Here is a 57,671-nt window from a genome sequence, read left to right as displayed (position 1 = left end):
GTTCTTCCCGGCCGTGCCCCTCGAGGTTGATCAGCAGCGGCCCGGCGGTGCCGCGGCGGTGGACGAGCGCCGCCGCGAATCCGCTGAGGAGGACGTCGTTGACCGTGGCGTGGAACGCGGCGGGAACCGCCCCCAGCAGGGGCCGGGTGTGCTCGGGGTCGAGGGCGGTCACCAGGTTGCCGCGTCGGGCCGGGCGTCGACCTGGGTGGGGGGCGGTGCCGCCGAGGGTGGTGTCCAGTTCGGCGGTGGTGTTCTCCCAGTGTTCGAGTTCGGCTTCCCTGGCAGGGGTGGTGGCGTCGTCGGCGAGCAGGTGTGCCCACCGGCGGAAGGAGGTCCCCACCGGGTCGAGCGTCGGGGTCGTGCCGGCCGCCAGGGCCTCGTAGGCGGCGCGGAGGTCGGGGAGCAGGATGCGCCAGGACACGCCGTCGACGACGAGGTGGTGCAGGGTGAGCAGCAATTGTCCTGGCCGGTCGGCTCCGGCGTCGAACCAGGTGAGGTCGACGAGGTGCGCGGCGGGGTCGAGCCTGGCCCTGGCGGTCTCGGCGCATCCCGCCACGAGGGCGGACAGGTCCCCCGGGGGCAGCGCGGTGATGTCCACCCGGTGGAGGACGTCGTCGACCTGGACAGCGTCCGCCGGGTGGACGACGGGGTTCCACTCGTCGTCACCGGGGTCGAGGCGGAGCCGGAGGGCGTCGTGGTGGTTGAGAACGGCGCGGACCGCGGCCGCCAGCACGCCGTGGTCCAGGCCGGGTGGGGTCTGGACCAGCATCGACTGGTTGAAGGAGGCGACGCCGGCTTCCTGGTCCCGGAGCCACGCGCTGATCGGGGTGAGTGGTAGGGGGCCGGTGGGGACGTCGGGGGCGGTGATCGCGGTCTCGGTCCTGGCGGCGGAGGCCAAGGCGGCCGGGGTGCGGTGGGCGAAGACGTCGCGGGGGCTGAGGAGGAGTCCGGCACGGCGGGCGCGGGAGACGAGCTGGATCGACATGATGCTGTCGCCACCCAGCTCGAAGAAGCTGTCCTCGGCGCCCGCCTCGGGCAGACCGAGCACCTCGGCGAAGATGGCGCACAGGGTGTGCTCGGCCGGGGTGCGGGGCCCACGGGACCGTCGGTCGGCGGGCGCCGCTTCCGGGGTGGGCAGGGCGGCCCGGTCGAGTTTTCCGCTGCTGGTGACCGGGAGCTGGTCGAGGGCGACGAACGCGGCCGGCACCATGTGCTCGGGCAGGGTGGCCGTGAGGTGGGCGCGGACCTGGTCGACGTCCGCGCCGTCGACGGCGACGTAGGCGACGAGGCGGGTGGCGGGGTGGTCCCGCCGTCCGTCGGTGTGCGCCAGCACCGCGACCTGCCGCACGCCGGGGCAGGCGGCGACGGCGGCTTCGACCTCACCGAGTTCGATCCGGAACCCGCGGACCTTGACCTGGTCGTCGGCGCGCCCGAGGTAGTCCAGGGCGCCGTCCCTCCGCTGGCGAACGAGGTCACCTGTCCGGTACATGCGGTCGCCACCCAGCCCGTGGAGGTGCGCGAAGGGGTCGGCCACGAAGTGGGCTGCGGTGAGTTCGGGACGGCGCAGGTATCCCCGAGCGAGGCCGGCTCCGGCGAGGTACAGCTCCCCGGTGGTGCCGGGGGGGACGGGACGCAGCGCCCGGTCGAGCACGTAGGCGCGGGTGTTGAGCAGGGGGCGTCCCACCAGGGGGCGGTCGCTGTCGGCGATCCGCCAGGACAGGGCTTCCACGGTGCACTCGGTGGGGCCGTACAGGTTGTGGCCGGTCAGTCCGGGCACGGCGCGGAGGCGCCGCCACAGCGCGGCGCTGGTGGCCTCGCTGCCCACGCTGAGGACGGTGGGGGCGTGCCGGCTCCCGTCGAACAGACCGAGGTTGAGCAGCTGGTCCAGGTAGGAGGGGACGACGTCGATGAAGTCGATGCGCTGGTCGTGGGCGTAGCGGAGGAGGGCGTCGGCGTCCAGCCTGTCGGTCTCGTCGATGACGTGGACCTGGTGACCGGCCAGCAGCCAGAGCAGGACGTCCCAGGACGCGTCGAAGGTCCAGGTGGTCAGGTGCATCGCCCGCAACTGGCGTCCCGCCGTGGGGGCGGCCTGGGCGAGCGGTGCGAGTACCTCCGCGTGGTAGGCGTGGTACAGGTTGGCCAGTGACCGGTGCTCGACCACCACTCCCTTGGGCTGGCCGGTGGACCCCGAGGTGTGGATGACGTAGGCCGGGTTGGACGGGGAGAACGGGCGACGGCGGTCGCCGTCGTCGATCGGCCCCGCCGCCTCGACCCGGAGGTCGGGGTGGTCGATGAGGAGGCGGGGCAGCTCCGGCGAGGCGGGGATGGCTGGTTCGATCGCCCCTGTCGTCAGCAGCAGGTTCGGGGCGGTGTCCCGCAACAGGAAGGAGAGCCGCTCGTCGGGATGGGCGGGGTCGAGGGGGACGTAGCCGGCGCCGGTCCTGAGGACGCCGAACACGGCCGTGGGGAAGTCGGTGGTGCGCGGCAGCGCGACCGCTACCAGGTCCTCCGGGCCGATGCCCCGGCGGAGGAGCGCCCGGGCCAGCCGGTTGGCCTCCGCGTCGAGTTCGGCGAAGGTGAGGCTGGTCGTCCCGGCGACGAGCGCGGTGGCGTCCGGGGTGGTCGCGGCTCGTTCGGCGAGCAGATCGGCGACGTTGGTGGTGGGCACCGGTCCGGCGGTGTCGTTCCAGCCGAGGAGGGCCTGCCGGAGTTCGTCCCCGCTGAGCACCGGCAGGCGGCTCACGGGGAGGTCCGGGTCGGTGGCGACGGCGCCGAGCACGCGGCACAACCTGTCGACGAGGGCCGCGGCGGTGTCGCGGTCGAACAGGTCGGTGGCGTACTCGAGGACACCGTCCATTCCGGCGGGGGTTCCCTGGGGGGTCCACCGCTGACCGAGGTCGAGGGAGAGGTCGAACTTGGACACACCGGGGTGGACGGGTTCGACCGTGAGCGAGCACCCGGGCAGGGCGTACTCGGTCGGTGTGTCCTCCTGGAAGGCCAACATCACCTGGAACAGGGGGTGCCGGGAGAGGGTCCGTTCCGGGGCGACCGCGTCGACGACCCGTTCGAAGGGCATGTCCTGGTGGGCGAACGCAGCGAGGTCGGTTCGGCGGACCCGGTCCAGCAGTTCGCGGAACGTCGGGTCGCCCGAGGTGTCGGTGCGCAGTACCACCGTGTTGACGAACAGTCCGACGACGTCGGTGAGCGCGTCGTCGGTCCGACCGGCGACGGGGGTGCCGACGGGGATGTCCTCCCCCGCTCCGAGGCGGGTCAGGAGCGCGGCGAGTGCGCTCTGGACCACCATGAAGACGGTGACGCCGCAGGCGCGGGCCAGGTCGACCAGGGCGGTGTGCGCGGCGGAGTCGAGGTGGAGGGGGAGGACGGCGCCGTGGTTGCTGGCCTCGGTGGGACGGGGCCGGTCGGTGGGCAGGTCGAGGCGGTCGGGGATGCCGTCGAGGGCCGTCCGCCAGTACTCGCGTTGCTGGGCGAGCACGCTGTCCGGATCGGTGTCGGAACCGAGGACCTCCCGCTGCCAGTGGGTGTAGTCGGCGTAGCTCACCGCCGGTTCGGGCAGGTCGGGCTCGGTGCCGGCGACTCGTGCCGTGTAGGCGTCGACGAGGTCGCGGACGAGCACCGCCATCGACCAGCCGTCGCCGACGAGGTGGTGCAGGACGAGCAGCAGGAGGTGGTCGTCGGCGGTGGAGGTGAAGAGGTCCGCGCGCAGTGGCGCCTCGGCGGCGAGGTCGAAGCCGCGGCTGGCGGCGTCCGTGAGGACTGCGGGCAGGTCGGCGTCGGCGGTGCGGTGGACCTCGAGCGCGGGCGCGGCGCGGTCGAGGTCGAGGAGTTGCTGGCGCGGGGTTCCGTCGACCTCGGGGAAGGTGGTGCGCAGGCTGTCGTGGCGGGCCGTGACGTCCCGCAGCGCGGCTCGGAGGGCGTCGTGGTCGAGGGTGCCGTGGAACCGGAGGCCTACGGGGATGTTGTAGGTGGCGTCCGCCCCGGTCAGCCGGTCGAGGAACCACAGTCCCCGTTGTACCGGGGAGAGCGGGACGGGTTGGTCGGTGTCGCTCCGGCGGTCCAGGCGTGGGCGCGCGGCACCGTTCGCGCGGAGCACCGGTGCGAGTTCCGCCACGGTGCGGTGGTTGAAGACGGCCCCGAGGGTGATCTCGACGCCGAGGAGGTTCCTGATGCGGCTGGCGAGCTTCGTGGCCAGCAACGAGTGGCCTCCGAGTTGGAAGAAGTCGTCGTCGACCCCGACGACGTCGACACCGAGGACCTCGGCGAAGACCGAGCACAGCACCTCCTCGTCCGGGGTGCGCGGTGCCCGCTGGTGGCTGTCGCGGTGGGTCCTCGCCGGTTCCGGCAGCGCGGTCCTGTCGATCTTCCCGTTGGGGGTGACCGGCATCGTGTCGAGGACGACGACGTCGCCGGGCACGAGGTGCGCCGGCAGGCTGGCGGTGAGGTGCGCGCGGAGCCGCGCGGGGACGTCCTCGCCGCCGCTCGGGGCCGCGCCGCCGGCGGTGGTTCCCGCCGGCTCTCCGGGGGTCAGGACCACGTAGGCGACCAGACGGCGGTCCTCCTCGGTGTCGCCACGCGGGACGACCACGGCCTGGTCGACCTCGGGGTGGTCGGCGAGGACCGCCTCGATCTCGCCCGGCTCCACTCGGAAGCCGCGCAGCTGGAGCTGGTCGTCGGTGCGGCCGACGAACTCCAGTTCGCCGTGCGGCAGCCACCGGACCAGGTCACCGGTGCGGTACATCCGCTCGCCGTGCTGGCCGTGGGGGTTGGCGACGAAGCGTTCCGCTGTCAGTTGGGGGCGTTTCCAGTAGCCCCGGGCGAGTCCGGCTCCGGACACGTAGAGTTCGCCGACCACCCCGACGGGTAAGGGACGCAACGCGGCGTCCAGCACGTGTGCCCGGGTGTTGATGACGGGCCGGCCGATGGGGGGTGGACCGTCGAGTTCGGATGACAGCGGGTCGCTCATGGTGACCGCGACGGTGCTCTCCGTCGGCCCGTACGCGTTGATCATGCGCCGGTCGGCGGCGGCCCAGCGCCGCACGAGGGCGGGAGGGCAGGCTTCTCCCCCGACGGCCAGCACGAGACCGGGCGGCAGTGCGTCGGGGGGCAATGTCGCGAGGAACGCCGGCGGCAGGAGCACGTGGGTGACGCCGTGGGTGGCGACCGTCTCGGTGAACTTCTCCCCCAGCAGGGACGTGCCGGTGCGGCCGTCGTCGGGGTCGAGCACGAGGGCCGCTCCGGTCAGCAGGGCTTCCGACAGTTCCCACCAGGCGGCGTCGAAGCTCGGGGAGGCGAACTGGAGGATCCGGGACTCGCGGGTGACTCCCAGCCGCTCGGTCAGGGTCGCCACCAGGCTGGCGGTGCCGGCGTGGGTGACGACGACGCCCTTGGGGCGGCCGGTGGAGCCGGAGGTGTAGATGACGTAGGCGGCCTGGCCAGGGCGGACGGGGAGGTCGGGTCCCGGGTGCGTCGGCTGCTGGCGGAGCGCCGCACTGCTCTCCTCGGCGTCGAGCTCCACCGTGGGGGTCCGACCGGGGACGACATCGGTCAGGCCTCGCCGGGTCAAGACGAGGGCCGCGTCGCTGTCGGTGAGCAGGAAGGCGATGCGCTCGGCCGGGTAGGCGGGGTCGATCGGCACGTAGGCCGCACCGGCCCGCTGCGTGGCGAGCACGGAGACCACGAAGTCGACCGAGCGGGGAAGCACCAGCGCGACGCGGTCCTCCTGGCGCACGCCCGAGGCGACGAGGTGGTGGGCGAGCTGGTTGGCCCGGGCGTCCAGCTCGCGGTAGGTCAGGGCGGTGTCCCCGCACAGGAGTGCGACATCGTCCGGGTGCTCGGCGACGCGCGCGGCGAACTGCTCGAGCACGGTGGGGCTACCGACTTCGGGGCGGGCGGTGCGGTTCCAGTGGTCGACGGTGGCGTGCCGGTCGGCGGGAGAACCGAGTTCCAGCTGGCCGAGGGGGCGGTTCTCCGCGAGCGCGGCGCCGAAGGTGCGCAGGAAGGCGACGAACTGGCGTTGGTGCCGGTCGACGTCCTCGACGGTGTGCAGGGACAGGTTCGCGACCAGGTCGACGTGCAGCCCTTCGGTCTCGGACCGGTCGAAGACGTAGATCGCCAGGTCGGGGACCGTCGAGGGCCCGTAGCCGACGACCCGGGTGGTGGCGCGGGCACCGGCGAAGTCGAGTTCGTAGACGAAGGGCAGGACGTTGACCACGGTCCGTTGGGCGGGGTGGTCGGCTCCCGCGCCGGCCAGTGCGCGGTCGAGGAGCTGGCTGGGGAAGCGGCGGTGCGGCAGGAGGCGCCGCAGTTCGTCGGCGATCTCGGTGAGCAGATCGCCGACGCGGGTGTGGGGACCGATGGCGAGCCGGATCGGTACGACGTTGGACATCATCGCCGGGGTGGTCCTGCCGCGCCGGGTGGAGCGGGCCGTGACGGGCATGCCGACGATGACGTCGCGTTGGCCGGTGACCGTGGCGAGGTAGGCGATCTGGGCGGCGAGCAGGAACCGGGTGAACCGCACGTTGGCCTCGTCGGCGGCGCGCCGCAGCTCCTGTGTGGTGTCGAGGGGCAGGGCGTACCGGGTGAGGTGGTGCCCCTGGTTCCCGGTCGGGCCGCCGCTGAGGGTCAGGGGGCCGGCGGCGCCGGCGAGGTACTCGGTCCAGAAGGTCCTGTCCCGTTCGAGCTCGCCGGACTCCAGGTAGCGCTGGTTCTCGTCGACCAGTTCGGACAGCGAGCCGAAGGGCGGTGAGCTGGGCTGGTCGCCGGCGACGAGGGCGGTGTACACCTCGGCGACCCGGTTGGTGACGAGTTGGAGGCTGTACCCGTCGAGGGTGATGTGGTGGGCGCGCTGGTACCAGTACCAGCGGCGGGAGGCCGGGTCCGAGAACAGCGCCTGGGTGAAGGAGGGCTCGGCGGTCAGGTCGGCGGGGGTGGCGAGGTCACGGCGGATCCACTCGTCGAGCTCGCCGCGCGGGTCGGGCCCGGACAGGTGCAGGACGTGGAGCGGCCAGGGGCTGGCGTCCGGTTCCTGCCACGGCCCGAGTTCGTCCGAGGCGAACCGGGTGTTCAGCGCGTCCGTCTCGGCGACGACCTGACGGAGCGCCGCCTCGAACAGGGCCGGGTCGATGTCGCCCTGGATCTCGTGGAGCTCCGCGATGTGGTACCCCGCGTCGCTCGGGTCGCGTTGTTGGCCGAACCAGACTCCGGCTTGCGCCGCCAGCAACCTCGTACGCACCGACTCGGTATTCGCCATCGACTCCGCACACCCCGCACTGACATAGAGGTTTTGACTGGCACCAAAACGGAACGTGTTCGCGCACAGCACACAAAGGCGCGATCGGGACCACGCCTTGTGTTCGGTCGTCTCCACGGGACCTTTGGTGCGGTCGGATGCTACCACTGAGGACCGACGGAAGTGCTCGGTTTTCGGACACCAGCAGCGCACCCGAAGCCGAGTCACGGTCAAGTAACAGATCCCGAAACCTAAGCAGAACACCGAGCCATCCGCTATCACGCGCGCATTTGTCCACCAAATCACCGAGAGTGATACGAACAAGTGTTACGTAACAGCACGTAGCTGGTTGAAAAACCAACGACCGCTCGCGTTCCCATAGCTTCGCCCGCGTCGTTCCCGACCACACAAAGTCATCACAACCATGCCGTACGGCTCGAACCCGACATGCGCTTGACATCTGCTCAGCACGCCCACGACGATCATTCGGCGCACAACGAACACCCGGACGCCAGCGGGTTGTGCACCCACACCACACCGGCGCCGGGACGACCAGGAGGGTGCCATGCTCACGAACGAGTTGCCTCGCACCGGATCCAGGACACAAGAAATTCATTTCACGTTCGAGGATCTCGCCCACACCAGAATTCTGACGACGCTGGGCCCGGTACCGGAGACCCTTTTCGCCCTCGACCTCCTCCAACACAACATCAGCGATGCCTTCATTGGATGGAGAAAAGAGGCGAGAACACGGCTAGGAAAGCGCCTAGGCGACCTCCTCACCCTCGCACGTGACTTGTCCCCGGTCGCGAACCTCGTCACACTGACACGGTCCTCGTCCGATCACGTGAAAATAGAACTGAACACGCTGGGAATAAAGAAGTCCCGCAGCCACCAGCTCCGCGACAGCATTCACGAGTTCTACGAGTCGGCCATTCGCTACTTCTGGCCGCAGGTGCACGGATACCTGGAGACCGAACGCGAGTCCGCCGGCCGGATCCTGTTCACCGCCGGGTTCGACAGGCTCCTGGGCACCCTGCACCGGCAGATCCAGTGGACCTCCCCGGTGCTGACCCTCCCCCACACCTCACCAGGCACCCCGAGCCGGGTCACCCTGAAGGGGAGCGGGATCATCATCGTCCCCTCGCTGTTCCTGTTCGGCCAGCCGAGACTGTTCCTGAACCGCGCGAACACCGCCAAGCCGCCGATCCTCGTCTACCCCGTCCCGCCCAGTCCGGCGGCGGCCTCGGTGTTGTGGGCAGCCGCGCCCACCGAGCAGTCACTCGCCGCCCTGGTCGGCAACACCCGCGCCGCGGTCCTGCGTTCGCTCACCGACAGCAGGACGACGACGGAGATCGCGAAACGGGTCGGCATTTCGGCCGGTTCGGCCAGCCAGCACGCCACCGTGCTGCGCAACGCAGGCCTGATCACCACACACCGAACCCGGACCGCCGCTATTCACACCATGACTCCGCTGGGCCTCTCCCTGTTCAAGGGCAAATGGGGGAGCTTCAGCCTCTCGTGAAGCCGAGGAAGCCGAAAACCCGAACGATGGGGAAGAACCGCCGATCTCCGAGAACGGCCTCCCACCGGCCCGCGCGGTTCCTGGCGCACTGGGGATGAGAGCGGCGGCGAAGCGGTGTTCGACGGGCATGGATTCCTTTTCCACCCCGTCGTCTGGGGCGCCCGTCTTCGACTCCGCTCGCACCAGGGAATCGTCACGCTGGAACAGGTGTCCGTTCGTCCCGAACTCCGCTTCCCACCGGGGCACGGCCTCGACCCGAGCCGACTTGAAGAGGGTCACGGCAACGGAACCTCGAAGGGGCGGCACCGTCGCAGCCCGTTCCGGCGAGGCGACGGGCGAAGTCCTGCTAATCCTCCGCCAAAGCCGGTCCTACACCTGCGGTACACGGCGTTCGGGGGGGGGGGGAACGAGATCGGTGGTCGGGCCGGCGGGAATCCGGCCCGACCACCTCAGCAGGGGATGCACGGGAGCGGTGCGGACTCCGGGGCGCCTCCGCCGCGCGGGGAAAGAGCACAGACGGCGTAAGGACGCGGTGAGGTCGCCTAACGTCGAAGCGGCGAGAATGCGTGCGGCCTTGCGGGGACGGCGCCACGAGGACCCGTTCCGCAAGAGGGATCGGCCGGAGCGGGCACCCCCGACCGATCCTCGCGAACTCCAGGTGGAACGGTCAGCTACCGGAACCCGCGGCCTTCTCCATCTCGCGGATGAGGCTCTTGGGACGCATGTCCGTCCAGTTCTCCTCGATGTAGTCGAGGCACGACTGCCGGTCGGTCTCCGTCAACACGACCGTCCAGCCACCGGGCACCTCGGCGAACGAGGGCCAGAGGGAGTACTGCCCCTCGTCGTTGATCAACACGAGGTAGGTGGCGTCCGGGTCTTCGAACGGGTTGGTCATCAGCGTTCCTTTGTCGTCCGTGTCGAGCAGTGTGGTCGCCTGCCGGCCGTCGGGTCGCGCGATCGGCCGGGACGTCGTGTCGGGTGTCCGCTTCGTCTCGAACTGCCAGCCGCGAACCGTCGATCTCCCGGAAACGACTGGTCATCCGGTACCGAACGCGCCGATTCGCCCTACTCCCAGTTCCGCTCCCATTCAATTCGAGGATGGTGCTGAGCGTCAAGGCTTTTCGCCCCACGCTAACAGCGCTGATCAGGACGTTCCTCCCGCTCTCGTTGCTTTCCGGGTTCCTGGGCGCCCTCCTACCGCTCGTCGAGGGCGGGGCCAGCGGGGGCCACCTCGGCCCAGGGTTCGTCGGGATGGTTCACCACCTCCCGGAGCAGGGCACCGAAGGATTCGGCGAGGCGCCGCGCGGTCCCCGGCTCGAACAGGTCGGCGGCGTGCACCAGGACGCCCTCCAACCCGAGGGGCAGCCCCTCGGCGTCCCTCCGCTCCTGGATGTCGAAGTGCAGCTCGAACGGCGTCCTGGCCGGCGGAACCGCCACCGGGGTGGTTCGCACACCGGCCAGCCCCAACGGGGACCAACCGAGGTTCTGGAAGGCGACGACGACCTGGAACAGGGGGTGATGTGCTCGCGATCGAGGTGGGTTGACCTCCTCGACCACCCGTTCGAAGGGGTGCTGTTGGTGTTCGTGGGCGGCCAACACCTCGGCCTGGCACCGGCGAACCAGTTCCCGGAAGGACACGCCTCCTCCGGTGTCCACCCGCAGCACCACGGTGTTCGCGACACAGCCGACCAGCTCCGCCATGTCCTCCCCATCCCGACCGGCCATCACCAGCCCCACGACCACGTCGTGGCCGGCTCCCCACCGCGTGAGCAGCGCCGCCACCGCCGCCTGGACGACGATGAAGGCGGTCGCGCGGCTCTCCGCCGCCAGCCGGACGACACCCGCGTGGAGAGCGGCGTCGACGCGGAGCGGTGTGTGACCTGCCCGGTTGCTGGCCACCGGCGGCCTGGGTCGGTCGAAGGCCAGGTCCACCGGGGCGCCCAGCCCGGCGAGCCGCTGGCGCCAGTACGCGGAGTGCCTGGCGGCGGGGCTTTCCGGTTGCCCGGGGTCACCCAACGCCTCGGCGAGCCACAGGGTGTGGTCGGCGTACTGGGGGGCTGGTCGGTCCCACCGGGGCCGCTGCCCGCTCCGCCGGGCCCGGTACGCGGTCGCGAGGTCCGCGCTGAGGGGACCGAGCGACCAGCCGTCGACAGCGGAGTGGTGGATCACGAGGACCAGCAGGTGTTCGTCCTCGGCGAGCCGGAGCAGCCTGGCCCGCACCGGCAGCTCGCGGGTGAGGTCGAAGCCGGTGTCCGCGAGGGCAGCGACCTCGTCGTCCTCCTGGCCCGCCGTCATGTCCCCGGCGACGAGCAGGTCGGCGCCTGCGCCCGGAGGCAGGACCTGTTGTCGGGGCGCCCCCTCGACGTACGGGAGTACCGTGCGCAGACTCTCGTGCCGGTCGAGGACGTCGCCGACCGCCGCGCGGAGTGCGTCCGCGTCGAGGGAGCCGACCAGTCGCCAAGCGACGGTGGAGTTGTACGCGCTGTCTGCCCCGTGCAGGTAGTTGACGGTCCAGAGGCGTTCCTGAGCGGCCGAGAGCGGGATCACCTCCGGACGCGTTCTGGGGCCGGGGCGCGGCGAACCGGTGGCACCGGCCCGGTGGGCCAGTGCGGCCGGGGTGGGAGCGGCGTAGAGGTCGCGGACCCTCAGATCCCGGCCCAGCGCCGTGGTGGCGTCGGCCACCAGCCTCATCGCGGTCAGGGAGTCTCCTCCGAGGCCGAAGAAGCTCTCGTCGGGATCGACGCGGTCGCGGCCGAGCACCGCCGCGAAGACGCCGCAGAGCACGTCCTCCACGGGAGTTCGGGGGAGACGGCGCGGGGCGGACGGGGGCGGGGGCCCGGGATCGTCGCGGAGCTGCGAGGTGTCGACCTTGCCGTGGCGGTCCAAGGGGAGCCGGTCGGTCACGAGGAAATCGCTGGGTACCAGGTAGCCGGGCAGCACCAGCGCCGCGTGCTCCCGGACCGCCTCGACGTCGAGGCGCGCCGGGGGCGGCGTCTCGGGGCCCTGCCGGGCGGGCTCCGGTACGGGCACCAGGTGGGCAACCAGGCGTTGCCCACCGGTGGCGGACCGCCGCACCACCACCACAGCTTGCGCGACCTCGGGGAGTGCGGTGAGGGCCCCTTCGACCTCCCCGGGCTCGACGCGGTACCCGTTGACCTTGACCTGGCGGTCTTCCCTGCCGAGGAAGTACAGCGAGCCCTCCTCGTCCCACCGGCCCAGATCACCTGTCCGGTACATCAGGGAGCCGGGGGGACCGAAGGGGTCGGGGACGAACCGCGACGCGGTCAACGAGGGAGCGCGGTGGTAACCGGCGGTCAGGCCGGTGCCCGCGATCCAGATCTCCCCGGGGGCGCCCGGCGGGGTCGGGCGCAGGGCGGAGTCGAGCAGGCGGATCTCGCTGCCGTCGACGGGGGTTCCCAGCGGGAGGGGACCGGTGCTCCGCGAGCCGGGACGGAGTACGTGCGCGACGGCGAAGGCCGTCGTCTCCACCGGGCCGTAGCAGTGCAGCACCTCCATCTCGGGCAGGTGGCGCCGCAGCCGGGCCACGGCGTGGGGAGGGACGACGTCACCGCCGGTCTCGAGCCGGCTGACGCCGACCAGGGCGTCGGGGTCGGTCTCCGCGACGACGGCGAGCATCCCGGCGGTCAGCAGGAGCCGGGTGATGCCCTCCCTGGTCACGAGCTCGCGGATGTCCTCGACCGACAGCACACCGGGCGGTGCCACCACGATGCGGTCACCATTGGACAGCGGCGACCAGACCTCGAAGGCGACCGCGTCCCACGCGTGCGAGGAGTGGAAGAGGCTGGTGTGGCGCCGACTCCGTCGCCAGTGGCCGTTGAGCAGGCGGCCGACGAGGTCCCGGTGCCGGACCGTCACCCCCTTGGGTTCCCCGGAGGTGCCCGAGGTGAACAGCAGCAGTGCCGGCTGAGCGGGGTGCGCGCGTGGTGCGACGCCCTGCGGCCAGGCAGGGGTGGAGCTCGGCTCGTCGGAATGAGGGCTGCCCACCACCAGCGTGCGGAGTCCGTGGAGTTCCTCGGCGGACCGGGCCGCGTGGTCGGCGTCGACCAGAGCGAGAACGGCGTTGGTGTGGGCCCGGATGCGCCGGAGCCGGTCCGGGGAGTAGCTGCCGTGGACGGCGACGTTGAGGGCCGCGGCCTTGGCCAGGGCGAGTGCCGTGATCACCACGGCCGCCGACCGTTCGAGCAGGACCAGGACGGCGTCCCCTGGTCGGGCACCGGCGGCGGCGACCCGCCGGGCGAGCCGGTCGGCCGCCGCGTCCAGTTCCGCGTAGGTGAGTTCGGCTCCACGTTCGACCACGGCCACCCGGTCGGGTGCGGCGCGGACGGTCTGGTCCACCAGCTCGGCGAGGTTGAGGTCGGGGACCTCCACCGCCGGGCCCTTCCCCCAGGAGAGGAGGTTCTGGTGGTCGGCGGGGGAGGTCGAGTCCAGGCTGGCCACCCGTGCCCCGGGGTTGGCCGCACAGGCGGCGAGCAGTTGGACGAACCGGTCGAGGAGGTCACGTCCGCCGATGCCGGTCCGGAGCGCCGCTGGCCTGGCCGCGAGCCGCAGGCGGAGGGTGTCGGTCGGTTCGACGACGAGCGCGAGCGGGTAGTGCGCCCCGTCGTGGACCCCCACCTCGGCGATCCGGACCGCTGGGCCGCCGCCGGCCACCGGGGTCCGGTGGGAGGTCTCGGTGGGCCGGAGCGGGTAGTTCTCGACGACGACGGTGGTGTCGAACAGCGGGGTTCCGCCCGCCAGTTCCTGGATCTCGGCGAGACCGAGGTGCTGGTGGTCGAGCAGCGCGGTGTCCTCGCGATGGAGCCGCTCCAGGAGTTGTGCCACGGTTTCCGACAGGCGGAGGCGAACGCGGACCGGGACTGTGCCGATCAACAGCCCGATCGTGCGGTCGATGCCGGCGATCTCGGGTGGCCGGTGGGCGACCGTCGTTCCGAACACCACGTCCCGGGTCCCGGTGAACTGGGCGAGGAGCAGTGCCCAGGCCGCGCGGACGACGGTGTTCAGGGTGACACCGCAGGACCTGGCCAGTTGGTCCAGGCTCTCGGCGAGATCGCGGGGCAGGTGCGCCTCGTGCTGTTCGGCGGCTCCCGCGTTCTGGGACGGGCCACCGCGACGGCCGAGCAGGGTGGGTTCGACGGGTGGGTGGACGGGCTGGTCGCCGCCGCCCGGCTGGCCGAGCAGTGCTCGGGCCCAGGCGGCGCGGGCGGCTGCCCGGTCCTGTCGCCGCTGCCACGCCAGGAACGTGCGGTACGAGGCGGTGGGCGTGGCGGAGACGTCCTGGTGGCCGAGCAGCTCCGCGACGAGCAGGGGCAGGGACCAGCCGTCGAGGATCAGGTGGTGGTGGGTGAGGACGAGCGTCCACCGCCTCGGCCCGGTCCGGGCGAGGGCGAACCGCAGGAGCGGCGGGCGGTGCGGAACGAGGGGGTGGGCTCGTTCGCTGGCGAGCAGCGCTTCAAGCGCCTCCGAGGTCGGCGAGACCGTGCCGTCGGCGGTGAGGTCGACCTCGAGCCACGGCACGGTCACGTCGGCGCGCCATACCTGGACGGGCCCGGCGGAACCCAGCGTGACGAAGGCCGCCGTCAGGTTCGGGTGCCGCTCGGGGAGGCCGCGGACCCGCTCACGCAGGTCCGCCGGGTCGAGGGGCCCGTCCAGGGTGAGGGAGAGCTGGACGAGGTAGGGATCGGCGTCGTCGTTGCTGAGGTCGCGGTGGAACAGCAGCCCCTGCTGGAGCGGGGCCAGGGGGAGGACGTCGTCGAGTGGCGCGGGGTACCAGGCGGTGAGTTCGTCGACGGCGAGCTGGTCCAGGGCGACCAGGGGGAAGTCGCTGGGGGTGTGTCCGCCCAGGCCTGGGCGGCGCAGGGCGATCGAGGAGGTGCGCAGCGCCTCCCCCCACCTGGCGAGGAGCTCCCGTGTCTCCGTCTCGGGCAGGAGCCCCGCCGGCCAGGTGAGGCGCACCACCAGCCGGGGGCCGGCGGTGCCGCGTTCCACATGGGCTTCGGCGGTGAGGGGGTGTGTGAGCGGCAGCTCCGGATCGGCGCCGACCGCGAGGGGCGTCGTGTCCTGTCCGGGTAGTGGTGCCCACTCCCCTGCCTCCGCCAGGTCGAACCTGCCGAGGTAGTTGAACGCCAGCTGCGCCGAGGGCGTCGGGAGGGGCTCGCCGCCTGCCGCGGCGCCGTCCCGCAGCCGGTCGGCCTGTCGGAGCAGCCCGTGGCCTGCGCCCTGGTGCGGCATGGCGCGCAGACGTTCCTTGACGGACTTGAGCACCCGGTCGAGGTGGGCGGCGTCACCGTCCGGGGTCACGGTGTCGGGGACCGGTGCGAGGTCGAACCAGACGGGTCGAATGGTGGTGAACCAGCCGACGGTGCGGGACAGGTCGAGTTCTTCCGGGTCGGCGACGCCGGCGGGAGCACCGATACCGGCTTCCCGTCCGTGGCCTTCGACGTCCACGAGCAGGCTCAGCGGTTCCCTCCCCGGCCGCTGGGACCGGATCGCGACGAGGAGGGTCGCGAGCAGCACGTCCTCGAGGGTGGCGTGGTAGCGGGCGGGGATCGCCGCCAGCAGCGGAGCGGTGTGGTCCGGATCAAGGGCGAGGTGCACTGTTCTGGCGGTGGCCGCGGTGTCCTGGCTGGGGTCCAGCGGCCGGCAGCCCAGGGTGATCGGGGCGGAGGAGTGGCCGCTGAGCCGCGCCGCCCACCTTGGTCGTTCCCCCTCCAGCGCGCCGCCGACGACGAGTTCGCGGAGCCGCGCCGCCCAGGAGCGGAAGGAGACGGGGACAGCGGGGAGTTCGACGGGCCGGCGCAGCCGGATCAGGCGGTGGGCCTCGGCGAGGTCGGAGAGCAGGATGGACCAGGAGACGCCGTCAACGCAGAGGTGGTGGGCGACCAGCAGGAGTTGGCCCGCCGTCGAGGGGCCCGGGTCGAACCACACCAGTCGCGCCATCCGACCGGCGTCGGGGTCGAGCCGGGCGCGGGCCTCGGCTGTTCCGTCCTCGAGCGCGGCGGGGGTGGCTGCTCCGTCGACGCGGGTGAGGCAGTCCTCTGCCCGGACGTGTCCTGGCGGGTCGACCACGAAGCGCCAGGTGGTGTCGTCGGGGTCGCGCAGGAGTCGCAGCCGGAGCGCGTCGTGGTGGTCGAGCACGGCCTGGAAGGCGAGCACGAGCTCCTCTGGTGTCGTGCCAGCCGGGGTGCTCACCAGGACCGACTGGCTGAACCGGGCGATCGGCCCTCCCCGGGCGCGGAGCCAGTCCATCACGGGTGTGGCGGGGACCTCCCCGGCGTCGCCGTACCGGGCTTCCCGTCGTTCCCGGCTGCTTCCCCGCTCGGCGGCGGCCGCGAGGGAGCGCAGGGTCCGGTGCGCGAAGACGTCCGTGGGGGTGAGGGTGAGGCCGGCGGCGCGGGCGCGGCTGGCCAGTCGGATGGCGGTGATGCTGTCTCCGCCGAGGGCGAAGAAGCCGTCGGTGGGCGCCACGGACGGCAGTCCGAGCACGTCGGCGACCAGCGTGGTCAGCAGTGCCTCCCCGTTCGAGGCGTGGAGGTCGTGGTGTGGTGCAGGCGCGGCACCAGCCGTTTCGGGGCCGGGCGGGTGGGCGACCGGGGCGCTGGGGTGGGCGAGGATCCGCAGTCGTCCCGAGGGCAGTCTCCTGGCCCACCTCCCGGTCCGGAGCAGTCGGCGGCCGCCCCCGAGGGGGTCGGCGACGTAGCGGGAGGCGGTGGTGGCCGGTGTCCCCCGGTAACCGAGGCGGTGCGGGGGCACGGCGAGGAACAGTTCTCCGACCGCGCCCGGCGGGGTGGGACGCAGGGTGGTGTCGAGTACGCGTGCCCGGTCCTGGTTCGAATCGGCGGGGGTGGTGGGTGTTCCCGCCGGTTGGCGGGGCCGGTCGACCCGGTCGAGGGCGAGTTCGGTGAGGGGGCGGTCGGGCTCGGCGAGCGCGCCGTGGAGCAGGGCGCGGTACCAGCGGGTGATCGTGCGCGCGGTGCTGTCGTCGAAGAGGGCCCGGTCGTAGCGCAACGTCAGCTCGATCCCGCCTCCGCCGGGGTGTTCGGCGAGGTCGAGGTGCAGGTCGAACTTCGCCGTCCTGGGTCGGAGCGGCAGGGGACGCACGGACAGCCCCGGCATCACCGGCGCGGGCAGGCCGGCGTCCCGCGACGTGATCATGACCTGGAAGAGGGGGTGCCGGCCGGGGACGCGTGCGGGCCCGACCGCGTCGACGACGCGGTCGAACGGGATGTCCTGGTTGGCCAGGGCGACCAGATCGGTGTGGCGGACCCTGGCGATCAGTTCGGTGAACGTCGGACGGCCGGAGACGTCGGTCCGCAGGACCACCGTTTCGGCGAAGAAGCCCACCAGTTCGTCCAGGACGGGATGGGACCGTCCCACCGCGACGGTCCCGACCGGTACGTCGTCGCCGGCGCCGGCCCTGGTGAGGGTGGCGGCCAAGGTCGCGTGGAGCACCATGAAGGTCGTGGCGCGGTGCCGCGCGGCGAAGCTCAGGATGCGGCGGTGGGTGCCGGCGTCGATCCGCACGCTCGTCTCTCCGGCGGGGCGGGTCGTCGAGGGACGGCGGTCGCGGTCGGTGGGGAGGAGGAGTTCCTCGGGCGCGCCGAGCAGCTCCTGCCGCCAGTGGGCGAGGCCCTGGTGGAGCCGGCTGGACGGGTCGTCCTCATCGCCCAGGCGGTCGCGGAGCCAGAGCGTGTGGTCGGCGTACTGGAGGGGCAGGCCGGGCCAGGCCGGTGCGGTTCCGACCGCCCGCGCGGTGTAGGCGGCCGAGAGATCCCGGAAGAGGGGGGCGAGGGACTTCTCGTCCGCGGCGACGTGGTGCAGGACGAGGATGAGGACGTGTTCCCCCGAGTACTCCGTGGTCAGCAGCACCGGCCGGACCGGTGGGTCGTTCGCCAGGTCGAACCCGGCTTCGGCTAGCCGGACGATCTCACGTTCGAGTGCGGCTCGCCTCGTGCTGAGGACGGCGAGGTCGAGCCGGGGGTCGTCCGGGGGGATGACGTGTTGGCGGGGTCCTTCCCCGTCGGTGGGCAGGGTCGTGCGCAGGCTCTCGTGCCGTCGCACCACGTCGGTCACGGCCAGTCGGAGAGCGGGGAGGTCGAGGTTCCCGTCGAGCCGGAGCACCACGGGGATGTTGTAGGTGCCGCTGGGGCCGGTCAGCTCCTGGAGGACCCACAGGCGCCGCTGGGTCGGTGCGGCGGGAACGGTCCGGGGGCGGGGTCGTGCGACCGGTGCTTGCTCGGCGGAGGCCGGGTCGCCGGTCGCGGCGGTGAACGCGGCGACCGTGGGGTTGTCGAACAGGACGCGGATCCCGGCCTCGATTCCCAGGTCGGCACGGATCCGGGCCACCAGGGTGAAGGCGCGCAGCGAGTCCCCGCCGAGCGCGAAGAAGTCGTCGTCGGTGCGCACCTCCGGCACCTCCAGGACCTCGGCGAAGAGCGCGCACAGCCTCCGCTGGCGGTCGGTGGTGGGAAGCCCGTGCCCTGACGAGGCGAACCTGGGGGCGGGCAGTGCCCTGTGGTCCAGTTTGCCGTTGGGCGTCAGCGGCAGCACGTCGAGCGTCACGAGGGCGGTGGGCACCAGGTGGCTGGGTAGTGACTCGGCGAGCCAGCCGCGGAGTTCGGTGGTCGTGGGCGTGTCGACGTGCGGGGTGGTGGTCAGGTACCCGACCAGGCGGGAGGTGCCTCGGCGGTCCGTCGTGGGCACGACCGCGGCCGAGGTGACTGCGGGGTGGCGGAGCAGTGCCTCCTCGACCTCCGCTGGTTCGATGCGGAATCCTCGGATCTTGACCTGCCGGTCGGCTCGGCCGAGGTGTTCCAGCTCCCCGTCGTGGTTCCGCCTGGCGATGTCTCCGCTGCGGTACAGGACGCTGCCCGGGGGGCCGAAGGGGTTGGCGACGAAGCGGGTGGCGGTCAGGCCGGGGCGGTGCCGGTAACCTCGGGCCACCCCGGGTCCCTCCACGTAGAGCTCCCCGGGCACTCCCGGTGGTAAGGGCTGGAGCGCGGCGTCGAGCAGGTGGACCCGCAGGTCGGGCAGGGCGTCACCGACAGGACTCCCACCGTTGGTGGCCGTGGCGGCGGTGGCGGGGGTCAGGGCGAGCCGGGTGACGTGCACCGTGGTCTCGGTGATGCCGTACATGTTCGTCAGTGCGGGACGTGTGGTGCCGTTCCTCGCGTACCAGTCGGTCAGCCGCCAGGGGTCGAGCGCCTCGCCGCCGAAGATGACGTGGCGGAGGGCGAGGGCGGTGGCGGTGGCGGGTTCGTCCCTGATCGCGGCATCGAGCTGGTAGAAGGCGGACGGCGTCTGGTTGAGGATGGTGACGCGGTGGGACACCAGCAGCCGGAGGAAGTCGCTCGGGGACCTGCTGACGTCGTGTCCGACCACGACGAGCCGGCCGCCGGTGAGCAGGGCTCCCCACATCTCCCAGACGGAGAAGTCGAAGGCGCAGGAGTGGAAGAGCGTCCAGACGTCCTCGGGGCCGAAGTGGAAGGCCCCGTCCGTGGAGTGGAGCAGCCGCACGAGGTTGCGGTGGCTGACGGAGACGCCTTTCGGTCGCCCGGTGGACCCGGAGGTGTAGATGACGTAGGCGCAGCGGTCGGCGCTCGGTCCCTGGCCCCGGTCGGGGTCGTCCGCCGGTTGGCCGGCCAGGAGGTGGGCGGTGCGCGCCGTGTCCAGGCACAGGGGTTGGGGGCGGTGCGGGGCCGGAGGGGCCCCGGGCCCGGGACCAGCGGCGGCGAGCGCGGCCGCGACGGCGGTGGTGGTGACGATGTCGTGCACCCGGGCGTCGGCGAGGGTCGCCGCCAGCCGCTCGGCGGGATGCGCGGGGTCCAGGGGCAGGTATCCGGCTCCGGTCTTGAGCACCGCCAGCAGGGCTGTCGGGAGGTCCACCGTGCGGGGCAACACGACGGCCACCAGGTCCTCGAGTCCCGCGCCCCGCTCACGCAGGACCGAGGCGAGCTGGTTGGCGCGCCTGTTCAGTTCCGAGTAGGTCAGCCGGGTGGTCTCGTCCTCGACGGCGGCCGCGCCGGGTTGCCGGGCGGCGACCCTCTCGAACATCCGGTCCAGGGTGACGGTGTCCGGGGCGGACAAGGCTGGTGCGCCGTCCGGGGCTCCCGGCGGGGTCGCCGGGGTTCGCGGTCCGCCCGGGTCGAGGGACAGCCGGCCGAGGGGGGTGTCCGGGGCGGAACGGGCGAGGGCGGAGAGCGCGCCGAGGAACCTGCCGTGGTGGGCCTCGACCTCGTCGGCGCGGTGGGTGGTGGGGTTGGCGTCGAGGTCGACCCGCACGCTGGTCTCCCCGTTGTCGTAGACGCCGATAGCCAGGTCCTCGGGGGTGCCCGGGGAGAGTTCGTGCACGGTGGCCGGGTTGCCGGCGAAGGAGAGGTCCGGGTCCATCGTCATCAGGTTGAGCACGGGCCCGACGATCCGCCGGCCAGCCGATCCTCCCAGCTCACGCAGGATGTCCTCGTGGCGGTAGCGCTGTCTGCGGAGGGCGGCGAGCACCGCTCGCCCTGCCTGGGCAGCGGTGTCACGCACCGAGTCGCCCGGCCGGACGGTGAGGCGGAGCGGCAGCACGGTGGCGAAGGTGCCGAGCGAGTTCCGGGCCGCGCGTCCGGTGCGGGCCGTCACCGGCAGGCCGAGCACGACGTCCTGGGCTCCCGCGACGCGGTGGACCAGGAGCGCGGCGGCGACCACGACCAGGCTGGTGCGCCGCTGCCCGATCTCCTCCGCCCGGTGGGCGAGCAGGTCCCAGTCCCGGCTGGCCAACCGCCCCGTGGCTCGGGGTGGGGCCGAGATCGTGGCGGCCGAGGCGCTCCCGAGCCCGGGTGGGTCGCCGAGGTTGGCGAGCCGATCGGCCCAGTAGCGGCGGTCCTCCTCGAAACGGGCGGACTGGCGGTACGCGGTGTCATCGGCGAGGACGGTGTCGAGCGGGTCGAACACGTCGTGGGGCGGGTCGGTGCCCTTGACGAGGAGGGTGTAGGCCTCGGCGACGCGGCGGATCAGGTTCGCGCCCCCCACACCGTCGGTCACCAGGTGGTGGGAGGTGAGGCACCAGTAGTGGTCGTGTTCGGACAGGCGGTACAGGGCGGTGCGGAAGACCGGTGCGGTGGCGAGGTCGAACGGCTCGGCGAGCAGCTCCCGCATCCGCTGCCGCGCCGCGTCGACCGGTTCGGCCTCCCCTGTGAGGTCGACGACCGTGAGCCGGGGGTGCACGTCGGGTTCCACCACCTGCTCACGCCGGTCGTCGCTGATGACGAACCGGACGCGCAGGGGTTCCGAGCCGGCGAAGACGGCGGCGATGGCGCGGTGGAGGAGGTCGGGGTCGACGGAGCCGCGGACGTGTACGTACTGGCCGATCACGTAGCGCTGTCCGGTCGGGTCGAGCTCCTGCCCGAACCAGACTCCGGTCTGGGCCGAGGACAGCGGTCGTCGGCGGTTTCCCCCACGAGGCATGCTCACTCCAGTGCCGTTGGTCGGTGTGGTGGCGGGTGGCCCGGCGGGCGGTGGCGGCTCGGGTTCCGCTGAGGCGGTCAGCGGGAGCCGGGCCGGGTGCGGTGGTCGGGCAGCGGGTGGTCCCGCAGGGGCTGGCCTGGTTCTCGTACCAGTGCGGGCAGCAGGTCCGCGAGGTCGTCGGCCAGGGCCTTGGCTCGGTCGTGGCCGGTGGAACCGCCGCACCGTTCGACCAGCAGGACCAGTTCACCGCCGGTGGTCACCCCGCTGGAGAGGGTGAGCCCGTCCAGCCCGACCCGTGGTGGTGGTCCGTCCCGGTGGAGCCGCTGGTGGCGGAGGTCGAACAGGTCGGGGAGGGAGTTCACGGCGAGGTCGAGGCGATCGGCGAGCAGGTCGGCGCGGACCGTGCCACCGGTGACTCCCTCGACGGCGACCGTGGTGCGCCCGACGAATTCCCGGAAGGTGTGGTCGTCGTGCACCCGCAGCCGGACCGGGGCGGGGGCACTGGTGTCGGCGCCGGCGACGCCGACGAGGACGTCCCGCTGGTCGTGCCGCCGGGCCAGGGCGACCTGGCTGGCCGCCAGCACGGTGAGGAAGAGGTCCTCGTCGTCGGGGTGGAGGTCGCGGGCTCGCCGCACGACGTCGGCGGGCACCCGGCGTTCGTGCCGTTCGACGACCGGGACCGGGTCGGCCGGGGGCCGGGTTCCCGGGGTGCGGGACAGGCGCCTTTGGATGTTCGCGGACCGGTCGCGCAACACCCGGGTCCAGGCGTCGAGGGCGGCTGTCGCGGGCTGCCCCGCGTTCGGGGTGCGCCCTCCGGGTGAGCCGGCCGGGAGGAGCTTGGAGAGCGTTCCGAAGGGGTCGTGCGCGTCGACGGCGGCGGCGAGCCCGGCGAGCAGCTGCTGGTAGGCGACGGCCCAGCCGGCGATGGTGCCGCCGTCGAACAGTTCGGTGCTGTACTCGAGGCAACCCGAGATGGTGTCCTCGCCCTCCCGGTCGCTGGTCACCAGGGTCAGGTCGAACTTCGAGGTCCCCGGCGGCAGACCACCGAAGAGGTTCTCCACGGTCCGTTCGTCGAAGAACTCGACGGGGGAGTCTCCGATGGGCTGGATGGCGGGTTGTTCCTGGTGGATGAAGAACACGTCGAACAGCGGGTTCCGGCTCAGGTCACGGGCGCCGCCGAGGTCGTTGACCACCCGGTCGAAGGGGATCTCCTGGTGTTCGAGTGCGCCGAGGACGATGTCCCGGACGCGGGTGAGCAGCTCCGGGAGCGCCGGGGCGTCGCTGAGGTCCGCGCGGAGCGCGACGGTGCCGTTGAAGAACCCGACCAGCCCCCACAGTTCGGGTCGGCCGCGGCCGGCGGTGGGTGTGCCCACGGTGATGTCCCGCTGGCGGGACAGCCGGGCGAGGAGCAGGTACCAGGCGGCGAGCAGCACCACGAAGAGGGTCACCGACTCCCGGCGGGCCAGCGCGCGGAGGCGCTGGGCGACGTCGGGGGGCACGGTGAAGGGGCTGATCGCGCCGGAGTAGTCGCGGCTGGCCGGACGTGGGTGGTCGAGTGGCAGGTCGAGGCGCGGGGCGCCGCGCAGGGTGGCGCGCCAGTAGTCGAGTTCGTGGTCGAGGAGACCGTCCGCGTCCAGCTTCCGTTGCCAGCGCGCGTAGTCGCGGTACTGCACGGGCAGCGGCGGGAAGCGGTGTTCACGGCCGGCACGGCGGGCCCGGTAGAAGTCGTTGACCTCCGCCCGGAAGATCCCCGGTGAGGCGCCGTCGTTGACGGCGTGGTGCATGGTCGTCTGCACGACGTGGTCCTCCTCGCCCAGGCGGACGATGAGCACTCGCACCAACGGGTCCTTGGCGAGGTCGAAGACGTGGTCGGCGGCGGCCCGCACCACGGGGCGGGCGGCCGCGACGGGGTCGGCCGTGCCTGAGACGTCCACGACGTGGAGGAAGTCACCGAGCATGGGGCGGAGGACCAGCACTGGTCCGTCGGCGGACTCCACGAAGTTCGACCGGAGGACCTCGTGCCGTTGGGCGAGGTCCTCCCACGTCTGGCGGAGGGCGTCGATGTCCAGCTCACCCCGGACCCGCCCGGTGGTGGGCAGGTTGTAGAGGGTGGTGTTCGGGTCCAACTGGTGGTGGAACCACATCCGTTCCTGGCCGAAGGACAGGACGAGTTCGTCGCCGGGCTCGACCGGCGGCAACCGGCGCAGGCCCCGGCGATCGGTTCCCCCGGCTGGCGTGGCAGCGGCTGGTGGAGGTGGTGGGGCCGGGTCGTGCCGGCCGTGGTGCGGTCCCGGGTCCGGGGTGGGGAGGGCCTCGTCGAGGTAGCGGGCGAAGTCCCCCACCCGAGGGTGCTGGTAGATCTCGACGAGCTTGGGGCGGACGCCGTACCGCTCCGCGACGAGGTCGACCAGTTGGACCGCGATGATCGAGTTGCCGCCGAGCGCGAAGTAGTCGTCCTCGGCGGAGACACCGTCGGCGTGGAGCAGCGCGGTGAGTGTGCCGCGCAGCCAGTCGAGGGTGGTCGTGCGGGCGGGGCGGTGGTGGCTGGCGGTGTCACCGCCGGGCTGGGCGGCGGCGTGGTCCGCCGAGGTGGGGTCGGCGGGCGCGCTGGGTTGGCGGGGCGGCGGTCCTGGGGTGGCGGTGCCGGCGAGCCCGTGTCCGGCACGGGCCCGGGTGGTGCCGGGGCCGGCGATGAGCTCCCCGGGGGCGAGTACCCAGCACCGGGGCCCGCTGAGGGGGTGGGTGGGCAGCGGCACTCGCCGGGCGGGGCGGAGGGGTTCGCCCAACGCCGCCCAGTCCAGGTCGACGCCGAGTTCGTAGAGGCGACCGAGCAACCGGGTGAGGCCGTTCGGTTCGTCTGTCGAGGTGAGGACGGTGGCGTCCGGCCGATCCGCGAGCCGGTGTTCGAGGTGGTCGGCGAGGACGCCTCTGGTGCCGGTCTCCACGAAGATGACGGGGCCGTCGGCGAGGAGGGTGTGGGCGGCCTCGACCAACCGGGCCGGGTCGAGGTCCGCGGCTGGCCGCCTCTCGCGGAGGGCCCGGGTGTCGTCCTCGGTCAGGGTGCCCAGCAGGAACCGGGCGGTGTACCGGGCGAGACCGGTGCTGAGCAGGGTCACGAAGGTGACCCCCGCTTGGAGGAGGGCGCGGTGGGCCTTGAGCTGCCAGCGGGCCGTGGCGGCGGCTGGTTCGGAGAACGGCAGGGAGTCGGGCGGGCCGTCGGCGCCCGCCGTCCCGTGGATGCCCGTTGCGGGGAGTGCGCCGCCGTCGGGGGTGGTGGGGACCCGCGCGTCGGGCGACAGCAGCAGGGCGACCCTGGGTGGTGGGCCAGGTGCGGGTTGGCGTGGAGCACGGTCGTCACCGCGGAGCCAGGTGGCCTGCGCAGCGAGCCGCACGGCGAGTTCCTCCGTGTCCCGCGCGACCAGCGCGACCCGGTGGTCGTAGTGGTCACGGCCCTGGTTGAGGGTGAACGCGATGTCCCGGAGCGGCACGTCGCCCGCGCGGAGCTGGTGGGCGAGGCGGGCGCACAGCTCCGCGAGGTCGTCGGCGGTGCGCGCGGACACCCCGATCAGCGGTGGGTCGGTCGAAGGCAGGGCCGTGGGAGCGGGGGGCGGTGGCGGCTGTTCGACGACGAGGTGCGCGTTGGCTCCGCCGAGGCTGAACGAGCTGACGCCGGCCCGGCGGGGCAGGTCGGTTGAGGGCCAGGGCGCGGTCTCGGTGACGACCCGGATCCCGGCGGCGTCGAGGTCGACCCCGGTGGCTGGTCGGGTGAAGTGCAACGAGGGGTACAGCTCGCCGTGCCGAACGCTGAGGATGGCCTTCACCATGCCGGCGGCTCCGGCTGCGTGGTCGAGGTGGCCGATGTTGGTCTTGACGGAGCCGATCGGCAGGTGCGCCGGCCGGTTCGCGAAGACCCCCGCCAGGCCCTCCACCTCGATGGCGTCCCCGAGCCGGGTTCCCGAGCCGTGTGCCTCCAGGTAGCCGGCGGTGGCCGGGTCGACGCCGGCCCGCGCCCAGGCCCGGCGGATCACCTCGCTCTGGGCGGCGGCGCTCGGGGAGCTGATGGTGCTGGAGCGGTGCCCGTTGTGGGAGACGGCGGTTCCCCGCAGCACGGCGTGCACGGTGGCGCCGTCGGCCAGGGCTCGGGACAGGGTGGTGAGGAGCAGCACGACCCCGCCTTCCCCGCCGACGGTACCGTCCGCGTCGGCGTCGAAGGCCCGGCAGCGACCGGCCCGCGAGACGAGCTCGGAGTACTGGGTGGCGTCCGAGGCGGTCGGCGGCCACACCCGCAGGCTGACGCTTCCGACGAGCGCGTAGCTGGCGTCGCCGGAGAGCAGTTCGCGGCGGGCGTGGTGGGTCGCGACGAGCGCGGAGTTGCACCCGGTGTCCACTCCGTAGCAGGGTCCGAGGAGCCCCAGGGTGTGGGCTACCCGGCTGGGCAGGCCGGCCGGGATGTTGCCGATGGCGCTGAGGGTGCTGGAGTCCCGGACCAGGTGCTGGTACTCGGGAGAGGGAAGGCTGAAGATCGTGGCGGTGTCGCTGCCCCGCAGCTTCGACGGTGCGTAGCCGGCGCCCTCCACCGCCTCGTGGGCCAGGGTGAGGGCCAACCTGTGCTGCGGGTCGAGCAGCTCGGCCTCTCGTCGGGACATCCCGAAGAACCCGTGGTCGAAGGAGGTGATGTCCTCCTGGTACCCCATCGGTGCGTGGCCGGTGTCGGAGCGCAGGCCGGTGTCGGTCATCCGGCGTTCGGGGAGGGCGCGCACCGAATCCCGCCCGGAACGGAGGTTGTCCCGGAACTGGGCGAGGGTGTCCGCCTCTGGTAGCCGCAGCGACAGTCCGATCACGGCCACTGCGTCGGAGTCGGGAACTGGCTCGTGTGCAGTCATCGCTGTTCCCTTCCAGTGGCGCTCAGAGCTCTACCGAGGTGGGTCGCTGGTCGGGGGTGGGCGGAGCCTCCTCGCCGATGCGTTCGGCGATGGCGTCCGTCAGCAGGTCGATGGTGACGAGGTCGAACAGCTCGCCCACCCGGACGGCGTCCGGCCAGTCCTGTTGGAGGCGCAGGTGCAGGTCGACGACCCGGCGGGAGTTGCCGCCGAGGCGGAAGAAGTCGTCGGTGGTGCGGAAGTCGCGGTGGCCGAGGACCGCGGCCCAGTGTTCGGTGACCAGGCGGCGCACCCGGGACCGGCCGGTCTCCTCCTCGTCCGGGTGGCCCTGGTCCTCCCCGGACGGCGAGGCGGGTGGGTCCTCCGGTGTCGGGGTCGCGAGCTGGGCTCGGAGCGCGGCGCCGTCGGTCTTGCCGTTGGAGGTCAGCGGAACCGAGGCCAGGGGGAGGAACCTGCTGGGCACCGCCTGTTCGACGAGCAGGTCGGCGCAGTGCCGTCGCAGGTCGGCGGGCACGATCTCCCCGGGGTGGGCTTCGTCGGGGACGCACCAGGCGACCAGTTCGGTGCCGGCGTCGCCGGTGACGGGCAGGACGACCGCGGTGCGGACGCTGGGGTGACGGTTGAGGACGGCTTCCACACCGGCCAGTTCGACCCTGGCTCCTCGGAGCTTGATCTGACGGTCGGTCCTGCCGCGGAAGACCAGGTCGCCGGTACCGGCGTCCCGCACCGCGAGGTCCCCGGTCCGGTACATCCGCGCTCCCGGCGAGCCCATGGGGTCGGCGACGAACCGGGCGGCGGTCAACGAGGGCTGACCGAGGTAGCCCAGGGCCACCTGTGCTCCGCCCAGGTAGAGCTCGCCCGTCTCACCGGGGGGCGTGGGGTTGAGCCGGGGGTCGAGGAGCCTGGTGGTGCCCCCGTTCCCCCCGTGTCCTATCGGGATCGGGGCTCCACCCCGGTTGGCCGCGTCGACGGTGGCCGTGGTGACGTGGTGGCTGGAGACCATGACGGTCGTCTCGGCCGGGCCGTAGCCGTTCCACAGTTCGACGTGGGGCAGCCTGTCGAGGTGTCGGCGTGCCAGTCCCGCCGTGAGTTCCTCCCCTCCGAGGAGGACGACGCGAGCGTGCTGGCCGATCAGGTCCGCGTGGTCGAGCAGCAGCTCGTGGTAGGAGGTCGGGGAGAAGATCACCTCCGCGCGGACCCGCTCGGCGAGCTCGGCGGTCGCCTCGGCGTCGCGGAGCTGGGACTCGTCGGGCAGCGCGATCGTGGTTCCCTCGGCGAGGGCCTTGATGAGGTACCCGATGCCGGCGTCCCAGGACAGCCGGCAGCAGGCCAGGATCAGCCGCCCGTGGGTGGCCGGCCCGTCTTTCGATGTCACGTAGGCGTCGAACTCGGTCCAGCGGAGCACGACCGCTTTGGGGATGCCGCTGGTTCCCGAGGTGAGCACCAGGTAGGCGGGCGCGGCGGCGGGTAGCACCGGCTCGGGGACGGCTGGGGCGGAGTCCGGTACCTGGTCGAGGTCGACGAGCGTGACGGCACTCGTCGCGGCCGGGTCGAGCCCTGCGGTGGGGAGGGGGTCGTCGCCACCGGAGTGGACGACCGCGGTGATCCTGGTGGCCGCCGCGATCGCTTGGAGCTGGGCGGTGGGTTGGGTGGGTGCGACGGTGGCGGCGCAGGCGCCGATCCGCAGCACGGCCAGCACGGCCGCCACCGCCTCGGCGCTCTGCGGGAGCCGCAGGACGACGGTGTGTCCTGGTCGGACGCCGACCTCCCACAGCCTGCAGGCCAGCGCGGCGGAGAGGTTCCCCAGTTCCCGGTAGCTGAGGGTCGTCGACCCGCACACCACCGCGGGCAGCTCGGGCAGCCGGGTGAGATGGTCGAGGACGCGGCGCAGTGCAGGAGGGCCGGTGGGGGGTCGTCCGGTCACCGGAGACCCGCTTCCCGCTGGTCGGAGTCGACCGCACGCCGGAACAGGGCCGAGCTCCAGGCGGCCACCGGGCTGCTGTTCATGACGAGGACCGGCGTGCCGGGGGCGAGCGAGGCGGCCTTGGCCTCCAGGTTGAGCAGGACGTCGAGGGAACCCAGGTGACCGTGTCCGGCGAGGTTGTCCGCGCACACCGGGTCGATCGGGAGGTCCAGCGCTTCCTCCCAGAACCGGAAAGCACCGACGGCGAGGTTCTGCATGAGGACGGCCCCCAGGGCGCTCACGGGGATGCCGTTGCGGTCGAGGACCGCGGCGTTGGTCTCGGTGAAGCGGTTCCGGCTCTCGACGGCGAGCCGGAAGGAGTAGGTGGCTTCGTCGGCGCACTCCTCGGCCCACTGGGGTTGTGGGCGGTCGCGGTAGTTGATGCGGAACAGGTCCGAGTACCTGCCGTCGCTGCGGAGTTCGTGGTCGACGAGGTGGTACCGCCCGGTGGTCTCGCGCGAGACCACGACGGCGGCCGCGCCGTCGCCGAGGATCGTCATGGGTGCGCGGTACCGGGCGGTGGTGGCGGCCTTCCCGGCGGTGACCACCAGCACGCGCCGGTGTCGTGGATCCCCCCGCAGGAGGGCGGCAGCCAGGGTGAACGCCGCCGACACCGAGACGCAGCCGAGTTCGCCGACACCGACGGTCAACGCCGCATGCGTGCCGAGCCTCGCCTGGAGGCGGGTGGCCTCCGAGGACAGCAGGTACTCCGGTGCCCTGCCCTGCACGTAGAGCAGCACGTCCACCTGGTCGGGGCCGATCCCGGTGCGGGTGAGCGCGTCGCGGGCGGCGCGTTCGGCGAGATCGACCTCGCTGAGGTCTCCGGCGTCGTGGACCCGGTCGATGCCGAGCGAGAGCGCGTGCTGCCGGCGGGCGGGCGGCAGGTCCGCCAGCTCGGGGAGGTCCGTCACCTCGACGCTGGTGCCGGGGAACCAGGTACCGAGGGGCCCGAGGGTGACGGGTGGCCGTTGGGCGTGCTGGTCACCGGTCACGAGCGTCTCCCCCGCGGTGTCGTGGCGTCGAGGAGTCCCGACCCGCTCCCGGCGGCGTCCCGGCGGTGACCGCGAACGGCATTGCCCTCACCTCCATGAACCCTCAGCCGTGCCGCGCCCACCGCGTGGAACGGGAGGATTACCCCACTTTCCACGCCATGTTTACCTCACCGTCGCGGCGCGTGGTACCAGCTGTTCCACACCAACAGGACGTTTCACGGACGGCCAAAGGTCCTCGTTCCGCGCGGGTACCGCTGCTAGCGTGCAGCACAGTTTCCCAGCAAAGGGGCACCCGGAGTGATCGAGAACGAAAAGGAACGGCTTTCCACGGCTGAGATTACGTCCACAGTGCGCGTTTTCTTCTCAACCGCGGGTGTTGACCGCGCCATCGAGGCCGATGAGGACTATTTCAGCCTCGGTTACCTGAACTCACTCCTGGCGCTGGAGTTGGTCACGTATGTCGAGCGGAGTTTCGGCATCACCGTGGAGGTCGAGGACCTCGATCTCGACAACTTCCGGACAATCGCGCGCGTAGTGGGTTTCGTGCGGCGGAAACTGGACCCGACTTCCGGGACGGCGGACGGCGTGACGGAGCGGCAGTCGTCGGAGTAGGGACACCCGTCGGGCGGTTCACGACTTGGGGATGAGATGGATCCGGACAACGTCCTGGAGCAGGTGCTGACCGGTGCCCCGGACCGGGACAGGCTCGGCACGTTCCCCCGGGAGGCGGTCGACGCGCTGGCGCGATGCGGGGCGTTCGGTGTCGCCGTGCCAGCGGTGCACGGCGGCGACGACGGTTCCGCCCGCGACCTCGGCGCGCTCGCCGAACGCCTGGGGCGCGGTTGCACCGGCGCTCGCGGGCTGCTGACGGTGCAGGAGATGGTGCTCGCGGCGCTGCTGCGTTGGGGAACGGCCGAGCAGCGGGACCACTGGATTCCCCGACTCGTCTCCGGTGAGCTGGTGGCCGGTTTCGCAGCCACCGAGCCGGAGGCCGGCACGGAGCTGGGCGCGGTGTCCACCACAGTGGAACGGGACGGCGACGAGTTGGTCATCAGCGGCCGCAAGGTGTGGGTGACCTTCGGCTCCTCGGCGGATGTCCTCCTGGTTCTCGGGACCACAGCGGCCGGCCCGGTGACGGTGTTGGTGGAGGCCGACCGGGCGGGTCTCGAGCGGGTGCCGATCCGGGATCCGTTGGGGATGCGTTCGGCGCGGCTGGCCGACCTCGTCCTCGACAGCGTGCGGGTCCCGGTGGCCAACCAGGTCGCGCCGGCGGGGTTCGGCCTGTCCCACGTGGTGGCCACGGCGTTGGACCACGGGAGGTTCACGGTGGCCTGGGGGTGTGTCGGCATGGCTGACGCCTGTCTGCGGGCGGCTGTGGAGCGGGTCGCCGGGCGTGACCAGGGCGGGGTCCTGTTGCGGGAGAACCCGGTGGTCCGGGCGATGCTGGGTCGGGCGGCGGTCGCGGTCGCCTCGGCCAGGGCGTTGTGCGAACGAGCGACGACGTCGCGGGACGAGCGGACCCCGGAGGCGCTGGTGGCCACGGTGACGGCCAAGTACGCGGCGGCGCGCGCCGCCGCGACCGCCAGCGGGACGGCAGTGCAGCTGCTCGGAGCCGCCGGGTGCGCCGGTGACTCCGTGGCCGGCAGGTTCTTCCGCGACGCCAAGATCATGCAGATCATCGAGGGTGCCGACGAGGTTTCGGAGGTGCGCATCGGCGACCACCTCCTGCGTTCCTCGGCCAGGCCGGACGGCGGAGGAGCGCTCTGACATGGCGGGAACGGTGCGGCACTGGTGGCCAGACGAGGTGCTCGGCCCAGCCGGGGACGAGGTCGCCCTCGTGGTGGAGGTCGGGACATGAGTGAACGGAACGACGACGCGGAGCGGCCGCCCGGCGTGGTGGGGGTCGTCGGAGCGGGCACGATGGGCGTGGGGATCACCCAGTGCCTCGCCGAGGCCGGCTACCCGGTCGTGGTGGTCGACGACGACCCGGGCGCGTTGGCGGCCGGGCCGCGGAGACTGCGGGACGCACTGCGGACGCGGCTGTTGGCCGGATCCGGTGCGGGGCGGTCGCGGCCAGCGGACGCGACTGGCGAGGTCGTATGGACCGACCGGTTGGCCGATCTCTCGGGCGCCGGGTTCGTCATCGAGTGCGCCTTCGAACGCGTTCCGGTGAAGAGGGCGGTGCTGGCCGGCCTCGACGAGGTGTGCCCGCCCCCGACGGTGTTCGCATCCTGCACCTCGGCGATCCCGGTCACGCGCCTGGCTTCGTTCACCGGGCGGGCCGACCGCGTGATCGGCATGCACTTCATGAACCCCGCTCCGCTGAAGCCGACGGTGGAAGTGGTGCGGGCCCCCACGACCTCCCAGCCTACTGTGGATCGCGCCCTGGCTCTGCTGGCGAGCCTCGGCAAGAGCGGCGTGGTGGTGGGAGACGCCCCGGGGTTCGTGTCGAACCGGGTGTTGATGTTGACGGTCAACGAGGCGGCCCGCGTCGTCGAGGAGGGTACCGCCGACGCCGACGCCGTCGACCAGATCTTCCGGGAGTGCTTCGGGCATCCGATGGGCCCGCTCCGCACCGCCGACCTGATTGGCCTCGACACGATCCGCGACTCGCTCCTGGTGCTCCTGGAGCACACCGGCGACGACCGGTTCACCCCCTGCCGCCTGCTCGACGACCTGGTCGGGCAGGGCGCCCTGGGGCGCAAGGCGGGGAAGGGGTTCCACGACCACCCCGCCCCCCGGTGAGCGCCCCCGTCGGCTCTCACCCGAGCGGAACCGCCACCTCCCGCGTCGGCCCGCCTCGACGCCCACTCGTCCTGGGAGACAGATGAACCAGCCAACACCGACCTCCGCCCCCGTGTCCCTGCCGTTCGAGACCGCCCACGTGCCCCCGGCCGAGCGCCTCGACGCGGCCGCTCGGGACGAGCGCATGCGCAGTCCGGGGTTCGGCCGGGTGCTCACCGAACACATGGTGACGATCCGGTGGACCGAGGGCACCGGCTGGCACGACGCCCGGGTCAGCCCGTACCGCGGCCTGGAGATCGATCCGGCGACGGTGGGGGTGCACTACGGGCAGATCGTGTTCGAGGGGCTGAAGGCGTACTCGCTCGCCGACGGTGAGGTCGGGATCTTCCGCCCCGACGCGGCGGCCAGACGCCTCCAGCGGTCGGCGGCCAGGCTGGCGATGCCGGAGATGCCAACGGAGCTGTTCACCGACGCCCTGGTGGAACTGGTGCGCGCCGACCGGGACTGGGTGCCCAGCGAGGTCGGCAAGAGCCTCTACCTGCGCCCGGTCCTGATGGCGACCGAGGCGGACCTGGACCTGCGCCCGGCCCGTGAATACCTCTTCCTGCTGATCGCCTTCGTCACCGACAACTTCTTCCCCGGCGAACTCCGGCCCAGGACCGTCTGGATCTGCGAGGACTACGTGCGGGCCGCACCGGGTGGCACCGGCGAGGCCAAGACTCCCGGCAACTACGCCGCGAGCCTGCTCGCGCAGGAGCAGGCGAGGGACCGGGGCTGCGACCAGGTCGTGTGGTTGGACGCGGTGGAGCGGCGCTGGGTCGAGGAGATGGGCGGGATGAACCTGTTCTTCGCCGTGGGCCCCGAGGACTCGCCCCGCCTGCTGACGCCCCCGCTGGGCGGCACGATCCTGCCGGGCATGACCCGGGACTCGCTGATCACGATCGCCAGGGATCTCGGCTACCCCACGTCCGAGGAACCGGTCAGCGTGGCGGAGTGGCGCGGGTGGGCGGGCGACGGCTCACTGCGCGAGGTCTTCGCCTGCGGTACGGCCGCCGTGGTGACGCCCGTCGGGACCGTCCGCTCCGCGTCCGGTGACTGGGCGGTCAACGGGGGACGTCCGGGACCGATCGCCACCCGGCTGCGAACCGCACTGCTCGACATCCAACACGGACTGGTCCCCGACCGGCACGGCTGGGTCCTGCCGGTCGGCTGATCACCTCGTCGCCTCCCGGGAAGCACGTGCCGTGGAGACGCGACGCCCACCGATAACCGCACCAACCCGAGGGAAAGCCCCGGTCACGTCCCGGGTCCGCCCGCGAAAGGAAACAAGAGATGTCTACCGCTGACCAGGCACAGACCAGCAACGCGGCGAGCCTCCGGGAGACCGCGGCCGACGCGGCAGGCGCGGCGGCCCTGCTCGAGATCGGGGACCGCCTCGGTCTGCTTCCCTACATCGACCAGGGGCAGAGCGTCACCGCCGCGAAGTTGGCGGCCGAGCTGGACCTCCCCGAGGAGGGCGTGGCCAACTACCTGGAGGCGATGTCCTCCGCCGGCATCATGGTGGACTCGTCCAGCGAGGAGGGCAGCCTCCGGGTCGCCGACGACTTCGACCAGATCCAGTACGAGGCGGGCTACCTGTCCTGGGCGATGAACGCCAACCGCCCGTTCGTGAACAACGCCGTGGAGTTCCTGCGCGCTCCGCTGGACTCGAGGGCGAAGTACCCCCGGGACGGCCGGCAGGTCGCGGTGTCCTCGGAGTGGATGGGGTCGAAGGGCTTCTACCCGGTCGCCCTGCAGACGATCCTCGACGCCCGTCCCTCCCGGGTCGTTGACCTGGGTGCCGGCACCGCCCGGCTGCTGATCGAGATCATGCTCCAGCTTCCGGAGACCACGGCGGTGGCACTGGACCTGGACGGCCCGTCCTGCGAGGAGGCCGTCCTGGCGGCCGAGCGCGCTGGCGTGGCCGACCGGCTCACCGTCATCGAGGCACCGATCCAGTCGGTCGCTGAGGACCCCACGCCGGTGCAGGGTGCTGACGTGGTGCACGCGGGCTTCGTCTTCCACGACATGATGCCCGACGAGGAGCAGGTCGCCGACGCCGTGCTCGCCAACTGCCGGGAGGGCCTGCGGTCGGGTGGCATGATGGCGATCACCGACGCCGTGCCGTACGTGAAGAACACGCGGGAGCGGCGGTTCAGCGCAATCGTGAGCTACTACCACAAGCAGTTCATGCGTCGTCGTCTCCTCACCGAGGAGGAGTGGACCGCCAAGCTGTCCGACGCGGGCTTCTCGTCGGTCGAGTGCCTGCCGCACCGCTTCCCGACGGGCCGCCTGTTCAAGGCCACCAAGGCCTGACGCCTCGGGCCGGTACGCGTCCATCGCGGCCGGTCGGAAGACGGGGTGGTGCACCGGTTCTCGCCGGTGCACCACCCCGTTCGACGTTGGCGGCCGGTCTCGGGAACGGTGTCCGACGTGGCGCTCCAGGACTGGTGGACGCGGTGCCGGCTCCCCCGCGTGGGCGGCAGCCACCCCCGTGCGCGCCAGGAGGCGGGTGCCCGGTTCCGGTCCGTGACCCGCAGGTGATCGTGTCCGGCTGGGCCGCTTCCCAACAGACCTCCGCGCTCTCCCCGGACTACCTTCGCCCGGGGCCCGACCGGTGGGCGCCTCGGCTGCCGCGACCACCCGCAAACGCCGCCGGCACCGGTCCACCACGGCGGTTTCCGCCGCACTCCCCTCCTTTTCCGCTACTTCTCCACAAATTCGCCAGCCGGGGTGCGAACGTGACCAGAAGCGGTTCGGCGAGGGATGGCACGACCAGGGAATTGACACGGATAGCGACGTTCCGATCACTGAAAGCCGACACTCGAGCAATTTCGGGAGCCGAACCCCGGCACTCGCTCGCGGCGACGTATCCCATGGTGACCACGGCATTTTAAGCCACACTCAACAGGGTTGCCGGCCGCACCACCCCTGGCAATACTGTCCACCAACAGAAACGGGTTGACCGTCTCGGATTCTCCTGCCGCCCCAGCCTGGGCAGGCACGCGTTCCGCATTGAGCAGTGATCACTCGCGCCGCCTCGAAATTGCGCGTTGGCGGATGACGACCTCAGGAACACGGATTCCGACAACGAAAGGACAAGCAGATGCTCAGGAGCGTCGTGATCGTGGGCGGAGGAACGGCCGGCTGGATGTCGGCGTCCTACCTGAAGGCCGCCTTCGCCGACCGCATCGACGTGACCGTCGTCGAATCCCCCCGTGTCAGCACGATCGGGGTGGGCGAGGCGACCTTCAGCACCGTTCAGCAGTTCTTCGACTACCTGGGTCTCCGGGAGACGGACTGGATGCCTCGGTGCAACGCGACGTACAAGCTGGGCATCCGCTTCGAGAACTGGCGGGAGAAGGGCCACCACTTCTACCACCCGTTCGAACGGCTGCGGGTGGTGGACGGCTTCCCCCTCAGCGACTGGTGGCTCCACGAGCCGGTCTCGGATCGCTTCGACAAGGACGTCTTCCTCGTCTCCTCCCTCGCGGACGCCAAGAAGTCCCCCCGGTTCCTGGACCACCGCCTGTTCGAGCCGGAGTTGGACCTGGAGTCCGGCGGGCGGATGTACCGCACCACGTTGTCCGAGCAGAGCACCCAGTTCCCGTACGCGTACCACTTCGACGCGGCGCTGCTCGCGGACTACCTGACCGAGTACGGCACGGACCGGGGAGTCCGCCACGTCGTGGACCACGTCGAGGACGTGGTGCTCGACGAGCGGGGCTGGATAAGCCACGTCCGGACCAAGGAGCGGGGTGACGTGCACGGTGACCTGTTCATCGACTGCACCGGATTCCGGAGCCTGCTGCTCGGCAAGGCCATGGGCGAGCCGTTCGAGTCGTACCAGGATACCCTGCCCAACGACAGCGCGGTGGCGTTGAGGGTTCCGGTGGACGTGGCGACGAAGGGGCTGCGGCCCTGCACCACCGCCAGCGCGATGGACGCCGGGTGGATCTGGACGATCCCGCTGTTCGACCGGATCGGCACCGGGTACGTGTACGCGAGCGACTACTGCTCGCCGGAGGAGGCCGAGCGCAACCTGCGGGAGTTCGTCGGGCCGGAGGCCGACGGGTTGGAGGCGAACCACATCCGGATGCGGATCGGCCGCAGCCGCAACTCGTGGGTCAACAACTGCGTCGCGGTCGGGCTCTCCAGCGGTTTCGTCGAGCCGTTGGAGTCGACGGGCATCTTCTTCATCCAGAACAACATCGAGAACCTGGTCAAGCACTTCCCCGACCAGAACTGGTCCCCCCAACTGCGGACCTCGTTCAACCGCGCCGTGAACCACGCGATGGACGGCGTGCGGGAGTTCCTGGTGCTCCACTACCGCGCGGCGGCGCGCGCCGACAACGAGTACTGGCGGGACGCCAAGACCCGCGTCATCCCGGACGGGCTGGGGGAACGGCTCGAGCAGTGGCGGACCAAGCTGCCCGACGCGGAGAACATCTACCCGCACTACCACGGCTTCGAGGCCTACTCCTACGTCTCCATGTTGATGGGGCTCGGGGGCATCCCACTGAGCGCGCCCCCCGCGCTGGCGCACATGGATGACACCGCGGCACGCAAGGAGATGCGGCTCCTCCAGCACCAGGCCAAGGATCTGGTGGAGCGGCTGCCCAGCCAGTACGAGTACTTCGCCCAGATCCACTGACCCGTGCCGCCGACAGATGGCGCCGCCAGCCGAGCCGAGAGGGAGCCCATCGTGACTGACGCGCCGCCGCTGCCGATGTCCTCGTCCGGCCTGCCCGGCCTGCCCGGGCGGCAGGGGGTGGACAGGGATGCGTTCCGGACCCTGATGTCCGGGTTCCCCTCCGGGGTCGCCGTGGTCACCTCCGGCTCCGAGGGATCCCCGGCGGGGATGACCTGCTCGTCCGTGTGCAGCGTCTCCCTCGACCCTCCGGTGCTCCTGGTCTGCCTCCGGGCCGCGAGCCCGACCCTGGCGACCGTGGTCGAACGGGGGTCCTTCGCGGTGAACTTCCTGTCGGCGAGGGCGCGGCCGGTTGCCGAGCTCTTCGCGTCGGGGGACCCGGACCGCTTCAGCCGGGTCCGCTGGGCGGTGGGGGTCGGTTCCGGCGGCCCCCACCTCGTGGGGGACGCGGACTCGGTGGCGGACTGCTCGGTGCACAGCACCCACCAGGTGGGCGACCACGTCGTCGTGCTGGGTGACGTGCTGGCGGTGCACTGCGAACCGGAGCGCCGGCCACTGCTCTACGGTCTGCGCCGGTACGAGGCCTGGCCGGTGCTCGCCGGGCCCACCTGAGCGCCGTGCCTCGGTGCCCCGACGCCGCGGTGCCGGCCAGCGCGGGCTGGTGCGGGGTGGCCGGTGCGGCCGTGACCCCGTGCCCGCCGCTCACGTTCCCGTTCCACGGAGACTGGAGATCTACCGATGGCGGTCTGGGACCTGCTCGTTCGGTTGTCGCACGTGTCGGCCGCGCTGGCGGCGGTCCTGCTGTTGGCCGCTCTCGGTCGCCGGTTGGCCGCGCTGCTCCACCAACCCAGCGTCATCGGTGAGATCACCGCTGGTCTGCTGGTCGTTCCCGTGATCGGCGCCGTAGCGGGACAGGGAGCCGTCGACCTCGTGCTACCGGGTCCGGTGGCGGAGGTGCTGCACCTGGTCGGAACGGTTGGACTGGTGCTGTTCCTGGTCAGCATCGTCCACGAACTGGGCAGGAAGGAAGGGGGACTGCGGGCCGGCTCGGTGGGGTGGGCCACCGCGGGCTCGCTTGTCCCCGCGTTGGTGACCGGTTCGCTGCTGGTTTGGTGGGTGTCGTCCACCGGTGACGCCGACCTCCGGGGCGACGCTCCCCTGTCGGCGTTCCTGCTGTTCGTGGCGACTGCCATGGCGGTGACCGCCGTGCCGGTACTGGCCAGGATCCTGGTCGACCGGCGGATGAACGGCACCCTGGTCGGTGACCTCGCCCTGTCGGCGGCCGTGGTCACCGACGTGGTGGCGTGGGTGCTCCTCGCTGTCGCCGTCGGACTGACCGCGGGCGGGGTGAGTGGTGCGCTGGTATCGACGCTGATCATGGCCGTCGGCATCCCCACTGCCCTGGGGTGCCGGGCGCTGTTGAGGTCCGGGCGGGCGTCGGCGTGGGCGGCACGGTTCACCACGTGGTCCTCGGTCCTCCTCGCCCTGGTGGCGCTGGGGACGGCGATGCTGTTGGAGCATTGGGGGCTCACCGCGGTGGTCGGTGCCTTCCTCGTCGGTGTCGCGGTCCCCCACGGCGGCGGGTGGAACCGGGTCGTTGGTCGGCTGGCCGCGGCCGGCAGGACCGTTGTCCCGGTGTTCTTCGTCGTCGCTGGTCTGGACCTCTTCACCGGTCCGGGGAGCGGCTTCCCCGTGGGTACCACCGTGCTCGCGGTCGGGCTGGCGCTGCTGGGCAAGATCGGCGGCGGGTACCTCGGGGCGCGGTTGGCTCGCCTCCCCGCTGCTGATGCGCTCACCTTCGGGGTTCTGATGAACACGCGGGGACTGACTGAGATCGTGGTGCTCCAGGCTGGTTACGCGGCCGGCATCCTGTCGCCTGGCCTGTTCCTGGTGCTGGTGGTCATGGCGGTGGTGACGACCGCGATGACCGGGCCGCTGTTGTCACTCCTCGTCCGGTCCCGGCGCCATTCCCACGCGCCGGGCGGGGTCTAGCACCGCGCGGGCGTCTGATCCGCCGGTGGGCACGGAAACGCCGCCGCGTGTCCGTTCACGCGGGCCATCTCGGCGGGCCGGCGTCGAGGCGCGCGGTACCGGTCGTGCCGTCCGCACCGTTCTCCGGGTCGGGGCGTGCACCTTCCGCCCCAGTCCCGGCCGCGCCTCGGGCGCACCGGTGCGCGTCACCGCCCCGATCGTGCCCACCCGCCGTGCGGTACGGCCGAGCTCACCGGGGTGGGGTGTCCGACCTGGCCTGTCCGAAGGACCGCTGCACGGTGGAACAACGCTCGATCACCTCGGCCTGGCTCAGTCCCAGGACCTCCGCCTCGGCGAGCAGGGTCCGCAGTCGCCGTTGCCACTCCTCCACGAACTGGGGATCCGCGGGGCCGGAGCGGCTGTCCCGTCGGACGACCGCCCCGCTCTTGCGGTTGACCCTGATGACACCTTCTCGTCGGAGCAGGTCATACGCCTTGTTGACCGTGTGGAAATTGATCGCGAGGTCGCTCGCGAGCTGTCGCGTGGAGGGCAGGGCCGCCCCCTCACCCAGGTGGCCATCGGCGACGGCCTCCACCAGTCGGTCCCGAATCTGCTGGTAGATCGGGACTTCGCTGTCAAGGTCGATACTCAGGTGCACAGCATCACTCTAGCTGGTATACATCTCATAGAACAAAAAGTCAGCTGGGGGTGGAGAGCATGCAAGGCCGGGCGATCGGCGCGGGAACAGGCGCCACCGTCGGCGCCGAGGTGACTGGTCCGCACTGGACATCGGAACCCGCACCAGCACGGCACAGCGCGGCACCGGCACCGCGCGGGCCAGCACCCGTCAGCACCGGCGCGAGGGACTTGGACGCGGCCCACACGGCCTACCCCTCTCACCTGGGACGACCGGAACGCGAACCCTCCACCGACCACCGACGACGCGCCCACGCACGAAGGGTAGCCGAGGCGGGTGCCAGGACAGGACAACAAGAGCACCTGCCGACCGTCACGCGATCAGCTGAACCCCTCCCCCAACCCGGCGGCGGGCCGGAACGCTGACCCCGCCGCACCCCACGCCGAACAAGGCGTCGTCACGGCGCCAGACCCAGGAAAGGAGACGAGCATGGCTTCCGTGACCGTCTCGGACGACGAGATCGTCGTCAGGTTCAACGCCACCGAGATCCCACTGGTGGCCCGACAGAAGGTGACGATCCCGCTCTCCGCCGTCAAGGAGGTCGCGGTCCTCGAGAAGTCCCTGGCCACGCAGGGGGCGCGCCGCGCGGGGATGTTCGTGACCGGGGTGATGAAGGTCGGCCTGTGGGGAACCGGGACCGGGGTCCAGCAACTCGTCTCGGTCCGCAGGGGCACCCCGGCGCTGCGGATCATCCTGGACAAGTACGACGCCGGCCTGAAGATCGACGAGGTGATGGTCAGCATCTCCGACGCCGCCTCGGTCGCCGACGACATCGAACGTCGACGGGGGGCGACCCGATGACCAGGCACGACGAATTCCGGATCCAGGTCGACAAGCTGACCAAACGCTTCGGCTCCGTCACAGCGGTCAACGACCTGAGCTTCACCGTCGAACCAGGGGTGGTCACCGGATTCCTCGGCCCGAACGGGGCCGGGAAGACGACCACCATGAGGATGATCCTCGGCCTGGTCACCCCGACCTCGGGCACCGCGACCATCGGCGGCCGCCCCTACGCGGACCTGCCGCACCCTTCCCGCACCGTCGGCGCGGTCCTCGACTCGTCCAGTTTCCACCCGGGCCACGTCGCCCGCGACCACCTCGCCGTGTACTGCCGGATGGGTGGCTACCCGCTCGACCGCGTCGACGAGGTCATCCACCAGCTGGGCATCGGCGAGTTCGCCGACAGGAGGACGCGGGGCTTCTCCACGGGCATGCGGCAGCGGTTGAACCTGGCCACGGCGCTCCTCGGGGACGCGCGAGTGCTGCTGCTGGACGAGCCCAGCAACGGGCTCGACCCGGAGGGCATCGCCTGGTTGCGCTCCTTCCTGAAGGGCCTCGCCGACCAGGGGCGCACCGTCCTGGTGTCAAGCCACGTGCTCAGCGAGGTCGAGCAGGTCGTGGACGAGGTCGTCGTGGTGCGCCGGGGGGAACTGGTGGCCTCCGGAACCATGGCCGAACTGTCCTCGGCCGCGACGGCGGCCGTCGTCGTCCGCTCACCGGACGACGAACGCCTTGCCGAGGCGTTGCGCGCGGAGTCCGTCCAGGGGACGCGCGCCACCTCGGTCGAGCGGCTCGAAGCCGGTGCGCTCCGGGTCGAGGGACTCACCACCGCCCAGATCGCGGACCTCGCCGCCGACCACCGGCTCCGGGTGCACGAGTTGACACCAGAACGATCCACCCTCGAACAGGTCTTCCTGCGACTGACCTCGGACCCCAGGGAGAGTGTCCGGTGAACCGGCTGATCATCGCGGAAACCACGCGTCTGCTGTCCTCGCGGCTCTGGCTCGGAGCACTCATCGGCGCCCTCGTCTGCGGCGGCGTCATGATCGGCGGGTTGACCCTGTTGGGGCCGGAGAACTTCGATCCTCCGATGCCGGGGCTGGACACCGAGGAGGGGGTCCGCAGCCTCCTCGGCATGTTGTCCTTCACCGTGTTCGTGCCGGCAGCGCTCGGCACGCTCGCCGTGACCTCCGAGTACCGGCACCGCACCATCTCCTTCACCTTCCTGTTCGAACCCCGTCGGTGGCGGGTCCTGGTGGCGAAGCTGATCACCTTCGCGGTCGCCGGGCTCTGCTACGGCGCGATCGTGGCGGGCACGGCCGGGGCGGCGCTGTACGGCGGGGCGGCGGCACGGGACATCACCCTCGGGCTCCCGGGTGCGACGGTGGCGGAGCTGCTGGTTCGCCTGGCGTTGGCGATGGCCGCGTTCATGGTCATCGGAGTCGGGTTCGGCGCGCTCATCCGCAACCAGATCGCGGCGTTGGCCGCCGTGGTCGGCTACCTCTACATGGTGGAGCTGGTGCTGCTGGCAGTGCCCGGCATCAACGCCGTCTACCCCTACCTCCCGGGTGGGGCGACGGCGTCACTGACCGGGTTCACCTACCTCGCCGACGCCATCGCCGAGCAGACCAGCGGCTCGTCCAGCACCCTGCTGTCCGCGCCGCTGGGCGCCCTCGTGCTCGCCGGCTACGCGATCGTCGCGGCCGCCCTCGCGGTCGCGGTGCCGCTGCGGCGGGACGTCACGTGACGGGCTGACCGGCGGGCTTCAGGAAGTCCAGGTCCGCCACGGTCAGCTTGGTCAGGTCGGAGGTCGAGGCGTCCGAGGTGACCGCCAACCGGGAAGCCTGCCGGTCCACCATGTGCTCGAAGGTCTTGCGGGCGGTGCGACCGTTGCCGAAGGTGGCGTCCTTGGGCAGCACCTCGAAGTAGTCGCGGAGCACCACCGCCGCGTCGTGGTCGAGCTGGTAGTCGTGCCGTTCGCACTGCTGGCGGATGATCGTGACCATCTCGTCGGCGTCGTAGTTCTCGAACTCGATGGTGCGGGTGAACCGGGACTCCAGCCCCGGGTTGGAGGCGAGGAACTCCCGCATCTCCTTCGAGTAGCCGGCGACGATGACGACGACCTCGCTGCGGTGGTCCTCCATCAGCTTCACGATGGTGTCGATGGCCTCGCGGCCGAAGTCCGGGCCGGTTCCGCCGCTCTGCGCGCTGAGCGTGTAGGCCTCGTCGATGAAGAGGACGCCGCCCAGCGCCTTGGTGAACGCCTCGGTCGTCTTGATCGCGGTGCCACCGATGATCTGGGCGACCAGGTCGGCCCTGGCGACCTCGACGAGGTGCCCCGAGGTGAGCACGCCGAGTTCGGCGAGGATCGCGCCGTAGAGCCGGCCCACCGTGGTCTTGCCGGTTCCCGGGGCACCGGCGAAGACGAGGTGGCGGCTCATCGGGGGAACCGAGAGGCCCGCCTCCTGCCGGCGTTTCGCCATCCGGTTCAGGTTGACCAGGCCGGTCACGTCCCGCTTGACGCCTTCCAGGCCGACCAGGCCGTGGAGTTCGGCGAGGGGAGCGCTGAGGCTGTCACCCCCGTTCCCGTTGGCGGTCTCGGCGTGGGCCGGCTGGCTGGCTGCCCCCGGTGCGGGGGCGGCGGCCGCGCCGCCCTCTCCCGCGGTCAGGTAGGCGTCGGGGAACCCGTTGCGCTCGCTGGTCAGCGAGGTGACCGTGAGCCGCGCGTCGGCCAACAACCGGCGGAGCCCGGCTCCGGTGTTGCCCCGGGTGACGCAGTCCCGGACCGTGACGGGCTCGGCGGTCTGGACGTGGACGCCGTCGCTGCCGTTGTCGGTGAACTCGCAGCCGGTCAGTTCCGCGCTGCCCTCGGCGGTGACCTGCACCCCGTGGCCGCCGCTGCCCCGGCTCCGGGAGCCGCTCATCACCACCCGGCCGCCCTTGCCGACGAACACGCCGTCCCCACCGGACCCGTAGACGTCGCAGCCCGTGAACGCGGCGGTGCCGCCCTTGGTGACGGCCAGCCCCGACGTCCTGGCGCCCTGGACGCTGCCGCCGTCGACACCGACCTTCGCGTTCTCCGCGACCAGGACGGCGGCGGCGCCGCAGCGTTCGACCTCCATGCGGGTGAGTTCGGCGGTGGCGCCCTCGACCACCTCGACGGCGTTGCCGCCGGAGTCGCGCACTCGCAGCCGGGTCAGGCTCGCCGTGGTCCCCTCGGCGTGCACGCCGACCCCGGCACCGGCCGGGGTGGACACCACCAGTTCCTCCGCGTCCAGGGTGGAGCCGTCGGTGAGCAGCACCCCGGCGCCGCCCACGTCGGTGATGACGCAGCCCCGCACGGTCAGGGTCGACTGGCCGGCGGCGCGGAGGCCGTGCTCCCGGGCGTTGGACACCCGGAACTGGCTGAGCGTGGCGGTGGTGCGCTGGGAGACGAGCAGGCCCTCGGCCGTCCGCTCGGCCTGGCAGTCGTCCACGCTGACGGAGCCGGTGGTCGCCAGGTAGAAGCCGACGCCCTCCGACTCGCGGACGGTGACCCGGCGCAGGTCCGCGCTGGCCCCCTCCTCGACGGCGACCGCCGGTTTGGCCGCGCCGGCGATCACGGTGTCGCTGACGGCGACGCTCGCGTCACCGTTGAGGCAGATCCCGTTGCCGGCGACCCTGGCGATGTGGCACCCGGACACGGAGAGCCGCCCGCGTTGGGCGACGACGACGGCCGAGGTGCCCAGGTCCTCGAAACGGCACTGGCGCAGTTGGCTGCGCACGGATGCGGTGATGACGACACCGGCGCCACCGGGGTTGGTCACCCGGCTGTCCGCCAGGTTCACGGCGCCGCGTTCGTGCGCGACCAGGGCGGCCCAGCCCTGGGCGCTGATCTCGCATTCCGTGATGGTGCTCCGCCCTTCCTGGCTGATGAGGGCGGGGGCCTCCTGGTCGGTGGAGCGGACGGTGAGGCCGGAGAGGGTGACCGGGGCGAGCAGGTTCAGCGGTGTTCCCGTCTCGGAGAGGATCTCGACCGTGCCGGGGCCGTCCTCCGCCGTGATCGTCACCTGCCGGGTGACGACCAGTGCCTCCGTGTACCGGCCGGGGCCGACGCTGATGACGGCGCCGTCGGGCGCGGTGGCCAGGGCACCGGCGAGCGACCGGTGCTGTCCGGGCTCGACCGCCGAGACACTGATGAGCTGCCCGGTCATGTGGGTACTGCCTCTCCAAGCCGTGGTGTGGACGGGTGGTCGGTGCGGGGGTCGGGGCCGCCGGACAGGCGGCCCTCGATCCTGGCCGCCGCCAGTTCGGTACGGGAGCGGCACCCCGTGCGGGAGAACAACCTGGTCAGCCGGCTCTCCACCGTCTTCTCGCTGACGCCGACGGTCACCGCGATCTGCCGGTTGGTCCGCCCGTCGCTCACGAGGTCGATGATGCGCAGCTCGAGGTCGGAGAAGTCGGGGCGGCGGGCGCGGACCCGGACCGGCGACAGACCCATGCCCCGCATCAGTTCGACCAGGTGGCCCCGGCCGCCGTCGCCGTGCAGCCGCTCGCACACCTGGTGGAACTCCCGCAGCCACCGACGTTGGTCGGGCGCGGCGCCCGCCTTGATGAGCAGGGCCCGAGCCACCGACGGCTGGTCGCCCCGTGCCCGCGCCATCCGCAGGCCCTCGTCGAGGGCCGCCACGTCGCCCTCCACCAGGCCGCGCATCAGCAGCACCGACTGCCTGCTCCCGGGCGAGCCGACCTCGTCGTCGAGCCGTTCCAGCTCGGCGAGCCCGCGCCGGGCACCGTCCTCGTCGCCCTGGCGACTGGCCTGGTCCGTCAGCCGGGTGAGCAACGGGGCCAACGCCAGGTATCCAGCCCGCCGGTGGCGGTGGTAGTTCTGCCACCCGACGACGTCGGCGGCCACGGTGTCCCCGGTCCGGTGCAGCAGACCACACCGGACCCAGGCCAGGTAGTGGCCGCAGACCGTCGTGGCGGGGATCCGTTCCAGCCAGGCCCAGGCCCGGTCGAACTCGCCGCGTTCCGAGCACATCTCGGCGGCGAACACGCGGACGAGGTGCAGGGGTGGGGTGTCCTCGCCGTCCGCGGCCGCCTCCAGGCTCCTCGCCAGTGACAGCGCGGCGTCCCACTCGCCTGACCAGTAGTGGGAGAGGAGCAGTTGGTAGCCGGGCAGCGGTCCGTCGACCGGCGGCGCGTACCGGTCGCCGAGGACCAGGCCGAAGGCCGTGGTGTAGTCGACGAGGAGGGCGGAGTCCCGCAGGTGGTCCCGGGTCGGCACGTCCTGACCGTCCGCTCCCCTGTCCTCCCGCAGGCGACCCCACGCCCATTCGAAGGAACGGCGGTCGCCGGCCAGCGCGGTGGTCAAGGCCATCGCCTCCAGGCCGGTGATGACGAGCTCCCCGGTCCCGTGGTCCCCGGCGAGTTCCCCGCTGGTGCGCAGGGCCCGCCGTTCGACCTCGACGGCGGCCTGGAGCCGTCCACGCAGCATCAGCGCGCAGGACCGGGCGATGCGCGGCCCCCAGGACGTGTCACCCCACACCTCCTCCAGGAGGGACAACACCTCGTCCACGTCGTCGACGCGCTGCTGCTGCATGGCGGCGAAGAGCCACCGGATCGAGATGTCGAACAGGTCGTCGGCCCCGCCGGAGGCGCCCGGCCGCGCCACCCGGTCGCCGCTCCCGGTGCTGGCCCCCACCAGGCCGCGCAGCAGGGGCAGCGCGGCCCGGGTGGTGGCGGACACGGCGTCGTAGTGCCCCAGTCCGAACTGGAGGCGGGTCACCCACCGGAAGACGTGCCACCACCGGGGGTCGGTGGCGGTGAGCCGGCGCAGGGCGGCCGCGTACCACGTCATCGCCGACAGCGGTTGGCTGTTCCGCCGGGAGTCGGCCTCGGTCACCAGCAGGTCGGCCGCGTCGGGCCACGGTAGCGCCGGGCCGGCCGCGGCGACGTGGTCCGCCAGTCGCGCCCGGTCGACGGCGATGCCACGGCGGGACCGGCGGCGGAGGACCTCCGCGAAGGACCGGTGCCGTTCGCGGGCGGCCTCGGGTCCGCCGCGCCAGCGCAGCGTCGCCGCGAGCGCCGGCACGGGGAAGGCCAGCCGTCCCGCCGCGTCCAACCGGAGCACACCGTCGCCGACGAGACGGTCCAGCGCGTGCCCGGCCGAGTCGAGGTCCGTACCGATGACCTCGCTGATCACCGGCAGGTCGTCCACCCGGAGTCCGGGAACGGTGGCCGCGGTGGCGGCCAGCGCCTCGGCGTCCGCGCCGGCGGCGCGGACGCGGGTGGTCAGTTCGTGGTCCTCGTCGAGGCGGATGGTCTCCTCGGGCCGCACCAGGCAGAGGTGGTCGTCGATCATCCGCAGTCGCCCACCCTCGGCGAGGGAACGGACGGTGGTCAGCACGGTCCCCGGGTTGCCGTAGAGCCCGCCCAGCGCGGTGCGCAGCGCACCCTCCAGGCCGGGGTCGACGGCGACCTGGTCCACGGGCAGCGCGCGGGCCAGCAGTTGGTGGGCGTCCTCCCCGTCCAGCGGCTCGACGTCGAGGATGTCGTCGGCGGTGGCCACGAGCTGGTGGAGGAAGGAACATCCGGCGCTTCGGAGGCCGGTGGTGACGACGACGGCGCACCCGGCGGCCCTGGCGTTCTGGAGGAGGAGCGCGAAGGCGGGCCTGGTGACGGAACTCACCCGGTGCGCGTCGTCGACCACCAGCACGGTCCGCTGGATCGCGACGAGTCGGCTCAGCGCGACACTGATCGTGTGGACCAGCGCCAACAGCTGGGGCTCCGTCGAATGGCGGAGTCGGTCCCGCATCCGCGCGGCCGCCGCTACCCGCTCCGCGAACTCGGGGTCTGTGACATGATCCAGCTGGTCACGTAGGGATTCGATCACGAGGTCCAAGGTGAGCGGCTGGCTGGGCTGGGCTGTGTCGACCGTGAGCACACGTGCCCCCTGTCTCGTCCACACCCGACGGGCGGTCTCGACGAGGGTGGTCTTCCCGGCGCCGGTGTCGCCACGGAGCAGCAGCGACGAACCGAAGTTCTCGGCGGTGTCCACCAGCGCGGTGAGGACCTGGAGGTGGTGCCTTCTTCCGATCACGGTCGCGACTCTCCGACCCATAAGCCTTCTCTCACCAATCACCTCGATCGTCTCCGGTGATGGGCTTCGCGCGGGCTGCCGGGCCAACGCGGCCATCTACCACCACCCGTTCCTAGCGCACCATTCCTCCTTCAGGGGATGGGGGGCTCCCCTCGCCCCTAATTCGAGGGATCTCCTCCGCATGTCCGTTTTCGTCGTCCGGCGGACGGCCGAACGGCCGTCCCCCTCCGTCCGGAGCGCACCGTGGCGCTTCCCGCTGTCGTGTCACCGCAGGGCGACGCGCTCGACCGCCAGGAAAGGCACCCGGTGAACCACGCGCCACTCGTGCACGGATCCACCTCCGCGCGTCCCGCACCTCCGCCGCTGGTCGGCAGGAACGAGGTGATCGACCGCCTCGCCGCGGAGTGCGCCCGCGCCGACGGCCCCCCGTTCGCGCGGGTGCTCGGCGAGGCCGGTGCCGGCCGGACCTCGCTGCTGCGCGCCCTGCGGGGGCGGTTGCGCGCGGCTGGCATCCGCACCCTCTCCCTGTCGGCCAGCCAGGACGACGGGGGAACCCGGTACAGCGCCGTCTACCGCCTCCTCACCTGCCTGCCGTCGGTCCCGGAGCCGCCCACCGGGCCGGCCGGGCCCACCTCCGCACGGGAGGTGCTGCTCGACCTGGTGGCCCGGGTCAGCGCCGTACCCCCGGACCAGCGGGCACCCGAGACGGACGCGCGGTTGGCCGCGGCGCTGGCCCAGGTCCTGCGCGCGCACGCCCCGCTGGTGATCCTCGTCGACGACGCGCACTGGTTGGACGGCGACAGCGGACGCGTGGTGGAACCGTTGGCGAGGAGACTGCTGGGCACCGGGTGCGGCATCGTCCTCTCCGCGCGCGTCGACGCTGCGCCGGACCCGGTCGGCCCGTTCGGGGGGCAGGAGGCCGAGGTCGTCGCCCGCATGACCGACGACGGGCTGCTCTCGTCCACCGTGCTGCGTCCGCTGACCCGCGACCAGGACCACCGGCTGCTCACCGAGTGGCTCCAGGCACGACCGGACCCGGTGCTCACGCGGGAACTCCGTTGGCTGTCCCGGGGGAACCCCGCCGCCCTCCGGTGGGCCGTGCGGGGGCTCTCCGAGTCGGGTGCGTTGCGGGTCGTCGACCGCCACGCCTACCTGGTGCCCCAGTTCGAACCGCCCCGGTTCACCACGAGGAGCCCGCTGCTCGCGCCGATCCGTGAGGCCGGCCCCCTGGCCAGGTCGGTGGCCGAGGCGCTGGCGGTCCTGGCTCCCCTGGGAGTCGGCGTCGAGACGATGCTCACCGAGGCGTTGGCCCAGCCGGCTCCGACGGTGCGGGGGGCGCTCGACCTGCTGCGGCGACGCAGGGTGCTGGTGGCGGGCCGGCGTGGCTGGCGCTTCCGGCTGCCGGCGGTCCGGGAGGCGTTGCGGGCCGGCCTGGGCCCCTACCAGCGCCGTCGGCTGTCCGCCCTCGCCGTCGCCCGGGTGTGGGAGGGAGGCCCGACCGCCCTTGACCAGGACGCCGTGGCGGACCTGCTGGTCGAGGCGGGGGGCCTCGTCGACCCGGAACGGGCCGCCGCGGAGTTGACCGACCGGGGCGGCGCCACCCTGTTCACCCACGGCCTGCGGTCCGCGCGGTGGCTCCGGGCCGCGGCGGAACTGATCACCGACCCGACCCGGCGCGCGATGACCCTCGTGGGGCACTGCGCCGCCTGCGCCATCAACGAACGTCCCACCGACGCCGCGGACAGCGCGGAGGAGCTGATCAGCCGGCACGCCCCCTACGTCCCGGAGTCCGCTCGGCAGGAACTCGGCGTCATCTACGTGACCTGCCAGTGGGCGACGGGGAACACCGGGCCGTTGCGCGGGATCGCCGACGGCGAACGGACCGTGCTGCCCGGGGGCCCTGGGCAGCACGCGGTGTCCAGGGCGGCGGCGCTCTTCCAGTTGCAGCGGTACGGCGAGGGACGGGCCCTGCTGGCGGCGACCAGGGACAGCTGGTCCCGGGAGCCCGCCTCCGCCGACTTCGCGCACATCCTGGGAGCGGGGGCGGCGATCTGGCAGGGCGATCCGGCGGAGTTCCGGGAGTTCCTCGCCGACTCCTCCCGTTGGCGCGGCCAGGACGTGCCGCAGCTGCGCTTCGAACGGCTGCGCTACCAGGTCAGCATGCTCCTGGCGATGGGGGAACTGACCCGGACCCTGGAACTGCTGTCGGCGGAGGGCATCCGGGTGGACCAGCTGCTGACGACCGACCAGTTCATGGTCCACCAGATGCGCGGCGACTGGGTCGCCGCGATGGACGTCGCACGCCGCAGCATGGCGGCCGGGAACACGGTGGCCAGGCCACCGGGGCCAACGATCATGTACCGGGACGCGGTGAAGATCCTCGCCGCTCGGGGTCGGCTGGCCAGGGCGAACGAACTCGCCGAGTCGGCGCGGTCCCAACCCGTGCAGGCCGACTACCTGCTGGACCTGGCCCAGGCTCGCATCCGCCGTCTGCTGGGCGATGGCGATGGCGCGATCCTCGCGCTGCGCAGGGGCCTGGACCGGGCGGCGGCCGCCGGGTTCGTCCTCGGCACCGACGAACTCTGGGCGGAACTGGCGGAGATCGCCGCGGCCGAGGGCCGGGTCGAGGAGGCCACCGGCCACCTCGCGGCGATCACCTCGGTCGCGCGCCGGATGGGGACCGGGCGCACCGAACTCCTGTCGCTGCGCAGCCAGGCGCTGGTCCACCGCGACCGGGACGCGGCGGCGGCGGCGGTCGAGCTGGCCCGGGAACGCGCGCAGCCCTCGGAGATCGCGGGCACGGCACTGCTGGCGTCGTCGTTGGGGTACCGGCCCGACGAGCTGTTACCCGAGGCCTACCAGCTGTTCGGTGACCTCGACGCCCTGCTGTGGCGGGCCAGGACCCGGAACCTGATGCGGGCGCACAACCTCCCGGTCCCGGGACGCACCGCGACGACCGCCGAGAACGAACTGCTGCTGGCGGTGCTGGTGACCGAGGGGCTCAGCAACCGGGAGCTGGCGACGGCTCTCCAGACCAGCGAGAAGAGCGTCGAAGGGCGGCTGACCCGCCTGTTCGCCAAAGGGGGCTACGGGTCCAGGGTGGACCTCGCGGCGGCCATGCTGACCGGCGAGTACCCGTGAGGGTGGCCGGACGTCCCGTCGCCGCCGGGTGGCGGGCCCGGCCGCTCGGTCTCCGTCACACCGCCCCGGGTGCGTTCGGTGACGGCCGGGCCGTCGCGGCACGTGGGCGAGCGTCGCGGCGACTCCACCGACGGACACCTGGGGCCGCGAAGCCCGGGTTCCGGTCGCTGCCCGGCGGTACGGGGAAGGCGAACGCCGTGGCGCGTGCTGCCACCAGCCGCGCCAGCCGTCGACGGTCCACCCGGGATGCCGCCGTCCCGTGGCTCCTGCTCGCCGGGCATCCCCGTCGGGACGGCCCCGGGACCCGGGTGGAGGCGAACGCCTCCCACCCCGCGCCGGGCCGATCCACATCCTCCCGGTGGTCCGCCTCGGGGCGCGGCCCCCACCCGGGTGGCGCTGCCCCGTCGGTCTACCCCGCCGCCGGGGTGACGCCCTCCTGCTGGGCGTCCAGCACGAGGGCGACGGTGGCCAACCACTCACGGCGGGACGGCACGAGGGGCCGGGTCTCGGCGGCCCTGACGTGCGCGCTGAGCTCGGTGGGGATCGGCACGCCGTACCGGTCGAGGTAGTAGCCCAGGGCCGCCGGCCACACCCAGATCCCGTCGGTCAGCAGGCCGCCGGGCACGACCCGGCCGGCCGAGTCGTCGAGCAGGTCGTAGCCGGGCAGGGCGCTCTCCACCAGGGGGTGACCACCGGCGAGGTAGCCCAGTTCCTCGTCCCGGTCGCCGGTGTCGACGGCGTTGGCCGGGTCGAACAGGCGAACCCGATCCTCGTCCAGTTCCGCCAGCCTCGGGACCGGTGGTGGCTGCGAGGCGAACACCTCACGTCCGCTGATCAGGGCCAGTGTCTGGTAGTCGGGAAGGCTGGTCTCCGGTGAGAACACCTCAACGGCCGGGCTGACCAGGCCGATCTCGACCAACGCGTCACCGAGCCTGCTGGCCAGCTCCGCGGCGCCCTCCATGGTGGCCGTGGTCTCCACGAGGTGCACGAGACGTGGTGGGATGCCGGGCACCTCGATGGTGCCGACCCGCCACACCTGCCAGGCGGTGTGCTCTCCCGGCGTCGCGGAGAGGACCTCGGTGACGACGGCCGACGCGGCCACCGGGACCAGGACGTCGCGGGCGCGCTCGTCGACGAACTCCCAGGCCGGCGTGTCCCCCGACTCGTCGTCGCGGAGCAGGGACAGCAGCGGCGTGGTCGCACCCCCGGCGCTCGCCAACACCTCGCGCAACCCGAGGGGGACGTCGATCCCGTGGTCGGCGAGGCTCATCACCACCGCCCGCCCGGCCAGCTCCCAGTGGCCGGCGGCCAGCCAACGCCTGCTCTGCCAGAGGACGTCCTCCGGCAGCAGGGGCGCCAACCTCAACAGCGCCTCATGGGGGGACAGCATGCGCTTCTCCTTCCGTCAGGTGGTCGTGCTCGGCCTGGTCGGTCCGGACCGGCCACGGCCGCCACGCCGCCGTCCGCCCCACCCCGCCGAGTGGTGTGCGCCCTGCTCCGCACGAGTGCGTCTCACGCCCGGAGCCCCGGATCGGGCTGCTCACGCGCGGTGCGAGCGGAGCGCCCTCCGCGAACCCGTCCTGATTCCGGCCACCGGGAGTCGCCTGGTCTGGGCGACCGCTCGTCGTCCCGGGCACGCGCGCGTCCACCGTTCGCACCGCGCTCACGCGCTCCTCGGTGGTGCGAGCACGAAAGCCGTGTTCTCCACGAAGCGGCGCGTCAGCCCTTCGATCGACAACCGCTCCACCCGTCCGGTGTTGGGCTCGTAGAAGAAGCCCTCCGTCGGTGAGATCATCATCACGGCGGTCGCATGGCTCCCGGTCGCCAGCCAGATCCGGTCCCCGGCGCCGAGTTCACCCGCCTGGAGCAGGTTCACCAGTTCCTCGGAGGTCGGTCGCCGAGCGCCCTCGGGGTCGAGCTGGTCATGGACCCACTCGACCTGGGCGGCTTGGCCGTCGGCCGCCCCGTTCCACGCGATCAGCGTGTTCACCGCGCTGTTGCGTTCGGTCTCGTCAAGGTCCGCGAACCGCTGGTTCGGCGCGGGCTCCGGCGTGGGGGTGTTCAGCCACCGGGTCGCGAGGACCGCGCAGAACTGTTCGATGCGGACGAAGCTGTCGATGTCCTCGGGCGGTCTGCCCACCCAGTACCACAAGTTGCTCCCCTGGCGCCCGTCGTCCTGGCTGAGATCGGCGTAGAGCGCCGGGTTGGCGGGGAGGACGTCGTCGTCGTCGAAGACGACGACCGGCTCAGCCGGGGTGCCGGTCTCCGCCGCACCGGCGACCGGGGTCTGCTGTGCGACCGGCGACGCGGGCGGCGGTGTGCTGGTCGGCGTCACCGCCGGCTCGGTCGCGACGGCCTGGGCAGCGGCGGCGCTGCTCACGACCAAGGGCGCCGGCGGCTGCTGGCCGGCGGTCGACGCCGGTTGGCCCGCCGCCGGGGCCACCTGGGCCGCCGGCTCCGGGTTCAGGAAGGCCGCGAGGTCCTCCACCACGGTCAGCGGCGGCGGGGGCGCGGTAGACGTCTGCTGGACGCCGGCGGGCACCTCCGGCTCGGCGGTTGCTGTCGTCTGCTGACCGGTCGTCTCCGCCTGGACAGCCCCCGCCGGTTGCTCGGCTGGTGGGGTGGTCTCCTCCGGCCGCGCGGTCGCCTCAGCCGGCTCCGGCTGGACCGCCGCCTCTGGGCGCACGGTCGTCGTGGTCGTCGCCTCCGGCTGGAGCGTCGCCTCCGAATCAGGGGCAGGGGCGAGCGGCTCGACATCCGGCGCCACCGACGTGACGGCCGTGGCCTCCGGGTCAACGGCTGGGGATGCTGGCTCGACAACTGCTGCCTTCTGCTCCGTCGGTGCCGTCAGCTCAACGACCGTCCCCTCCGACTGCGCACTTCCTTGCTGCTCGACAACCGGTGGCTTCCGCACCACGGGCGTCTGCTGCTCCACCGGCGCCGTCACCTCGACAGCAGGGTCCTCCGACCGCGAGGTCTCCTGCTCATCGGTGGGAGAAGCGTTCGACTCGACCGCCGGTGAACCCTCCGGCTCAAGCTCACGGCCCTCCGGCTCCACGCCCGGCGCCCGCCGCTCAGTCGCGGGCCCCTCCGGCTCCACGCCCGGCTGCTCCCGTTGCTCCGGCACGGTCCCCTCGACGGCAGCGTCCTCCGGCTCCACGACCGGCGCCTCGGGCTCGGCCACCGGTGACCGCTGCTCCACGGCCGGCGGCCCCTCCGGCTCGACCACCGGAGTGCTCTGCTCCACGACCGGGGCCTGCTGCTCGACGGACGGGGACTCCTGCTCGCCAGGGGACGACTTCTGCTCGCCAGAGGCCTCCTGCTCGACCGGAGCCTTCTGCTCAGCCGGAGTCTTCCGCTCGACCGCGGCCTCCTGCTCAGCCGGCTTCTTCTGCTCGACGGCCGGCTTCTTCTCGGTCGGCAGGCCGAGTTCCTTGGCTTCGGCCTCGTTCAGCTCGAAGTACAGCCCCTCGCGGCCACGCACCGTCGTGGTCGTGGTGATGTCCAGCGGGCTGAGGAGAACACGCTCCAGGGGCCAGGGGAAGATGTTGCGCCGCTTGTGGAAGCTGTTGACGATGTCGTAGTAGACGTCCGCGCGGTAGCGGTACAGCGTGACGTTCTCGTGAGTGCTCTTCTCCCCCGAGGTGTCCTCGCTCTTCTCGCTGTACGAACTGCCCTCCCGCCGGGTCAGGCCGGGTGTGCCCCCACCGGTACCACCGGCCGGGTTGCTCGGGTTGGTGCCCATCGCACCGGCGTTCGGTCCCTTGACCTTGCCTTGTGTGTGGCTGATCGAGGTCGAGTGCCCGCTGGTCGACGAGATCTCGCGCTTGATGGTGCGGGACCCGTCGAACTCGACCTCGTACACCTTCGGCTTGATCTCGGTGGTGTGCTTCGCGGTCCGATAGCGGTTGCGGTTGACGACCTCGTGCGAGTAGGGCATCCCTTCCCCGAGGATGCGCGGGAGGTGCACGGACAGCTGCCGCTCGGAGGCCAGGTCCCGGATCTCCCGACGCTCCTCCGTGGCGTCCCCGTAGAGGCGCTCGGCGCGGTGTGACGGGTCACCGCCCTTGTTCGGTGCTCGAACGGCGGAGTCGACCACGTGGTCGGCGAGCCCGTCGGTGGCGATCCCACGCACGCGGAGGGTAGTCGCCTTGCTGAGTACGTCGGTGTAGTCCTTCCCGGTGGGTTTCTCGTCCTTGCCGAGCGCCTCCAGTTTCGGCATCCGCTCCCGGCCGGCGGGGGCACCGGTCGAGGGGGACCTGTCCTGCCGCTCCGAGTTCGACGTCGCCTGGTCGGACGTCGACTTCGGTGCTGCCGTCGAGGACGAGGCAGCGACGTTCGACCTGCCCTCGTTCGACTTGCCCTCCGGTTGCTTCCCCTCGGACTTCGACTGCCCGTCGCCGCGCGTGGAGCCGCTCGTGTCCCCGTCGGTCCGTTCCACGGGCAGCGTGTCGTCGTGCGGGACCAGCAGGTCGACCTTCCCGGGAACCGTTCTCAGTTCCTCGGGCACGGGCAGCTGACGCGTCGAGGGTTTCCGGTAGTTGCTGGAGTTCAGGACGTGCGGACTGTGCCCACCGGAGATCTTGGACATGATCATGCCGGGCGTGTCGACCTGGTACACCTCGATCTCGTAGGTGACAGGCACCGTGAACCGCTCGACCTGGGTCACCTCGACCTTGTCCCCGCGCTTGTCCACGGCCTCGTCGGTGCGCGACACGCTCTTGCTGCCGCTCCAGCTCCCACCGAACACGGGGCCACCCATCCCGCCGGGAGGTGGTCCCTCGGCCGGGGTCTCCCCGAACATGTAGCTGAGGCCGGCGGCGGCGGACCAGCCCGTGCCCCTGCCGCCACCCACCTCGCTCGGCGTGGAGGAGGCCTGCTCGGACTGGTGTTTCCGCTCTTCGGCCCCGAGGTGGGTGATCTCCTTGCTCGGATCCTCCCGCGCGATCACCCGGTACTCGTAGGTCCGGTCCTTGAAGACCATCGACTGGGTGTGGAGCACGCTCGCCTGCCCGGTGGCCATGCGCTCCACCGTGGCTCCACCCCTGGATTCAGCGGTGAGCTCGGCCGTGCGGGCCAGTGCGCCGATCGGGGGCGGGTTCTGGTCACCTGCCTTGACGAAGGGCGCGGCGCCGGGGGTGACCTGGGCGATCACCTTCTTGAGCGTCGCGTCGAGCTCCTTCAGGCCCTCCGGGGAAACGAGGGCGGTGTCGGCGCCCAGCGCGGTCCCGACCCCGATGTAGGGCGGGAGCTTCCGGGTACCAGCGCCCGGGTTCTTCTTCGGGCTCTCGGTGGTCGCGGTGCTCCCGTCGGTCTCCGTCGTCCCGTCCTTCGCCGTGGAGGCCGGGTCCTTCCCGGGTGCCTTCCCGGTGGAATTCTCGGGAGCCTTCCCGGTGCTGTTCTCCGGGGTCGTTCCGGTGCTGTTCTCCGGAGCCTTCCCGGTGCTGTTCTCCGGAGTCGTTCCGGTGCTGTTCTCCGGAGCCTTCCCGGTGCTGTTCTCCGGAGCCTTCCCGGTGCTGTTCTCCGGAGTCGTTCCGGTGGTGTCCCCGTTGGGGTTCTCCGGAGCTCTCGTCGTCGACGTGGTGGTGTCCGTCGCGTCGGTGGTCTCGGCCGAGCGTTCGCCTCGCTGGTTCGTCCGACCATCCCCACCGGCCGTGTCCCGCATGGCGGACTCGGTGGTGTCGGCCGGACCGCGCCGCTGGCCGTCGTGTCGCCCGTCGCTCGCCGAGTCGCGGCCCTCGGTCTGGTCGCTCGCCGGGCCGGCCTCGGTGTTCGGCGCGTCCTGGTCCGGGGACTTCGTTCCCTCCGTGCCCTCCTTCGTCGTCCCGGTCGATCCGCCCTCGCTGGGCTCCTTCGTGCCGTCCTTCACCGTGCTGGGCGGCTCGGGGAGCTTCTTGTCCTGGCGCTGGGTGTCGGTGACTACGAACTCGAGTGCCTTGGGGATGAGCACCGTGACGGTCTTGGTCGCCGGAGCCATCGGGTACCCGAAGAAGTTCCGGTGCCCCCAGGCGTCCTGGTTCGGCTGTCCGAGGAGGTTCTGCCAGGCGTGGGCCGAGATGGTCACCAGGGCGTCGGCACGGTACCGGTGGTACACCGTGTCCTTGATTCCCTCGACGGCGGTGACCTTCTTCGCGCCGTAGCCCTTGCCCGCCGACTGCTCGCTCGACCAGCTCTTCCCCGCGTTGCCCGTGACGGGGGTGACCATCACGTTGACGTTCATCGAGGTGTCGCTGCTGCTCCCGCTGGTCTGCTTGCGGGAGCTGTCCACCGTGGTCTGCTCGCTCGGCGTCAGCCCGGGCGGGCTGTCCACGTAGGTGGCGCCGTGCGCGCGCATCCCGATGACACCGCTTTCGGTGCGGTCGAGAACGGTTCCCTTCTCCGTGCCGTTCGAGAGCACGGCGCCCTCTCCCAGGAGGCGGTCCTGGTTCGCGGCCCACCACTCGGAGTCGATCACCATCGTGGTGTCGGTGTCGCTCGGCTTCGCGTTGACCCTCTCGCGCACGTCCTGCTGCGCGGTCCTCAGCGCGTCGTTGATGGCGGTCAGGTCGTTGACGGGCCGTGTCACCAGGGCGCCGGACAGGTCGATCCCGTCCTCCCGGCTGCTCTTCTGGAAGTCCGCGTCCTTGGGGTCGGTGATCGGCTTGCCGGGCAGGGACTCCTCCACCGACCGTTGCGGGTTGTCCTTGCCGTCGGTGGGTACCTGGAACTCCGGTACCTGGTGGCGAGCGACCACCGGGACGGAGATGTCGGTCCTGCCGCCCTTGTCGTTGGACGGCTCCGTGATGGTGACGTTCAACTGCCCGCCGCGCTCGATCTCCCGGATCGGACCCTTGTACTTGATCTTCTTCTCGACGCTGGTCGTGCTGGTCAGCCCCGAGCCGTGGTTGTGCTCGGAACGGTACCCCGGCCCGAGGTGGAAGCCACCCAGGAAGCGCTGGAGGTTGGGCGCACCGCTCAGGCGGGAGCGGAAGCCGAACATCAACGAGGCGAACTGCGCACCGGCGGTCTGGATCTTGGTCCCGAGCCCGGCGCCCTGTCCCGGGGTGGCGGTGATCTCACCTTCCTTGACCGACCGTTCGGAGTGGACGGCGGTCACGGGGTCGCTGTCGGGCGTGGCCGTCAGAGCGATCTCGAACTCTCGCGACGCCACTCGGACGGTCGAGGTGAGCGGGGGGCTGCCCGGCACGGAGATGCGGTGGTAGTCGCCTTCGACCCGCGACTGGCTGATGGCGGCGGTCAGGCTCCTGGTGATCTGTGCCCTGACGTGCTTGTCGACGACGACGCCATCCCTGGTGAGGCGCTGCTCGATGTCGGCGTGCGCCTTGGCCAGGGCCTGGTGCGCGCCCTTGACGCGCTCGGTGTGGTTGAACAGGCTCGCGTCGGTGGCAGCCCTCAGGGCGGCCTGCCGCTCGACGCTGGGACGGTTCGGCGTGGTTGAGCCGTCCTTGGCGGTGGACGAGGTCGTGTCGGTGTTGCCGCCGCCGGACTCGTCCCC

The 57,671-nt window shown here is 72.0% G+C and carries 24 protein-coding genes (2 of these 24 running past the window's edge); 13 read left to right on the top strand and 11 right to left on the bottom strand.

The genetic code is table 11. The features are described 5' to 3' along the window. Positions 1–7,249, bottom strand: the start of a protein-coding gene (locus ACOJVX_RS12070) for a non-ribosomal peptide synthase/polyketide synthase (protein ID WP_422647538.1). 14,129 nt of this gene lie to the left of the window's left edge; 7,249 of the gene's 21,378 nt are visible here — the first part of the coding sequence; its start codon is at positions 7,247–7,249; the stop codon falls past the left edge of the window. 844 nt (positions 7,250–8,093) lie between these two features. Here ACOJVX_RS12070 and ACOJVX_RS12065 point away from each other — a divergent pair. Then, a complete protein-coding gene (locus ACOJVX_RS12065; RefSeq protein ID WP_337662016.1) occupies positions 8,094–8,771 on the top strand; it encodes an ArsR/SmtB family transcription factor in 678 nt (225 codons plus the stop codon). 667 nt (positions 8,772–9,438) lie between these two features. On the opposite strand, the gene ACOJVX_RS12060 is transcribed toward ACOJVX_RS12065, so the two are convergent. The 5 genes from ACOJVX_RS12060 to ACOJVX_RS12040 all read right to left on the bottom strand — a co-directional run bounded on the left by ACOJVX_RS12060 (position 9,439) and on the right by ACOJVX_RS12040 (position 29,071). Then, positions 9,439–9,666: an MbtH family protein gene (locus ACOJVX_RS12060; RefSeq protein WP_016698578.1), complete on the bottom strand. Its 228-nt coding sequence runs from the start codon at positions 9,664–9,666 to the stop codon at positions 9,439–9,441. A gap of 299 nt (positions 9,667–9,965) precedes the next feature. Further along, positions 9,966–21,236, bottom strand: a complete 11,271-nt coding sequence (locus ACOJVX_RS12055) for an amino acid adenylation domain-containing protein (protein WP_422647537.1) — start codon at positions 21,234–21,236, stop codon at positions 9,966–9,968. 77 nt (positions 21,237–21,313) lie between these two features. Beyond that, a complete protein-coding gene (locus ACOJVX_RS12050) occupies positions 21,314–26,119 on the bottom strand; it encodes a condensation domain-containing protein (RefSeq protein ID WP_103056882.1) in 4,806 nt (1,601 codons plus the stop codon). A gap of 22 nt (positions 26,120–26,141) precedes the next feature. Continuing rightward, positions 26,142–28,040, bottom strand: a complete 1,899-nt coding sequence (locus tag ACOJVX_RS12045; protein WP_337662017.1) for a non-ribosomal peptide synthetase — start codon at positions 28,038–28,040, stop codon at positions 26,142–26,144. Beyond that, on the bottom strand, positions 28,037–29,071 hold the full coding sequence (locus tag ACOJVX_RS12040) for a hypothetical protein (protein ID WP_016697450.1): 1,035 nt from the start codon (positions 29,069–29,071) through the stop codon (positions 28,037–28,039). The genes ACOJVX_RS12045 and ACOJVX_RS12040 overlap by 4 nt, the downstream gene beginning before the upstream one ends. 297 nt (positions 29,072–29,368) lie before the next feature. On the opposite strand from ACOJVX_RS12040, the gene ACOJVX_RS12035 reads away from it, so the two are divergent. The 8 genes from ACOJVX_RS12035 (at position 29,369) to ACOJVX_RS12000 (ending at position 38,498) form a co-directional block, all read left to right on the top strand. After that, a complete protein-coding gene (locus ACOJVX_RS12035; RefSeq protein ID WP_337662018.1) occupies positions 29,369–29,683 on the top strand; it encodes an acyl carrier protein in 315 nt (104 codons plus the stop codon). A gap of 36 nt (positions 29,684–29,719) precedes the next feature. After that, positions 29,720–30,838: an acyl-CoA dehydrogenase family protein gene (locus tag ACOJVX_RS12030; protein ID WP_422647536.1), complete on the top strand. Its 1,119-nt coding sequence runs from the start codon at positions 29,720–29,722 to the stop codon at positions 30,836–30,838. Between the two features lie 87 nt (positions 30,839–30,925). Further along, positions 30,926–31,816, top strand: a complete 891-nt coding sequence (locus ACOJVX_RS12025; protein ID WP_418153571.1) for a 3-hydroxyacyl-CoA dehydrogenase family protein — start codon at positions 30,926–30,928, stop codon at positions 31,814–31,816. Between the two features lie 82 nt (positions 31,817–31,898). Then, complete coding sequence (locus tag ACOJVX_RS12020; RefSeq protein WP_422647535.1) at positions 31,899–33,029, top strand: branched-chain amino acid aminotransferase; 1,131 nt, start codon at positions 31,899–31,901, stop codon at positions 33,027–33,029. Between the two features lie 119 nt (positions 33,030–33,148). Continuing rightward, the gene (locus ACOJVX_RS12015) at positions 33,149–34,171 is read left to right on the top strand and encodes a class I SAM-dependent methyltransferase (protein WP_103056887.1); all 1,023 of its coding nucleotides are present in this window, start codon (positions 33,149–33,151) and stop codon (positions 34,169–34,171) included. Positions 34,172–34,961: 790 nt separating this feature from the next. Continuing rightward, positions 34,962–36,509: a tryptophan halogenase family protein gene (locus tag ACOJVX_RS12010; protein WP_103056889.1), complete on the top strand. Its 1,548-nt coding sequence runs from the start codon at positions 34,962–34,964 to the stop codon at positions 36,507–36,509. Between the two features lie 51 nt (positions 36,510–36,560). Then, positions 36,561–37,118 (top strand): flavin reductase family protein, encoded by a 558-nt coding sequence (locus ACOJVX_RS12005; protein WP_016697893.1) that lies wholly within the window; start codon positions 36,561–36,563, stop codon positions 37,116–37,118. Between the two features lie 126 nt (positions 37,119–37,244). Further along, on the top strand, positions 37,245–38,498 hold the full coding sequence (locus ACOJVX_RS12000; RefSeq protein WP_103056890.1) for a cation:proton antiporter: 1,254 nt from the start codon (positions 37,245–37,247) through the stop codon (positions 38,496–38,498). Between the two features lie 229 nt (positions 38,499–38,727). On the opposite strand, the gene ACOJVX_RS11995 is transcribed toward ACOJVX_RS12000, so the two are convergent. Beyond that, a complete protein-coding gene (locus tag ACOJVX_RS11995; protein ID WP_103056891.1) occupies positions 38,728–39,135 on the bottom strand; it encodes a GntR family transcriptional regulator in 408 nt (135 codons plus the stop codon). 468 nt (positions 39,136–39,603) lie between these two features. Here ACOJVX_RS11995 and ACOJVX_RS11990 point away from each other — a divergent pair, with 468 nt between their 5' ends. The 3 genes from ACOJVX_RS11990 to ACOJVX_RS11980 are packed head-to-tail and all read left to right on the top strand — an operon-like array spanning position 39,604 to position 41,701. Then, positions 39,604–39,975 carry a hypothetical protein gene (locus ACOJVX_RS11990; protein ID WP_016697890.1) on the top strand — a complete coding sequence of 124 codons (372 nt, stop codon included), beginning with the start codon at positions 39,604–39,606 and terminating at the stop codon, positions 39,973–39,975. Further along, a complete protein-coding gene (locus ACOJVX_RS11985) occupies positions 39,972–40,907 on the top strand; it encodes an ABC transporter ATP-binding protein (protein WP_103056892.1) in 936 nt (311 codons plus the stop codon). Before ACOJVX_RS11990 ends, ACOJVX_RS11985 begins: the two co-directional genes overlap by 4 nt. After that, on the top strand, positions 40,904–41,701 hold the full coding sequence (locus ACOJVX_RS11980; RefSeq protein ID WP_103056893.1) for an ABC transporter permease: 798 nt from the start codon (positions 40,904–40,906) through the stop codon (positions 41,699–41,701). Before ACOJVX_RS11985 ends, ACOJVX_RS11980 begins: the two co-directional genes overlap by 4 nt. Here the strand turns inward: ACOJVX_RS11980 and ACOJVX_RS11975 are convergent. Next, positions 41,694–44,147, bottom strand: coding sequence for a right-handed parallel beta-helix repeat-containing protein (locus tag ACOJVX_RS11975; RefSeq protein WP_026420315.1), 2,454 nt, complete (start codon positions 44,145–44,147; stop codon positions 41,694–41,696). The genes ACOJVX_RS11980 and ACOJVX_RS11975 overlap by 8 nt on opposite strands. Beyond that, positions 44,144–47,035: an AAA family ATPase gene (locus ACOJVX_RS11970; protein ID WP_422647534.1), complete on the bottom strand. Its 2,892-nt coding sequence runs from the start codon at positions 47,033–47,035 to the stop codon at positions 44,144–44,146. Before ACOJVX_RS11970 ends, ACOJVX_RS11975 begins: the two co-directional genes overlap by 4 nt. 306 nt (positions 47,036–47,341) lie before the next feature. Here ACOJVX_RS11970 and ACOJVX_RS11965 point away from each other — a divergent pair, with 306 nt between their 5' ends. After that, entirely contained in the window at positions 47,342–50,176 is a 2,835-nt protein-coding gene (locus tag ACOJVX_RS11965) for an AAA family ATPase (RefSeq protein ID WP_422647533.1), read from the top strand. Positions 50,177–50,585: 409 nt separating this feature from the next. Here the strand turns inward: ACOJVX_RS11965 and ACOJVX_RS11960 are convergent, their stop codons facing one another. Both ACOJVX_RS11960 and ACOJVX_RS11955 read right to left on the bottom strand, forming a co-directional pair. Next, complete coding sequence (locus tag ACOJVX_RS11960; protein WP_026420313.1) at positions 50,586–51,566, bottom strand: hypothetical protein; 981 nt, start codon at positions 51,564–51,566, stop codon at positions 50,586–50,588. A 273-nt stretch (positions 51,567–51,839) separates the two neighbouring features. Continuing rightward, on the bottom strand, positions 51,840–57,671 hold the 3' end of the coding sequence (locus tag ACOJVX_RS11955) for a hypothetical protein (protein ID WP_422647532.1). The gene runs 12,462 nt beyond the window's last position; only the last 5,832 of its 18,294 coding nucleotides appear in the window; its start codon lies off the right edge, out of view — the gene reads right to left on this strand; it ends in the stop codon at positions 51,840–51,842.

This window comes from Actinoalloteichus caeruleus, from assembly GCF_049311605.1.
GTDB lineage: Bacteria > Actinomycetota > Actinomycetes > Mycobacteriales > Pseudonocardiaceae > Actinoalloteichus_B > Actinoalloteichus_B caeruleus.
This window is presented reverse-complemented; position numbering and strand designations above follow the sequence as displayed.

Excerpts from the sequence above, each read along its gene's own strand:
- ACOJVX_RS11985 (WP_103056892.1), top strand. The coding sequence starts at position 39,972 with ATGACCAGGCACGACGAATTCCGGATCCAGGTCGACAAGCTGACCAAA.
- ACOJVX_RS12050 (WP_103056882.1), bottom strand. The coding sequence starts at position 26,119 with ATGACTGCACACGAGCCAGTTCCCGACTCCGACGCAGTGGCCGTGATC.
- ACOJVX_RS12020 (WP_422647535.1), top strand. The coding sequence starts at position 31,899 with ATGAACCAGCCAACACCGACCTCCGCCCCCGTGTCCCTGCCGTTCGAG.
- ACOJVX_RS12010 (WP_103056889.1), top strand. The coding sequence starts at position 34,962 with ATGCTCAGGAGCGTCGTGATCGTGGGCGGAGGAACGGCCGGCTGGATG.
- ACOJVX_RS11990 (WP_016697890.1), top strand. The coding sequence starts at position 39,604 with ATGGCTTCCGTGACCGTCTCGGACGACGAGATCGTCGTCAGGTTCAAC.
- ACOJVX_RS12015 (WP_103056887.1), top strand. The coding sequence starts at position 33,149 with ATGTCTACCGCTGACCAGGCACAGACCAGCAACGCGGCGAGCCTCCGG.
- ACOJVX_RS11960 (WP_026420313.1), bottom strand. The coding sequence starts at position 51,566 with ATGCTGTCCCCCCATGAGGCGCTGTTGAGGTTGGCGCCCCTGCTGCCG.
- ACOJVX_RS12060 (WP_016698578.1), bottom strand. The coding sequence starts at position 9,666 with ATGACCAACCCGTTCGAAGACCCGGACGCCACCTACCTCGTGTTGATC.
- ACOJVX_RS12055 (WP_422647537.1), bottom strand. The coding sequence starts at position 21,236 with ATGCCTCGTGGGGGAAACCGCCGACGACCGCTGTCCTCGGCCCAGACC.
- ACOJVX_RS12030 (WP_422647536.1), top strand. The coding sequence starts at position 29,720 with ATGGATCCGGACAACGTCCTGGAGCAGGTGCTGACCGGTGCCCCGGAC.
- ACOJVX_RS12000 (WP_103056890.1), top strand. The coding sequence starts at position 37,245 with ATGGCGGTCTGGGACCTGCTCGTTCGGTTGTCGCACGTGTCGGCCGCG.
- ACOJVX_RS11975 (WP_026420315.1), bottom strand. The coding sequence starts at position 44,147 with ATGACCGGGCAGCTCATCAGTGTCTCGGCGGTCGAGCCCGGACAGCAC.
- ACOJVX_RS12025 (WP_418153571.1), top strand. The coding sequence starts at position 30,926 with ATGAGTGAACGGAACGACGACGCGGAGCGGCCGCCCGGCGTGGTGGGG.